Origin of the sequence: Pantoea sp. CS_6, from assembly GCF_041954745.1 — a bacterium.
GTDB lineage: Bacteria > Pseudomonadota > Gammaproteobacteria > Enterobacterales > Enterobacteriaceae > Pantoea > Pantoea stewartii.
This window is the reverse complement of the sequence record NZ_JAVAYG010000011.1, coordinates 114,831-167,418: the sequence shown is the minus strand read 5'-3', so window position 1 is coordinate 167,418 and position 52,588 is coordinate 114,831. Positions and strand designations below refer to the sequence as shown.

Below are 52,588 nucleotides of genomic sequence, written 5' to 3'. Positions count from 1 at the left end.
CAATCAAGTAAAAAAGCCCCGTACGAAAGTACGGGGCTTTTTTACGTCGGTTATCCGCCTGAAACCGAAAGGGACGAGCAGCACCTCAGCGGAAGCCGCGCTACCGCCGGCACCAAAGCCGTGAAACTCGCCTCATTGGTGGGCTGGCTGACTTCCGCAACGCCGATTTCTACCTGTCGCCAGCAGGCTCGTCAACATAAAGTGCATCACGGGCCATCTCAGGCAGACGCGTATCAGGGTTAAAGCGGAAAGACCTGTGGATCACCCTATAAGCCGTCAGTAAACCTGCCTGAATCACCCATATCCGATCAATGCACAGACGAGCACTGGCTGGGCCAGCTCACCTTTGCTGGATACAGCACGATTCAGGCATGCACCGTCGACGACAACGTATCGTCAGTCGCTAAAAAGCGGAGTTTTATAAAGGATGACGGAGGATTTACAACGTGGTGCATCATCCGGACAGGAAAGGTCAGAACCGTACCTCTGTCAGAGACGGAGGTACGGTCAGCAACGAGAGCGGTCAGTGAATAACCTGGGACAGGAAAGCGCGGGTACGTTCTGACTTCGGATTTGCAAAAAACTCCTGCGGTGGCGCAACCTCCACGATCTCGCCGCGATCCATAAAGATCACCCGATCGGCAACGGTACGTGCAAAGCCCATCTCATGCGTGACACACAGCATCGTCATGCCATCTTCTGCAAGCCCAATCATGGTATCCAGCACCTCTTTCACCATTTCCGGATCCAGGGCAGAGGTGGGCTCATCAAACAGCATAATTTTAGGTTTCATGCACAATGAACGCGCAATCGCGACACGCTGCTGTTGGCCGCCTGAAAGCTGACCAGGAAACTTATGCGCATGTTCAGCAATGCGTACGCGCTGCAGATAGTGCATCGCAAGCTCCTCCGCTTCTTTTTTGGCAATCTTACGCACCCACATCGGCGCTAGCGTACAGTTCTGCAAAACCGTAAGGTGAGGAAAAAGATTAAAGTGCTGAAAGACCATACCGACTTCAGTACGAACGCGCTCAATATTCCGTACGTCATCATTCAGATGAATACCATCGACCACAATCCGCCCCTTCTGATGTTCCTCCAGATGGTTGATACAACGAATCGTCGTCGATTTTCCTGACCCTGAGGGACCGCATAACACGATACGTTCGCGCGGTTTCACCTGCAGATTAATGTCTTTCAGCACATGAAACTGGCCGTACCATTTGTTCACATTTTCAAGCGAAATCATCGCATTGGTTGAATCAGTTATTATTTGTGTCATAGAAACCTCAGTGCGATTTACGCCCGGTGTGAAAACGTTTTTCCAGATACTGGCTGTAACGTGACATGCTAAAACAGAAAATCCAGTAGACCAGCGCCGCAAAGACATAGCCCTCTGTGGACATGCCCAGCCAGGCCGGATCGACCGTAGCCTGTTGAACGCTGCTAAACAGATCGAACAAACCGATGATGATAACCAGGCTGGTATCTTTGAATAACGCAATAATGGTATTCACCAGGCCCGGAATGGTGAGTTTTAACGCCTGAGGGAGGATCACCAGCATCTGGGTCTTCCAGTATCCCAGGGCAAGGGATTCAGCGGCTTCATACTGTCCTTTTGGTAATGCCTGCAGCCCACCGCGAACTACCTCGGCCACATACGCCGACTGGAACAGAATCACGCCGACTAAGGCACGTACCAGTTTGTCGATAGTGGTTCCCTCTGCCATAAACAGCGGCAGCATGACCGATGACATGAACAGCACGGTGATCAGCGGAACGCCACGCCAGAACTCAATAAAGATGACAGAAAGCGTACGGACAACAGGCATTTTAGAGCGGCGCCCTAACGCCAGCAAAATGCCTAAAGGTAAGGCGCCCGCAATGCCCACCGAGGCGATGATCAGGGTCAGCGTTAAGCCGCCCCACTGGCGCGTTTCCACGCGATCCAGTCCCAAAAATCCACCGTACAGTAAAAACCAGACGATCAGCGGATAGCATACCGCCCAGACGGCGATATAGCGTCCACGAAAGGGCAACCGTTTCAGGAACATGGGCACAATCGACACTAAGCCAATCACCAGCGCAAGATTAATGCGCCAGCGCAGCTCATGAGGATAGAGCCCATACATAAACTGACCAAAACGGGCATGAATGAAGACCCAGCATGCGCCTTCTTTTGTGCAGTCTGCGCGCGTAGTGCCAAACCAGTTGGCATCAAAGATCAGCCAGTTCAGCGCCGGGGGGATCAGGTGCCAGATCAGCCAGATACATAACAACGTCAGTAAGGTGTTAAACCATCCTGAAAACAGGTTCTTGCGGGCCCATAGCCAGCCCCGGCTCAGCGGCGAGGAGGCTACGGGCGTCGTTTCATGTGCAGTGACAGACATAGTCATCCCGTGTTCTTAACGCTCAACCAGCGCGATTTTGCGGTTATAAATATTCATCAACAGTGAAATCAGCAGGCTGATAATCAGGTAGACGCTCATCGTAATCGCAATGGTTTCAATAGCCTGACCGGTCTGATTCAGCACCGTACCGGCAAACAGCGACACCATGTCCGGGTAACCTATCGCGGCAGCCAGAGAGGAGTTTTTGACGATATTGAGATACTGGCTGGTCAGGGGCGGAATAATCACTCGCATGGCCTGAGGAATGATAACCTGACGCAGCGTGACGGGATTCGGTAACCCCAGTGAACGCGCCGCTTCATGCTGTCCGTAAGGCACAGCCTGAATACCTGAGCGAATCACCTCGGCAATGAAAGATGACGTATAGATCGACAGGGCCAGCGTGAGCGCTGCCAGCTCAGGTATCATGACGAAGCCGCCCCGGAAGTTAAACCCACGCAACTCCGGGATATCCCAGTGCATGGCGGCACCAAAAACTGCATGCGCAACCAGCGGGAACAGGATCAGCATCGCAACAGCTGCGGGCCAGGAGCGACGTAACTGACCGGTTTTAAGCTGATGCTGTCGGTTAAAACGGTATAAACCGTAGCTCGCCACCACAGCCAGTGCTAAAGCGATAACGAAAGGCCAGGTACCAGGCGCATAGGTCGGCCAGGGAATATACAGGCCACGATTACTCACGAAGGCGAGATCGAAGGCATTCAGCGCCTGACGCGGGCCGGGCAGGTTACGCAACACCGCGAAATACCAAAAGAAAATCTGCAATAACGGCGGGATATTGCGGAAGATTTCAATGTAGATATTCGCGATTTTACGTAATAACCAGTTCTCTGAGAGACGCGCCAGGCCGATAAAGAAGCCCAGTATGGAAGCAAATACAATACAAAGTGCGGAAACCAGCAGGGTATTTGTCAGGCCAACCAGAAATACACGTGCGTAGGTATCCCCTTCGGAATAATCAATAAGATGCTGAACGATGCCGAAACCCGCATTACGTTCTAAAAAACCAAACCCGGAAGTGATACCGCGATTAGCGAGATTGATGACGGTGTTGTGGACGAGATAACCCACCACAGACAGTACGATAACGATCGCCACGATCTGGTAAAGCCAGGCGCGAACCGTGGGATTACCGAACGAAAAATCCCTTTTCACGGTTGGGCGTTGTGACATGTTGAAACCTCAATAACGAAAGCCTTGCTGGGGCACCGCAGAAAACGATGCCCGACGGGGAGGTAGACTTAACGAACCGGTGGTGCGTACTGAATACCACCCTGGTTCCAGAGCGCATTCTGGCCACGAGCGATTTTCAGCGGGCTGTCTTTACCGACGTTGCGATCAAAACTTTCCTGATAGTTACCGACCTGCTTGATGATGTTGTACGCCCATTTGTTATCGAGCTTCAGATCTTTGCCATAGTCACCCTCGGCACCTAACAGGTGAGCCATATCGGGCGTCGCTGGCTTCGCGGCTTTCTCATCCACGTTTTTAGAGGTGATGCCCATTTCTTCGGCGTTCAGCATGGCAAACAGTGACCATTTCACGATGGTGAACCAGTCATCATCACCACGACGAACAACAGGACCCAACGGTTCTTTAGAGATGACTTCCGGCAGAACAATAAAGTCGTCTGGTTTACCTAATTTGATACGCAGTGCATAAAGTTGTGACTGATCGGAAGCCAGCGTATCGCAACGGCCGCTATCCAGTGCTTTTGCCGATTCGTCGGAGCGGTCAAATGTCACCGGGGTGTACTGCATCTTGTTCGCTTTGAAATAATCCGCAACGTTCAGTTCAGTGTCAGTACCGGCCTGAATACAGACGGTGGCACCATCCAGCTCTTTCGCACTTTTCAGGCCCGCTTTTTTGTGTGTCAGGAAACCAATGCCGTCATAGTAGTTAACACCGGTAAACATGAAGCCCATGCCGCCATCACGTGATGAGGTCCAGGTAGTGTTACGAGAAAGCACGTCCACTTCGCCAGACTGTAATGCGGTGAAGCGCTCTTTTGCGGTCAGCGGGGTATATTTTACTTTTGTTGCATCACCAAATACGGCTGCTGCCGCGGCACGACAGATATCCACATCAAGACCGGTAAATTTACCGCTGGCGTCTGCATAAGAGAAACCTGGCAGGCCATCGCTGATACCACATTGAACGAATCCTTTCTTTTTAATCGCATCCAGCGTGGCGCCTGCGTGGGCTTGCTGAGCAACGGCGAGCAGCGAAGCCGCAGCAACCAGAGTAGAGAGCATCATCTTTTTCATAAAGCATCCTGTGTGGCATGTCGTGTTGTTATGTAGTGCGCACTTTGGTGTGCGTTTCCTGTCTGTGGCGATCAGCCATCCACGACTTTGCAAAGCCAGTGCCAGGTTTGCAGAATTCTGAATTCACCTGAAATATCGGGTAATAATCTGAATTATCCGGAAGGCTGCAATAATATGGCGCACCAAAAGGATGCATTTCGAGTCGGGTAGATCACATTTAGTGCAATTTGTTTCACTATTTAGCAACAGTGTGAGCCTGTTTGCATGTGGCTCATGTAAGCAGACATGAGATTGCTTAAAAAGGTAGCCGTGCTCACAAAAGGCCGACAGGGCTGGGCTGAAGGGCATGGTGGTACAAAAGACAAAGGCCGCGAAGAAGAGAAAATGTGAAAGGTAAGTCTGTTAAAGTCACGCTGGCGACTGCAACTACAGTTACCATATGTGATGCAACTGTTTCAGCGTTTTTAAAAAAATTTGCGTAGTAACGCACAAATAAAAACGCCAGCCCGAAGGCTGGCGAGATTAACGGTGTGAACCTGAATCAGTTCATGCCGTATTTTTTCAGTTTCTTACGCAGCGTACCGCGGTTGATACCCATCATCAGGGCAGCACGGGTCTGGTTGCCACGGGTATACTGCATCACCATGTCCAACAGAGGCTGCTCGACTTCAGCCAAAACCAGTTCATACAGGTCACTCACATCCTGACCATTCAGTTGAGCAAAATAGTTCTTCAGTGCCTGTTTAACCGAATCACGCAAAGGTTTTTGAGTTACCTGATCCTGTGAGTTAACGGTAGAAACGGTCAGTACGTCAGAATTTACGCGTTGTTCGAACATAGTTCTTTCAGCTCTTTATTTCGTTACGCAAGATTTTCGAAGTATGCCTCCAACGCCTCCAGCTGTTCGCTGGCATCCTCAATGGCGTTGAATGTGCGCCGAAACTGGTCATTTGGGGCATGTTCCTGGAGATACCAGGACACGTGCTTCCGCGCTATACGGTATCCCTTGCCTGGACCGTAAAAGTCGTGCAGCTCACGTATATGCGAAACAAGCAAACGCTTGACCTCTGCCAGTGGCAGCGGGGCAAGCAGCTCCCCAGTGTCCAGATAATGCTGGATTTCCCGGAAGATCCACGGTCTTCCCTGAGCAGCACGTCCTATCATCAAAGCGTCGGCTCCGGTGTAGTCGAGCACTGCTCTGGCTTTATGCGGGTCAGTTATGTCTCCGTTCGCGATAATCGGAATAGAGACACTCTGCTTAACTGTCCGAATGCTGTCGTATTCAGCGTCTCCGTTGAACAGGCAGGCACGAGTGCGGCCATGTATCGTCAAAGCCTGAATGCCACAACGCTCAGCCAATTGGGCAATCGCGACACAGTTTCTGTTTTCTGGATCCCAACCGGTACGGATTTTCAATGTGACCGGTACATCAACCGCATTTACCACGGCAGAGAGAATAGACTCGACCACGGCAGGATATTGCAGTAAGGCCGACCCCGCCATTTTGCGGTTCACCTTTTTGGCTGGGCAACCCATATTAATATCAATCACCTGTGCACCAGCGTCGACATTAATACGTGCAGCCTGAGCCATCTCACTGGGATCACAGCCTGCAATCTGGACGGCACGAATGCCGGGTTCATCACTGTGCACCATGCGTAAACGAGATTTGTCACTGGCCCACACTTCGGGATTGGATGACAACATCTCAGAAACCGCCATTCCTGCACCCATCTCATGACAAAGCGTTCTGAAAGGCCTGTCTGTAATACCGGCCATCGGTGCCGCAATCAGTCGATTTCTCAGCTGGAGGTTTCCAATGCGCATGAAGTCGTAATGCCATACTGTGTCTGCAAGGCGGCGTATATTACGCATTTTTTTCTTAAGATGAAAGGCCAAACTTTGAACAATTCGCAAGAAAACTGCTTTTAGTCTGCTCTGACAAGGGTGTTATGGATAAATGACATTAAAAATCATGGCGTTATCCAGTTATGTTTATTTTGTGAACAAAGGTTTTTCCGACGAAGATTCGGCATTCGCCAGATAAAAAACGTCACATACCGTGATTAACGACACAACACGCCGTACAGACGGTTGACAAAAGCATAGCGATTGAGCGTGAAAGGCAGCGACGACCAGACAGGTTCGCTTTCATCTGTATGAGGAGAAGGTATACAGCCCTGCGACGTTCGCAGGGCAGAGTCTGACGCTCGCATCGTTTACGACGCTAAGCGTTTTTTACACCCGTAATCCGGCACCATTCTTCCTTAACGGCGACAGGGTCCAGCGCAAAGTGCATGGCATAAGCTTCACAGACACTCTCGGCCTGGCTTTCCAGCACGCCTGATAACCCCAGATGCCCGCCTGGTTTAGGCAGCACACGGATAAGCGGCGCTAACTCACGCAGCGGTCCGGCAAGAATGTTTGCCACCACCACATCAGCCTGCAGGTTTTCCGGTTGCTGATGCGGCAGATAAAGAGACAGACGGTCCGCCACCCCATTGCGCTCGGCATTGTCGCGGCTGGCCTGAATCGCCTGAGGATCGATATCAATGCCTATGGCCTGCGCTGCACCCAGCTTTAAGGCGGCGATCGCCAGGATCCCAGAGCCGCAGCCAAAATCGATCACCGTTTTACCGTTCAGATCCAGACCGTCGAGCCACGTCAGACAGAGCGATGTGGTGGGATGTGTGCCGGTTCCGAAAGCCAGCCCGGGATCCAGCATGACATTGACGGCATTCGGATCGGGCACATCGCGCCAGCTCGGGCAGATCCACAAGCGTTCGCCAAAGCGCATAGGATGGAAGTTCTCCATCCACTCGCGTTCCCAGTCTTTGTCTTCGATCTGCTCGATCTTGTGGCGAAAATTCTCTCCCAGCAGTGGATGCTGTGAAAGTTCGGCAATGACGCCTTCCATGTCGCTTTCGGCATCGAACAACCCGATAACATCGGTATCGCCCCATAAACGGGTTTCCCCGGGCAGAGGTTCGTAGACGGGCGTGTCATGGGTATCCTGAAAGGTCACTGACACGGCACCGGTTTCCATCAGTGCATCGCTCAGCGCCTCTGCGTTGGCGCCAGAACTGTTAATTTTGATTTGAATCCACGGCATAACATCTCTCTTAATTCAGTGTTGTGGTGCGTTAACCACGGCGGGTAAACGCCCAAACAGATTGCCGACCAGGAACGCCAGCAGACTTAACAATAAGGAAGGCACGATGGGATGAAATCCCCACAGTTGCAGGCCCAGGGTTGCCAGAATGGCATAACAGCCTCCGCCCACCACCATCCCGCTGAGCGCGCCTGCGGCATTGGCGCGTTCCCAATATAACCCCAGAACCAGCGGCCACAGGAATACTGCCTCCAGCCCACCAAACGCCAGCAGGTTAAGCCAGATAATCATGTCGGGCGGATGCCAGGCCACGAACAGCAAAACGACACCCAGGGCAAATGTCACCGTGCCCGATAACATCCGCAGTCGTGGCTCATTGTCCAGTTGCTGAGGTGCGAGGCGTAAATACAGATCTTTAACCAGCGTAGCGGAAGCCTGCAACAGCTGCGCATTGATGGTCGACATGATCGCCGCCATCGGCGCCGCTAAAAACAGCCCTGCGGCCAGCGGCGGCAGGACGGTAATCATCAGCGTCGGGATAACCCGATCCGGCACGGTCAGATCGGGCAATATGGCGCGGCCCAGCGCGCCTGCCAGATGCATTCCCAGCATCAGTACCACCACCACGATAGTGCCGAGAACAATCGCCCGGTGAACGGCTTTACTGTCCTTGTAGGAAATACAGCGGACAGCGGTATGGGGCAGACCGATAACGCCAAAACAGACCAGAACGATAAATGAGCTCAGGAACGTCGGCGTAATGATATCGCCCGGCCCCTCAGGAGACAGCAGTTTGGGATCAATCGCATGCAGTTTTTCTACAGCAGTGTGGATCCCTCCGGCATGGTGAATAATTGCAAACAGCAGCAAAAAGGTGCCAATCAGCATCACAATGCCCTGCATGGCATCGTTAAGCACGCTGGCCCGGAAGCCGCCAAATGCCGTATAAAGCGCGATAGTCCCACCGAAGATCAGTAATCCCGTGTCGTAGGGGATACCGGCTGCGGTTTCCAGCAGGCGTGCGCCACCGATAAACTGCACGGCCATCGCACCCACAAAGGCAACGAGTAAACTCAGGCTGGCCAGGACCACCAATAGTGTGCTGCCATAGCGCGCATAGAGCATATCGTTAAGCGTGACCGCATTATGCTTACGCGCCAGAATGGCAAATTTCTTCCCCAGTACACCCAGTGAAAGCCAGACAGCAGGAACCTGAACCATGGCCAGCAGCACCCAGCCCAGACCATATTTATACGCTGCGCCTGGGCCACCGATAAAGGAGCTGGCGCTGATATAGGTGGTGGTGATGGTCATAGCCAGCACAAATCCGCCCATCGAACGGCTACCCAGAAAATACTCGGTCAGGAAATTTCCTTTGCGCTGTTTACGCATCGCAAAGACGGACAGACCGGCAATAACGACCAGATAAGCCAACAGTGGCAGGATGATTTCAGTGTTCATCTTCCTCCTCAAGAGACATCTCACGGAAGCGTGTACGGACCATTAGCCAGCACAGAAAAATGAACAGCAGAGGCGCAAAAATGCAGGAGAGCTCAAACCAGCGTGGCAAACCGGTTATGCCAACCGCATCGCCGCCCGACCAGGCGGAAATGCCCCAGACAGCCAGCCAGGCCAGCGTGAGACAGAGCGACCAGCGAGCCTCTTTGTGAGCCTGTAAAAAACGCGCGTCCATGATGTGACCTTAACGCCAGCGGGAAAAGAAAAAGGCCGGAATATCCGGCCTCAGACTAACTCAGCATTGCGATTACTTCTCGTGCAGGCCGAGTTTTTTCTCCAGATAGTGGATATTGGTGCCACCGTGCTGGAAGTTTTCATCGGACATGATTTTCATCTGCAGTTCGATGTTGGTTTTGATGCCGTCGATAATCAGCTCCGCCAGCGCGTTTTTCATACGGGCAATGGCGATATCACGGGTTTCACCGTAGGTGATGAGCTTTCCGATCATGGAATCATAATACGGCGGCACGCTGTAACCCGCATAAATATGGGATTCCCAACGCACACCAAAACCACCCGGTGCATGGAAACGGGTAATCTTACCAGGGCTTGGCAGGAAGGTGACCGGATCCTCGGCGTTGATACGGCATTCAACCGCATGACCGCGAATAATCACATCTTCTTGCTTGATTGACAGCGGCTGGCCAGCAGCAATACGCAGCTGCTCTTTAATCAGGTCGACGCCGGTGATCATTTCGGTGACCGGATGTTCAACCTGAATACGGGTGTTCATTTCAATGAAATAGAACTCGCCATTCTCGTACAGGAACTCAAACGTCCCTGCGCCGCGATAGCCGATATCGATACAGGCTTTAGTACAACGCTCACCGATGAATGAACGCAGCTCTGGCGTAATGCCCGGTGCTGGCGCTTCTTCCACGACTTTCTGGTGGCGGCGCTGCATAGAACAGTCACGCTCGCCCAGATAGATGGCGTTGCCCTGGCCATCAGCCAGAACCTGGATTTCGATGTGACGTGGATTTTCCAGATACTTCTCCATGTACACCATGTCGTTGTTGAAAGCCGCTTTGGCTTCCGCTTTCGTCATGTTGATGGATTGTTCCAGATCTTTGTCACTGCGCACAACGCGCATACCACGACCGCCGCCGCCGCCGGAGGCTTTAATAATGACCGGATAGCCGATGCGCTTGGCGAGGGCACGGTTTTTTTCCATGTCATCGGTCAGTGAGCCATCGGAGCCAGGTACGGTCGGCACGCCAGCTTTCTTCATCGCCGTGATGGCCGACACTTTATCGCCCATCAGGCGGATGGTGTCAGCTTTTGGACCCACAAAGATAAAGCCAGAGCGCTCAACCTGCTCAGCAAAATCCGCGTTCTCAGACAGGAAGCCGTAGCCAGGGTGAATCGCCACCGCGCCGGTGATTTCTGCAGCAGAGATCAACGCCGGGATGTTGAGATAACTTTTGACCGACTGTGCCGGGCCGATGCAAACCGTTTCGTCTGCCAGCAGCACGTGTTTCAGGTCACGGTCCGCGCTTGAGTGAACAGCGACAGTCTTAATGCCCAGTTCTTTACAGGCACGCAGAATGCGCAGTGCAATCTCACCGCGGTTAGCAATAACAATTTTATCCAGCATGGTTCGCCCCGTTATTCGATGACAACAAGTGGCTCGTCAAATTCTACCGGTTGACCACTTTCGACCAGAATGGCTTTAACAACGCCAGATTTGTCGGCTTCGATCTGGTTCATCATTTTCATGGCTTCAACGATGCACAGCGTGTCACCGGCATTGACTTTCTGGCCCACTTCCACAAACGCTTTCGCATCCGGGCTTGGTGTGCGGTAGAAGGTACCGACCATCGGTGAACGTACGATGTGACCACTGATTTCTGCTGGTGCAGCTTCTGCGACAGCGGCAACAGGTGCCACGGCGCTCGCCAGCGCCGGTTGCTGAGCAACAGGCGCAGCATAAGCCTGCTGCATCATCGGATAACCAGTGTTTGCAGGTGCACGACTGATACGAACAGACTCTTCACCTTCGGAAATCTCCAGCTCAGAAATGCCAGATTCTTCAACCAGTTCGATCAGTTTTTTAATTTTACGAATATCCATGAATGGGGTTCCGTACTCAGTTTGATTAATTAGTATGAGACAGGCGCTTTACTGCCGTTTGTAATGCCCACGAGTAGCCATCGGCGCCAAGCCCACAAATAACGCCCGCAGAGACATCAGAAAAATAGGAATGTTGGCGGAAGGGCTCGCGGCTGTGCACATTTGACAAATGAACTTCGATAAAGGGAATGTCCACTGCTAACAGCGCATCACGAAGTGCGACGCTGGTGTGCGTAAACGCGGCAGGATTGATGATGATATAATCCACGTTGCCTTTTGCCTCATGAATGCGATCAATGAGCTGATATTCAGCATTGGACTGCAAATGGCTTAACGCTACATTCAACTGGTCTGCCTGCTGCACCAGACGAGAAACGATCTGATCCAGCGTGACGTCCCCGTATTTTTCAGGCTCGCGCGTTCCCAACAGATTAAGGTTGGGACCGTTCAAAAGCAGAATATGTAATTTATCGGCCATCTTGCTGCCATCTCCCGCAATCATTGAGGCATCGCGTAAAATACCTTGCCGCTTTCCATTTGTCACCCGTCACGGTGAAAAAGAAGCGTCTAATCGCAATAAAGCCGGCCATTATATCCGTTTCGTGGCATTTCGCAGCAAAATACTGGTCTTATCTGCGAAGTTGATCGGATGCGGTCCGGAGACCGCATTTTTGCAGACGATAGCGGGGAAAAGAGCGGTTAACGCGGCCACCACTTAATGAACTTTTTGTAGCGCCAGGCTAACAGGACCAGAGCTAAAAGCGCATAAATAATGGGTTGCGGCGAAAGGATTTTGACTGACCAGAGATAATGGACAGGTGCCAGGATCGCGACCAGATAGATCAGGTTATGCAATGTTTGCCACTGTTTGCCGAGTTTACGCTGCATGCGCTGGAAAGACGTGACGGCCAGCGCCAACAAGATAAACCAGGAGAGGATCCCCAGCGTCAGATAGGGCCGGGAAATCAGCTCACTGCCCAGCAGGCCGATGTTATTTATTCCCAGCTCCAACAGGTAGTAGCTGGTCAAATGCAAACTGGCCCAGAAAAATGTCCAGATCCCCAGCAGGCGTCGGGTCCGAATGAGCAGGGGTTGTTTTATCAGGCGCGTTAAGGGCGACACCAGCAACGTAGCCAGCAGCAGTTTCAATGCCATTCGGCCGGTAAAATGCTGGATATCCTTTGCCGGGTCGGCGCTCAGTCCACCGTGCATCGCGGCCATGATCAAATAAACCAACGGCAGGAACGCAGCCAGATGCAACAGGACTTTAAGCCAGCCGATCTGCTTTATTGTCAGGCGCACTCAATAATTCTCCCGCAAATCCATGCCGCGATAGAGCGAGGCAACCTGATCGGCATAACCGTTGAAGAGTAACGTGGGCTGACGATCCACATTAAAGCTACTGCCCGGACCAATAAAACGTTCGGTCGCCTGTGACCAGCGTGGATGGTTCACATGGGGATTCACGTTGGCATAGAAACCATACTCATTGTCAGCAATCTGATTCCATGTCGTTGGCGGTTGATCGTGAGTGAGCGTAATTTTCACAATGGACTTGATGCCCTTAAAGCCATATTTCCACGGAACCGTCAGGCGAATCGGCGCACCATTCTGCGGCGGCAGCGCTTTACCGTATACGCCCGTTGTCAGAATCGTAAGCGGATGCATCGCTTCATCCAGGCGCAAACCTTCTACATAAGGGTAATTGAGCCCGCCGCCAATAAACCGGTCTTTTTGCCCTGGCATCTGATCGGGCGCGTACAGCGTCTGGAAGGCGACGAAGCGGGCTTTGCTGGTGGGTTCTGCCAGCTTCAGCAGTTTATTTAGTTCAAATCCGATCCAGGGAACGACCATCGACCAGGCTTCAACACAGCGCATGCGATAGATTCGTTGCTCCATCGCGAAGCGCTTAAAAATATCATCCATGTCCAGCGTCACGGGCTTAGCCACTTCGCCCTCAATCGTCAGTTTCCAGGGATCGGTTTTTAGGGTACCGGCGTTCGCCGCAGGATCGGCTTTATCCAGACCAAATTCGTAGAAATTGTTGTATCCGGAAACTTTATCGGCGGGCGTTAAGGGCAGGTTAGCCTGGTACTGGGCGGGTTTGGTAAAGTCAAGCGGACGGCCTGCGGGGGCAGCAGGGCGGTCGTTGCCTTTGAACCAGCTCAGGATATCAGCATTCGCCATGCCGGGAAGGCCCATGGCTGCGGCACCCAGCCCCAGCGTCTGAAGCACCCGACGACGGTTCATATTAAAGATGCTTTCTGGCGTTACATCTGCTTCGGTCAGGCTTTTAGTCGGCTTCATCGTTTTTCTCCAGGCGCGATAGTCTCAACCAGCATGATGACTATTACTTATGCTGGCGAATTTCGCTGCAAAAATGTGAAATTTCCTGGCTTCGCTCTCAAATGGGAATCCACTGAAAAATGTAGAATCAGGCGCTGTGAGATCTTCTCAGCGGTATACTTCGCCTTCACGCACAACGCCACTGTTGCCAGACGACATTTGTGTTATTTTGCTCAAATTTCTTCCGGCTGCCGTGCAGCGCCAGCGTGATCCGGCGACAACCGAAGTGAAACAGGCACAGGGATGCGATTAACGACCAAACTTTCTGCATTTATTACACTGATTAGCGTACTGGCAATGGTTTTAATGCTGGTGGGTTGTGCTTTTAGTGTTTTCTGGCTCACGCATCAGCGCGTCGAAAGTCGCGTACAGGTGCTGGCGACCGAAGTTGATAACGTCTTGCTGAGCCAACCTCCCGATACGCTCAAGGCCTGGCTGGCCCCGATGTTGCCTGTTATTAACGCGGAGCAACTTTCTCTCTATAACGGTCGCCAACCTGTTTTTACGCTGTCCCGCCATGAAAATCAGATGCTCGAGCACGAAAAAAACCGCTATATCCATTTTGACATTGCGCTAATGCACCAACCGGGAATGCGGCTCCGGTTGACGATTCTCGATCCTGCACAAACCTGGCTACGCTCGATTCCTGCGACTTATACCCTTGTCGCCCTCGTGCTGGTTGTACTGATTATGGCGGTGATGCTGTCCATCATCCATCGCTGGCTGGTGCGTCAATGGCGCGGGATGGAACACCTGGAAAGTCGTTCGGCATCGATTCTTGCTGGCGAGCGTACCTTCTTCCGCCAAAAGCAGCGTGATGAGTGGCCGCCCAAAGCCAGTCGGGCGATCGATCAGCTTCTGTCAGATTTACAGGAAGCCGGCGAGCAGCGCGTTCGCATTGATACGTTAATTCGTACCTTTGCTGCGCAGGATGGCCGAACCGGGCTGAATAACCGGCTTTTCTTCGATAATCAGTTGGCCACCTTGCTGGAGGACCAGGAAGATGTCGGGACACACGGCGTGGTCATGATGATCCGCTTTCCTGAGCTCGACACGCACGACCACTCGCTTGGACCGGTGCTGGTTGAAGAGTACCTGTTTAACGTCGTCAATATGCTGTCCACTTTTGTCATGCGTTATCCCGGCGCGCTTCTTGCGCGTTATTTTCGCAGTGATTTTGCGGTATTGCTGCCGCACCGCAGCCTGAAAGAGGCCAACAGCATCGCTGACCAGTTAATTAATGCCGTTGATGCGTTACCTCCTATGCGCATGGTGAACCGTGACGACTTTATTCACATCGGTATCAGCGCCTGGCACAGTGGCCAGACGGTGCCGCAGGTAATGGAAAATGTGGAGATGGCGACGCGACGGGCAACGCTGTCCGGTGGCAATAACTGGTCAAACGGCGCGGGCAATCCGCAGGATGCCGGGCGCGGCAGTGTTCGCTGGCGCACTTTGCTGGAAAATACACTCAGTCGCGGTGGGCCGCGGCTCTATCAGAAACCTGCCGTGGACCGTGAGGGCAAGGTTCGTCATCGTGTCATACTCAGCCGCATCTTTGATGGTGATAAAGAAGTGCTGTCGGCTGAATACATGCCACTGGTGCAGCAGCTTGGCATGGTAGAGAGCTGGGACAGGCAGATGGTGTTGCGCATTGCCGCTTTGTCAGAGCTGTGGCCTGAAGAAACACTGGTTATCCCGGTCAGTATCGACTCTCTGTTAAAGCGTCCCTTTGTCGTCTGGTTGCAGCGAATGTTGCTGGCCTGCCCAAAAAGTCAGCGAAAACGATTTTTATTTGAACTTGCGGAAGGGGATGTTTGTCAACACATCAGCCGTTTGATTCCGGTGTTGCATTCGCTCCAGGCATTTGGCTGCCGGATTGCCATCAGTCAGGCAGGACTGACGGTAGTCAGTAGCGCCTATATCAGGCAACTGCCGGTCGCGTTAATCAAGCTGGATGCCGGCCTGGTGCGCAACATTGAGCGCCGTACTGAAAATCAGCTGTTTGTGCGGAGCCTGCTGGACGTTTGCAAGCCGACCGGTACCCGGCTTTATGCGGCAGGCGTTCGCACAAAAGCGGAGTGGCAAACTCTGGTCGAATTAGGGGTTGAAGGCGGGCAGGGCGACCTGTTTTCACCTTCTCAGCCGGTCAACAGTAATGTGAAAAAGTACTCGCAACGTTACCAGATTTAATCGTTTGCCTGAATTCGCCGGTTTTACGCCAGCTTTTAGTGAATACAGGACAACAAACAGGCAGAATAGAGCGCCTGAAATGTTAGATTTTATGTCGGAGTAAAGTTAAGAAAATTCTTTAACAAGCAGCTCTGATAGCGTGATATCGCTGTTCCGCTCGTGTGAGAAACAGCTGTAAATGATTTAATGCGAATGTCGCCTAATTTTTCACCGAAGCAGAACGTTTTTGCGCCTTGTGGCAGCTTCGTGTGGTTGGTAAAGTAAGCGGATTTTATTTTCCGCCTCCAGCTTGCAGGATTATCCCTTAGTATGTTTAAAAAATTTCGTGGCATGTTTTCCAATGACTTGTCCATTGACCTGGGTACCGCGAACACCCTGATTTATGTAAAAGGACAAGGCATCGTGCTGAACGAGCCTTCCGTAGTGGCTATTCGCCAGGATCGTGCCGGCTCACCTAAAAGTGTAGCGGCCGTTGGTCATGACGCCAAACAGATGCTAGGCCGTACACCGGGCAATATTGCAGCCATTCGTCCTATGAAAGATGGCGTTATCGCCGACTTCTTCGTGACCGAGAAAATGCTGCAGCACTTCATTAAGCAGGTTCACAGCAACAGCTTTATGCGTCCAAGTCCGCGCGTGCTGGTATGTGTGCCTGTCGGTGCCACGCAGGTTGAGCGCCGCGCAATCCGCGAATCTGCCCAGGGGGCGGGTGCACGTGAAGTGTTCCTGATTGAAGAACCTATGGCGGCCGCCATTGGCGCTGGCTTACCGGTTTCTGAAGCGACCGGGTCAATGGTAGTCGATATTGGTGGCGGTACCACTGAAGTTGCCGTCATTTCTTTGAACGGCGTGGTTTACTCTTCTTCCGTGCGTATCGGTGGTGATCGCTTCGATGAAGCCATCATTAATTATGTGCGCCGTAATTACGGTTCACTGATTGGTGAAGCCACAGCGGAACGTATCAAGCATGAAATCGGTTCTGCTTACCCGGGTGACGAAGTGCGTGAGATCGAAGTGCGTGGTCGTAACCTGGCAGAAGGTGTGCCACGCGGCTTTACCCTTAACTCAAATGAAATCCTTGAAGCCCTGCAAGAGCCGCTTACCGGAATTGTGAGTGCAGTAATGGTCGCGCTGGAACAGTGTCCGCCAGAACTCGCCTCTGACATTTCCGAGCGTGGCATGGTCCTGACGGGCGGTGGTGCGCTGCTGAGAAATCTGGATCGTCTGCTGATGGAAGAAACAGGCATTCCTGTTGTCGTCGCGGAAGATCCGCTGACCTGCGTTGCGCGCGGCGGCGGTAAAGCCCTGGAAATGATCGACATGCATGGCGGCGATTTATTCAGCGAAGAATAATGGCCTCAACCGGCTGAGACCGTCGTAACAGTGCGCAGGGAGTAGCGTGTAAACCGGCGCTGCGTGCATCGGTATGATGTGTCCAGCCCAGGAAAGTGCGGTACGTCCGTACTTTCTTACCTTGTAGTCGAGGAACACGCAGATTATATGAAGCCGATTTTTAGCAGAGGCCCTTCTCTGCAATTGCGTCTCTTTCTGGCGGTGATTGTGGCGATTGCCATCATCATCGCAGATAGTCGCGTGAGTTCATTTACGCAAATACGCAACTATCTGGACACATCGGTCAGTCCGTTTTACTTCCTGGCCAACGGCCCGCGTCAACTTCTGGATGGCGTGTCAGATACGCTGGCTTCACGCCAGCAGCTTGAGCTGGAAAATAAAGCGTTACGTCGGGAGCTGTTTCTGAAAAACAGCGACCTGCTCATGCTGGGGCAATACAAGCAGGAGAATGCACGCCTGCGCGAATTGCTGGGTTCACCTCTGCGTCAGGACGAGCATAAGATGGTGACCCAGGTGATCTCCACCGGTACCGATCCCTATACCGATCAGGTCGTGATTGATAAAGGCAGCGCCAATGGCGTGTATGAAGGTCAGCCGGTCATCAGTGATAAAGGGGTTGTGGGCCAGGTCATCGCTGTCGGTCAGTTTACCAGTCGCGTTCTGCTCATTTGTGATGCATCACATGCGCTGCCCATTCAGGTGCTGCGTAATGATATTCGTGTCATTGCGGCGGGCAATGGCTGTACGGAAGATTTACAACTGGAACATCTGCCAGGCAATACCGATATTCGCGTGGGCGATGTGTTAGTCACCTCAGGCTTAGGTGGCCGCTTCCCTGAAGGCTATCCTGTCGGTGTCGTGTCCTCGGTAAAAGTGGATACGCAACGCGCTTATACCGTGATTCAGGCACATCCTACTGCGGGTCTGCAACGTCTGCGCTATCTGCTGCTGCTTTGGGGAGCCGATCATAATGGTGATATGCCTATGGCGCCTGATGAAGTGCATCGGGTCGCGAACGAGCGCCTGATGCAAATGATGCCGCAGGTGCTGCCGCCTGCCGGCGAAATGGGGCCGCCTGCGCCCACCACACAGACTACCACACCCGCTTCGGGCAGCAGCGAAAGTCGTTCGCAGGATGCCGCTTCCCGCTCACGCGGAGGCCAGAATTGAGTCGATATCGCAGCCAGGGACGATGGGTGATCTGGCTGTCCTTTCTGATGGCGTTTATTCTGCAAATCATGCCATGGCCGGAACAGATCTATATGTTCCGGCCATCGTGGCTATTGTTGATTCTGGTGTATTGGGTGCTGGCGCTGCCGCATCGCGTGAATGTGGGCAGCGGTTTTCTGCTGGGGGCGATTATGGATTTAATCGCCGGTTCGACGTTGGGCGTTCGCGCACTGGCGCTCAGCATTATCGCCTATCTGGTTGCGTTTAAATTCCAGTTATTCCGTAACTTAGCATTGTGGCAGCAGGCGTTAATGGTTATGGTGCTGTCATTAGCAATGGATGTGATCGTCTTCTGGGCAGAGTTTCTGGTGATCAACGTCTCATTCCGCCCTGAAATTTTCTGGAGCAGTGTTGTCGACGGGATTCTCTGGCCGTGGCTATTCTTATTGATGAGAAAGATCCGCCGTCAGTTCGCTGTTCAATAAGGAAATTTATGGTAACCCTGTATCTGGCCTCCGCGTCTCCCCGCCGACGTGAACTGCTGAGCCAGCTTGGCATCACCTTCGAGCGTCTTGTCACTGATGTTGAAGAGCAACGTCAGCCCGGTGAAACGGCAGAGGGCTATGTTCGACGCCTGGCGCATGACAAAGCTAAAGCGGGCGTCACGCTTGCCCGGCAAGACTTACCGGTGCTGGGTGCCGACACCATCGTGGTGCTCAATGGCGAGGTGCTGGAAAAGCCCCACGATGCCGACCATGCCAGCGCGATGCTCAGTAAACTCTCGGGAAAAACGCATCAGGTCATGACGGCTATCGCGCTGGCCGATCGTCAGCAGGTGCTGGACTGTCTGGTGGTCACCGAGGTGACGTTTCGTAACTTAACCGCACACGACATCAATGAGTACATCGCCACAGGTGAACCTATGGATAAAGCAGGCGCTTACGGTATTCAGGGAAAGGGCGGAAACTTTGTTCGTAAAATCAATGGAAGTTATCACGCAGTCGTCGGATTACCGTTGGTTGAGACCGCGGAACTGATCGACCAGTTCCAGTCACTGCGTGCCGTAAGGGGTTAACATGACGGCAGAACTACTGGTTAACGTTACGCCTGCTGAAACGCGCGTCGCCTACATTGATGGCGGTATCCTGCAGGAAATTCACATTGAGCGCGAAGCCCGGCGGGGCATCGTCGGTAATATTTACAAAGGGCGCGTCAGCCGGGTTTTGCCTGGCATGCAGGCGGCATTTGTGGATATCGGGCTTGATAAAGCGGCCTTCCTGCATGCGTCCGACATCATGCCGCATACAGAATGCGTTGCGGGCGACGAAAAGAAAAATTTCGTGGTACGTGATATCGCGGAGCTGGTGCGTCAGGGACAGGATCTCGTGGTGCAGGTGGTGAAAGATCCCCTTGGCACTAAAGGCGCGCGGCTGACCACAGATATCACGTTGCCCTCGCGCTACCTGGTGTTTATGCCCGGCGCTTCACACGTTGGCGTTTCACAACGCATTGCCAGTGAAAAAGAGCGTGAACGGCTTAAAGCCGTCGTGGCCGACTACTGTGACGACCTGGGCGGTTTCATCATCCGCACCGCCGCGGAAGGCATTGGCGAAGAAGAGCTGGCGCAGGATGCTGCGTTTCTGAAACGGCTCTGGACCAAAGTCAGCGAGCGGAAAAAGCGCAATCAAACCCGTTGCTTACTCTATGGTGAGCTGGCGCTGGCGCAGCGTATTCTGCGCGATTTTGCGGGCGCAGCGCTGGATCGCATTCGTGTCGATTCGCGCCTGACCTGCGATCTCCTCAAGGAATTCACCAGCGAATACATCCCGGAGATGTCCAGCAAGCTCGAGCTTTACAATGGCAAACAGCCCATCTTTGATCTGTTTGATGTTGAGAACGAGATTCAGCGCTCACTGGAACGTAAAGTTGAACTGAAATCTGGCGGATACCTCATCATCGACCAAACTGAAGCGATGACGACAATCGACATCAACACCGGTGCCTTTGTCGGACACCGAAACCTTGATGAAACTATTTTTAACACCAATGTGGAAGCGACACAGGCGATCGCCCGCCAACTGAGGCTACGTAACCTTGGCGGCATCATCATTATCGACTTCATTGATATGAGTAATGAAGATCATCGCCGTCGCGTGCTGCATTCGCTGGAAACCGCACTCAGTAAAGACAGAGTGAAGACGGGCATCAGCGGGTTTTCCGCCTTAGGGCTGGTGGAAATGACGCGCAAGCGTACGCGCGAAAGTATCGAACACGTGCTGTGTGAGGATTGCCCGGTGTGTAAAGGGCGCGGCACACTGAAGACCGTCGAAACGGTGTGCTACGAAATTATGCGTGAAATTGTTCGTGTTCATCATGCTTATGATTCTGACCGTTTCCTGGTCTACGTGTCGCCGACGGTGGGCGAAGCGTTGAAAACGGATGAGTCCCATGCGCTGGCGGAAGTGGAGCTGTTTGTCGGCAAGCAGGTAAAGGTGCATGTTGAAGCGCTCTATACTCAGGAACAGTTCGATGTGGTCATGATGTAGTGCTGGCCGGTCAGGCTCACGATGTCTGGCCGCACATTTTAGGGTAAAATGTGGCCCCATACCGCTTATGTCATAAGACGCCGGGTATGAGCAGCAACCATCCGTCGTTAACGGTAGACAAGGAGAGGTGTGAGTGAGGCAGTTGCCAAGAGTGATGTTACTGCTGCTCGCGACAGTCATTGTGATTGTGGCGCTGCTGGTCAGTGCGCTGCGTCTGGCGATGCCGCACCTCGATAACTATCGTAGTCAGGTCTTAGAGTTTGTTTCTGACGTCAGCGGTGCCAATGTTAACGCCAGCCAGCTGAAGGGCAAGTGGGAAAATTTTGGGCCCACGCTGCAAATCCGTGACCTGAACGTGGACATGAAACAAACGGGGACGCTCTCGATCGCGCGTATTACCGTTGCGCTGGACGTCTGGCAGTCATTGCTCCACTGGCGCTGGCAGTTCCGCGATCTGACTTTCTGGCAGTTGCACTTTAACAGCACTCAGCCTCTCCTGACCAGTGACAACGAGAAGCACAGCTTCAGGCTCACCCAGATCAACGATCTGTTTTTACGCCAGTTCGATCACTTCGATCTGCGCGACAGCACGATTGGTTTTATCACGCCATCCGGTCAGCATGCTGAACTGGCTATTCCTAAACTCACCTGGCTGAACGAACATACGCGACATCGCGCAGAAGGCGAGGTCAGCCTGTCGAGTTTTACCGGACAGCACGGTGTTGTGCAGGTCCGTCTCGACCTGAACGATAACGAAGGCTTACTCAACGACGGTCGCATCTGGATGCAGGCTGATGACGTGGATATGCGCCCCTGGCTGGGCCGCTGGGTACGGGATAACACCCGTCTGGACAGCGCCCGGTTTAGCCTGGCAGCCTGGGTCACTCTGCGTGATGGTGATATCTACGCTGGCGACCTGCTGTTAAGTCAAGGCGGCGCAAGCTGGCAGGGCGAGAGCGGTCCCCATACTCTCAACGTTGATGGTCTGACGGCGCACCTTTCGCGTTACAAAAATGGCTGGGTGGTAACGGTGCCGCAAACCAAACTCAGCACAGACGGTAACGCGTGGCCTGCTGGTCATTTTTCGCTGTTCTGGCAACCGCAGGACGAGCAGATGCTGGGCAGCAACAGCGAGGCCGAAGTCCGCGTTCGTGCGACGCAGTTAGCATTAGATCGCATCGCGCCGCTGGTGCCGCTTTTTGCGCCTCTCTCACCTGCGCTGTTTGATAACTGGCGTGCATTGCGGCCGCGGGGCACGATTGATGGGCTTGCGTTAGATATTCCCTTAGCACAACCCGAGCAGACCCGCTTTCAGGTAAAGTGGCGTGATTTTAGCTGGCAGTACTGGAAGCTGGTTCCCGGCATCAGCCATCTTAATGGTGAGGCGACAGGCAGCCTGAACGATGGGCAAGCCGCAATTGCGATGGGGCAGGCTACGGTGCCTTATGGTGATATGTTCCAGGCACCGCTGGAGATCAAACAGATCACCGGCAACCTTAACTGGACGCAGGATAAGCAGGGGCTGACGCTGGCGGGTCACGACCTTGACATTCAGGCCCGTTCCCTTTGGGCGCACGGCGATTTCCGCTATCAGCAAAACAGTGATGCGCAACCTCAACTGAATATTCTGGCCGGCATTAACGTCACGAACGCTGGTGATGCGTGGCGCTATTTTCCGACACCGATAATGGGCCACTCGCTGACACACTATTTAAGCGGTGCGATTAAAGGCGGCAAGGTCAGTAATGCCACGCTGCTGTTTAACGGTAATCCAGCGCTTTTTCCCTTCCAGCACAACGACGGGATGTTCCAGGTTTGGGTGCCGTTACGCCAGGCAACCTATGCGTTCCAGCCGGGCTGGCCCGATCTCAGCAATCTTGATATCGATCTTAACTTCCTGAATGACGGCCTGTGGATGAATGCGCCACTGGCGAAACTGGGTGAAGTCGATGCCCGCAATGTCAGCGCTGTCATCCCGGATTATCTGAAGGAAAAGCTGATTATTAATGGCGATATCAGCGGTGACGGGCAGCAAATCGGTGAGTACTTCCAGCACACGCCGCTCAAATCGTCGCTGGGAGCGGCACTGGAACAGCTCCAGGTCAAAGGCCTGACCAAAGGTCATCTCAAGCTGGATATTCCATTGAATGGCAAAGATGTTCACGCCAGCGGGGATGTGCAGATGAATAACAACAGCCTGCATATCAAACCCCTGAATACCACAATGACCCATTTGACGGGGCAGTTCCGCTATAACAACGGCAATCTCGAAAGCGATACGCTGCAGGCCAACTGGTTTGGACAGCCGATTGATGTCAGCTTCACCACGCAGGAGAATCCTGACGATTTTGGCGTGAACGTCAAATTACAGGCGGACTGGCAACTGGCAAAAATCAATGATATACCCCGACAGATTAGCAGCCAACTGGCCGGTCATCTTCCGTGGCAAGGTGAGGTAAACGTCACCTTGCCTCACAAGGGCGGTGCACATTATGCCGTGCAACTCAAAGGAGACGGTAAGGAAGTAAGTAGTCGCTTACCTCCGCCACTCGACAAAAAGGCTGGCGAGAGCCTGCCGGTTACCGTTAATGCAAACGGCGACTTAACGCATTTCGATCTGAGCGGCAGCGTTGACGAGCGGCACCGGTTTAACAGCCGCTGGCTGCTGGAGCCCACGCTGCGCGTTGAGCGAGGCATCTGGCTTAACGACACCAAAACCACACCGGCGCTGCCGGATCGTTCAGGCATGGTGCTGAATTTGCCTGCGCTCGATGGCGAAGCCTGGGCGGCACTCCTGATGGCGGGCGAAGGCGGAGCGGCCAGCCCGTCGGGTGAGCATAAGGTGGGCGGGGCAACGTTGCCAGGCAATATTATCTTACGTAGCCCCGCTGTCAGTCTGGCAGGGCAAGAGTGGCATGACGTGGATACCACCGTCACCCAGGAAATGGGCGGTAAAACCCAGGTGAAGGTTAATGCCAAAGAGTTACGTGGCCAGCTTACGACCTCGCCGTCAGCAGCGTGGCAGGTTGCTCTGGATTATCTTTATTACAATCCCGACTGGCAGGGCGCTGACGGAAAAAATACCGCGGCTTCGCCACTGGGGCAAAAAAGCGATCAGATTGACTTTAGCAAGTGGCCTGCGGTGCAGTTTCAGTGTGCAGAATGCTGGCTGATGGGACAAAAATACGGGCGCGTTTCCGCCGGGCTGCAACCTAAAGGAAGTACGTTAGCACTTACTAATGGCTTGGTGGATACAGGCAGTTCGCGTCTGAATATTCAGGGCGAATGGGTTAACCGGCCCAACGACCAGCGTACTTCGCTGAAAGGCACTTTGCAGGGCAGCAACATCAATAACGCAACCAACTGGTTCGGCGTGAATACGCCATTACGCGATGCACCTTTCAAAATTAACTATGACCTGCACTGGCGCGCTGCACCCTGGCAGCCATCAGCGGAAACGCTGAGCGGCACACTGAAAACACACTTTGGTAAAGGCCAGATAACGGATGTGGATACCGGTGCGGCGGGGCAGATTTTGCGCCTGCTCAGTTTTGATGCACTGCTACGTAAACTGCGTTTCGACTTCAGTGATACTTTTAAACAGGGTTTCTATTTCGATTCAATCAATGGTACCGCCTGGATTGAAGATGGCGTCATCCGTACTGATAACCTGTCAGTCGATGGGCTGGAGGCGGATATCGCCATGCAGGGCAATATGGATCTTGTGAAGCGACGGATTGATATGGAAGCCATAGTTACCCCGGAAATTTCCGCCTCCGTTGGTGTCGCCACCGCGTTCGCGATTAACCCGGTCGTCGGGGCCGCGGTATTCGCGGCCAGTAAGGTTCTGGGGCCGCTCTGGAGTAAAATTTCTGTGCTGCGCTATCACATTAGCGGCCCGCTCGATAAGCCCAAAATTGACGAGGTTATGCGTAAGCCACGCGAAACCTATAACAAGTGATATTTGACGGCGTAACATAATTGCCTCAGGCTATGAATATCCGAGCACATATTGAGTGAGAAACGATGACTCTGAATCTGGTAAGTGAGCAGTTGCTAACTGCTAACAACATTAATCAGCAGGACCTTTTTTCCCTGTTAGGGCAGCTTTCAGAACGTCGTCTGGACTATGCCGATCTTTATTTTCAGTCCAGCTTCCATGAATCCTGGGTTCTGGAAGATAAAATCATTAAAGATGGTTCCTACCATATCGATCAGGGCGTGGGTGTCCGCGCCGTCAGCGGCGAAAAAACCGGCTTCGCCTATGCCGATCAGATCACAATGAATGCCCTGCGTCTGTCATCAGAAGCGGCCCGCAGCATCGTACGCGAGCAGGGGAATGGCAAGGCGCACACGCTGTCAGCCGTCGTCAACCGTGCGCTCTATGCGCCTGTCGATCCGCTTGGCAGCCTCAGCCGTGAAGACAAAATCGCCCTGTTACATCGTGTTGACCAGGTTGCGCGGGCTGCGGACCCACGGGTTCAGGAAGTAAATGCCAGCCTGACCGGCGTGTATGAGCAGGTCCTGGTGGCGGCAACCGATGGTACCCTGGCCGCCGATGTGCGCCCACTGGTGCGTCTGTCCATCAGCGTTCAGGTGGAAGATCAGGGCAAGCGCGAACGGGGTACCAGCGGTGGCGGTGCGCGTACTGGTTACGCGTTTTTCCTCGCTGATGAAAATGGCGATGTGCGCGCTGATGCCTGGGCACGCGAAGCGGTACGCATGGCACTGGTCAATCTTTCCGCAGTGGCTGCGCCTGCAGGCGCTTTACCGGTGGTGCTGGGGGCGGGCTGGCCAGGCGTGCTGCTGCATGAAGCGGTAGGTCATGGTCTGGAAGGCGACTTCAATCGCCGTGGAACCTCCGTTTTTAGCGGTAAGATGGGCCAACTGGTGGCGTCTGACCTCTGTACGGTGGTTGATGATGGCACGATCGAGGGATTACGCGGTTCACTGGCTATTGACGATGAAGGCGTACCCGGACAGTACAACGTACTGATTGAAAATGGCGTATTGAAAGGCTACATGCAGGACAAGCTGAATGCCCGGCTGATGGGCGTGAATCCTACCGGAAACGGTCGTCGCGAATCTTATGCGCACCTGCCAATGCCTCGTATGACCAACACCTACATGCTGGCGGGTAAATCGACGCCGCAGGACATTATTGAAAGTGTGGAATACGGGTTGTATGCGCCTAATTTTGGTGGCGGCCAGGTCGATATTACGTCGGGTAAATTTGTGTTCTCCACGTCCGAAGCCTATCTGATTGAGAAAGGCAAAGTCACCAAACCGGTAAAAGGGGCGACATTGATCGGCTCCGGTATTGAGGCAATGCAGCAAATCTCTATGGTTGGCAACGATCTGGCGCTCGATAAAGGCGTTGGCGTGTGCGGTAAAGAAGGCCAGAGTCTGCCGGTTGGCGTGGGCCAGCCTACGCTCAAGCTGGACAAGCTGACTATCGGCGGCACCGCCTGATTAGCCTGACAAACCCGCCTGCTGGCGGGTTTTTTTAGTGCGCTACTATTACATCCTGAAGGCGCCCCATTCAGTAAACGCTGGCGCGATTTTCCTGTCTCTGCCGTAAATGATGCCTGTTTAAAGTCCTGCCCCGCACCTTTGTGATGCCCTGTTCTGCACCTTGCTAAAGGCGAAGGGCTATGTCTTTCGGTGCTGCTTGTACTGCTCGGCAACCTGTTCAAAGTAGTGCGTCAGGTAGTCGATACAGACCTGAACTTTCAGCGGCAGCTTGTCTTTTTCGGTGTATAACGCATAAACCGGACGCGGGTCGGATTGATAGTGTGGGAATAAAATATCGATCTCTCCGCTCTTGATCTCATCTGCCACCCACATCATCGGGACATAGGCGATGCCGTTGCCTGCCTTAAGCCAGCGAATTAACGTCTGGGAGTCATTGGTGACGAAACGCCCCTGAGGTGACAAACGAGTCACAAGGCCTTCGGGTGCAATCAATTCAAAATTGTTGTCGGGGCGAACGCTGTATTCCAGCCAGGCGAATTTTGTAATGTCTGCCGGTTTTTCGGGTGTTCCATGCTGCGCCAGGTAGGATTTAGCGGCACACACCACCATGGGCATTGCCCCCAGCCTGCGTGAAAACAGACTGGAATCTTTCAATGCGCCCACCCGAATAACCACGTCCAGGCCATCGGCGATTAAATCGGGGGCAGGAATGCCGGTGACAAGATTGACACTCAGGCCGGGATAGTCACGCAACATATCACTGGTCATGCCGGCCAGGACGTTCTGCGCCATCGTGGAGGAACTGCCAATCCGTAACACCCCGACAGGCGTATTATTAAACGCATATAACTGCTCATGTACCTGGCTGGCTTCAGCCAGCATGCGGCGGCAACCCTGATAGTAAATTTTCCCCGCTTCGGTCAGGCCGATGCTGCGTGTGCTGCGATTGAGTAACTTAACCTGAAGGGCATCTTCCAGCCTGGCGATTATCTGGCTGATGGATGACACGCTGAGATGAAGCTGTCGTGCGGCCGCCGTGAAAGAACCTAATTCAACCACTTTGGCAAATATCGACATACCTTTAAGTCGTTCCATTGTTTACTCTGGCTAAAAAGTGATTTAGATCACATTCAGTAGAAAACGTATAGTTAAGCGCGTTACTATAAGCGTACCGGGGTATCACCTGGCGACGCTTCATTACCTGAAAACACCCGATGATACGCTATTATTAAGCCAGCCGTAGTTCAGATGTGGCTTAGGGCGCGGGCTTTTGCGTCGATCAAGGCGGTGGACTATCCCGGCCGTGTCGAACTAAGGATTTTTAATGAGTGTACTTCCGGTCTTTGTCATGTTTGGGCTCTCTTTTCCGCCCATTTTTATCGAACTCATCGTTTCACTTATGCTGTTTTGGCTGGTGAAACGCGTGCTGACGCCCAGTGGTATTTACGATCTTGTCTGGCACCCGGCACTCTTCAATACAGCTCTCTACTGCTGTGTATTTTATTTAGTATCCCGTTTATTCGTTTGAGGTTTACGTGAACACGCTTATAAGAAAAATCGCGCGTTACGCGATCACCATCCTGCTGGTCATCATCGCCGTTATCATCATATTCCGTGCCTGGGTGTTCTACACCGAATCGCCCTGGACGCGTGACGCCAGATTTGCAGCCGACGTGGTGGCCATTTCTCCTGATGTCACTGGGTTAATTACGGATGTGCCGGTTCATGACAACCAGCTCGTAAAAAAAGGCGATACGCTGTTTGTTGTCGATCGTCCCCGCTATCAAAAGGCGCTGGATGAAGCCCAGGCGGACGTAGAATATTACCAGGCGCTGGTGAATGAAAAACGCCGTGAGGCCGGACGTCGTAACCAACTCGGCACCTCTGCGATGTCGCGAGAAGCCATCGAGCAATCCAATAACGATTTGCAAACCACAGAACACCAGCTGGCGAAATCTGTTGCGACCCGCGATCTGGCGAAAATTGATCTGGAACGGACCACGATTAAGGCACCGTCAGACGGCTGGGTGACGAACCTGAATGTTTACCAGGGTGAATTCATTACGCGCGGCTCGGTTGCGGTCGCCCTGGTGCAGCAGCACTCCTTTTATGTGCTGGCCTATCTGGAAGAGACCAAACTGCACGGCGTCAGACCGGGCTTTCGGGCAGAGATCACGCCATTGGGCAGCAACATCACCTTACGTGGCACCGTGGACAGCATTGCGGCAGGCGTAACCAACAGCAGCAGCAGTGTTGACAGCAAGGGGATGGCAACCGTTCAGTCTAATCTGGAATGGGTTCGCCTGGCTCAGCGCGTACCGGTCCGCATCCGACTTGATCAGCAGCCTGGTAATCAGTTCCCTGCCGGCACGACGGCGACCGTGGTGATTACTGGCGCGGAGGATCGTCCGCACCAGGCGGTTTCACCCATGATGTCCTTCTTTAACCGCCTGCGTGAGTTTGGTTAAGAGGGCGATATGATCGAATTTCTGCGTTTCCCGATAAAGCTGACCTTTGCGCTGGTGGCAGCGTTGATGATCGGCTTTCATCTCAACCTTGAAACACCGCGCTGGGCAGTGATGACCGCCGGGATTGTTGCAGGGGGAACGGCGTTTGCGGCAGGAGGCGATCCCTACTCTGGCGCATTACGCTATCGCGGTCTTCTGCGTATTATCGGTACTTTAATTGGCTGTGTTGCCGCTCTGGTTATCATGATTGCCACTGTGCGAGCGCCAGTGGTCATGCTGTTGCTGTGCTGTATCTGGGCCGGTTTTTGCGTATGGCTTTCGTCGCTGATTAAAGTCGAAAATTCCTATGCGCTCGGTCTCGCGGGCTATACCGCATTAATTATCGTGGTCACGGCAAACGCCAGCGGCGGCCTTACGCTGGTTCCGCAATATGCGGTGGAACGCTGTAGCGAAATTATCCTGGGCATCCTTTGCGCCATTCTGGCAGATATGATTTTTTCCCCGCGCTCCATTAAAAAAGTGATTGATGCCGAGGTGACGTCGCTGCTGGTGGCCCATTACCGGTTGCTGCAACTGTGTGTGGCGCATCAGGACAAAGAGGAAGTCGATAAAGCCTGGAGTGCGCTGGTACGACGCACAACGGCGCTGAGCAGTATGCGTAGCCAGTTAATGATGGAGTCGTCACGCTGGCAAAATACCAGCCGCCGTCTGCAGATGCTAAACACGCTATCGCTGACGCTGATTACACAGGCGGCGGAAACGTTTTTGATTCAGAACTCACGTCCTGAGTACATTCCCACGCAGTATCGCGTGCTGACGGAAAAAGAGGCCACGACGCCAGAAGATGTGCATAAACGTCTGAAAACGATGCGGCGACTCATGGCAGCCAGCAGTAAAACCGTGCCGGAAACGTTGGGGAGTTGGATGAGTGCCGCAACGGAATACCAGCTGTTGATTCATGGTGTGAAGAGCAATAGTCGTATTACCGATCTGGAAGCGCGCATTCTCCAGCGAGAAGTCGTGATTCAGGCGCGTTCGGCAGAAACCCACCATGCGATGATAAATGGTATTCGTACGTTTGTGGCGACGGCACTGGGCTCATTATTCTGGCTCTATACCGGCTGGACTTCAGGTAGTGGCTGTATGGTCATGCTTGGCGTGATTACCGCCCTGGCGATGCGCATGCCTAATCCGCTCATGATGGCGAAAGACTTCGTTTATGGCATGACGGTCGCGATACCGCTGGGGGCGCTTTATTTTATGTACATCTTGCCCAATACGCAGCAAAGCGCTCTGCTGCTGTGCATTGCCATCGGTTTACTGGGCTTTATTTCAGGCATTCTCATTCAACGCCGCCAGATTGGTACGCTGGGCGCGATGGCCGGTACGATTAACGTCCTGGTGCTGGATAATCCGATGCAGTTCAACTTTACGGTTTTTATCGATAACGCACTGGGGCAGTGGATCGGGAGTTTTCTTGCCTTAATGGTGATTCTGCTGATCCGTGATAAATCGAAAGCGCGAACAGGACGTAAATTGCTTAACCGCTTTATGTATGCTGCGGTGTCGGCAATGACAACCAATAAGGCGCGCCGGCGTGAAAACCATTTGCCAGCATTGTACCAGCAGCTCTTCTTATTGCTTAACCTGTTTCCCGGCGACATCGACAAATACCGCATCGCCCTGACGTTAATCATTGGACATCAACGATTGCGTGCGGCAGACGTGCCGATTAATGCGGAGCTTTCCGCCTTCCACCGCCAGTTACGGCACACGGCCGATCGTATCATTGCCGTCCGTAGTGATGAGAAGCGCCGTTATTATTTCCAACGCTTGCTGCGCGAGCTGGATGTCTATCAGGAAAAGCTGGCCCTTTATGATGCACCGGACAGTGTTACCGAGCCGGTGAAACGGCTGTCTGAGATGCTTTCAAAGTATCAAAATACGCTCGTCCAAATCTGAATTTGGGCCGTCAGCCATGCTGGCGGCCCTTTCACTTTCCTTCCTTCCCCGACCTGTCATTTTTGCCATCTATACTTTCCTGAAGTAAAAACAAACTGACAGGAGTAACGCAGATGCCTTCTTCACTGCAAGACAGCGAACTGTTCCAGACCGGCTATTTAGTCAACGGGCAGTGGCTGAGGACGACGTCGACTTTTGACGTAACCAATCCTGCAACGGGGGACGTTGTTGCTCAGGTGGCGAAAGCCGGTAAAAAGGAAACCGAAGACGCGATTAAGGCTGCACAAGATGCCTTTCCCGCCTGGCGGGCGCAGACGGCTAAAGCGCGTTCAGCGCTGCTTTACCGCTGGTATACGTTAATCATTGAAAACAAACGCTGGCTTGCTGAGCTCATGACAACGGAGCAGGGCAAACCGCTTAAAGAAGCGGAAGGCGAGGTTGAGTACGCCGCCAGTTTCATCCAGTGGTTTGCCGAGCAGGCCAAACGAGCCAACGGTGAAATCATTCCGCCTGCTAAAGCGGGGTCGCGTATCCTGGCCACGCGGGAACCCGTTGGTGTTGTAGCGGCGATCACCCCGTGGAACTTCCCGATGGCCATGTTGACCCGTAAGTTAGGTCCGGCGTTAGCAGCAGGATGTACAGGGATCATCAAGCCTGCCAACAATACGCCGCTTTCTGCGTTTGCCTTGCTGGCTTTGGCAAAGAAAGCCGGTATCCCGGACGGCGTGCTTAACGGCGTGGCAGGGGATACGCATGCTATCAGCGATGCGATTATGGCGAGCAACGCCGTACGTAAAATCTCGTTCACCGGTTCGACGGCGGTGGGCAAAACGTTGATGCGCAATGCGGCCGAGACCATGAAAAAAGTGTCGATGGAGTTGGGGGGCAACGCGCCCTATATCGTGTTTGAGGATGCAGATATTGATGCTGCCGTTCAGGGCGCTATTGCCAATAAATTCCGTAACGCGGGCCAGGTGTGCGTCAGCGTAAACCGTTTTTTTGTTCATAATGCGATCTATGAGCGTTTCACAACGCAACTGGCAGATGAGGTCAATAAACTCAAAGTGGGTAACGGTATGGACAGCGGCGTCATTGTCGGACCGTTAATTGAGCGTTCGGCGTTAGAAAAAGTGGAAGAACATGTTAACGATGCGGTTGCCCAGGGTGGCAAGGTGCTCGCGGGCGGTAAGCGACATGCGCTGGGCGGCAATTTCTGGCAGCCTACGGTCATCGTCGATGCGCATGAAGGCATGAAGCTGGCTCAGGAAGAAACATTTGGCCCGGTTGCGGCGTGCTTCCGGTTTGATGATGAAGACGAGGTTATTCGTCGGGCGAACCAAACCGAATACGGGCTGGCGGCGTATTTTTATACGCAGAATCTGCAACGCGTCTTCCGCGTTTCCTCGGCGCTGGAAAGTGGGATGATAGGCATCAATGAGTGTGCTGTCTCGACAGAGCTGGCCCCCTTCGGCGGTGTGAAAGCGTCGGGACTGGGCCGGGAAGGATCGGTGCTGGGAATGGAAGAGTACCTTGAGGTCAAAGCGCTGCACCTTGGCGGTTTAAGTTAAACGGCTATCTGGGCGGCACCGGGCCGCCCAGCGACGAATAACAGGAGTCACCTGTATGAGAGTCGAGCGTTTTGATTTTAATGAGATTGTCGATCAGGCCCATTTCTTCCGGCAATTCTGTGAACGCTTTTCCCTGAAAGCGCGCTATATCTGCGATTTGGATGGATTGTGGGACGTGATTGTCTGCAGAGGGCTACCTTTGCCCATCAAAATAGAGTTTGTGAACCTGGGGCAGGGACAGAAGCGGCGCTACGGTGCCTTGATTCTGCTGTTCGACGAGGCGGAGGAGGAACTGGAAGGGCAACTGCAGTTTAACGTGCTCTCATCTTCAACACGCTAAGGTCGGCTGGGATCATCAGGCTTAATGCCTTGTCCGCGTAAGTAAACATTATTTCTCGAGCATCCTCGCAACGTTACCACTTGCTGACGCCTCGCTTTTTCTGGCCGTGATACTCTGCCCGCCAATCATCAGGACAGGTCACATGAAAAGTAAAAGAGGCACGCCCACGCCACATGATGCGACTTTCCGGCAATTTTTGTCCCAGCCTACGATTGCCCGTGATTTTATGGAACTACACCTTCCCGCTGCGCTGCTCGCCCTGTGCGATCTGAATACATTAAAACTGGAATCGGGTGCTTTTGTGGAGGAGGATCTGCGGCAATATTTCAGCGATGTGCTGTATAGCATGAAAACTACAAGCAGAGAGAATGGCTACATCCATGTCTTAATCGAACACCAGTCATCACCGGATAAGCACATGGCATTCAGACTGATGCGCTATGCCATTGCGGCAATGCAGCGGCATCTTGACGCAGGGAACAAACGGCTACCGTTAGTCATCCCGGTTCTGTTCTATAGCGGCAAACGTAGCCCGTATCCTTACAGTACCCGCTGGCTTGATGAGTTTGCAATGCCCGTGCTCGCCAGTGAACTGTATGGCAACGCTTTTCCGCTGGTGGACGTGACGGTTATTCCGGATGAGGACATTATCGGTCACCGCAGCATGGCGGCTTTAACATTGCTGCAAAAGCATATACATCAAAGAGAGTTGACAGAACTCATTGATAAGCTGGCTCCCGTCTTACTGGCTGGATATCTCTCTTCATCGCAAGTGATATCGTTGGTACACTATCTCTTGGAGGCAGGCGAAACAGCCGACGCCGACATTTTCGTCAGGACGTTGGCACAGCGAGTACCGCAACATGAGGATGCATTGATGACTATTGCACAGCAGCTTGAGCAGAAAGGCATTGAAAAGGGCATTCAGCTCGGTGAGCAACGTGGTCTGGAGAAAGGACGCAGCGAGGGAGAGCGTGCGGCCGCGCTGAAGATCGCACGCACGATGCTGCAAAATGGTTTGCATCCCCGAGTTGTCGCCGAGATGACAGCACTCTCTGATGACGACTTAGCGCAACTCTGTCATTAAATACGCCACCCCATTTCGCGTCAGAGCACCTCATGCGAAAGCCAGTTCCTTTCTTTTAACGTGCCTGAGTGTTGTGCCGCTGGCGCGATCATTAGCCGACGTCCGTTTTGCTGCGCCTTATGGCTGTCAGGTTCTGCCTCGCCGTTTCAGACAGAAAAAAGCCCCGGCGACCGGGGCTAAAGGGTTCGTCATGAACAGACGAGGAACTATTTATAAAGCTGTGCGGTGAGGTGATAGCTGTCACCGGTATTAGCTTCAATGATTTTGTACGCGCTTGCGCCTTGCTCATCAGCTTTTTGAGACAGCTGAGCACGATAATCAATCGGAGAGCCTGCTACACCGCTGATGCTTACGGTTCCGGCAGGTTGTAAGTTCTGTGCTTGTTCGGCGGTCACCAGCTGTGCAGCGGAAGCGCCGAATGTCATAGCAGAAAGAAGACTTACTGTTGCGATGGTTGCTTTGATGTTCATGTTTATTTCCTCATAACTGTCAACAACCTACGGAGTCAAAACACAGAGCGGGTTGTCGATTAATTTCAGATGCGGCACGATTGCCGTCGATGTATTACTTATAAAGTTCAGCGGTAACGTGGAACGTATCGTCGCGATTATTTTCAATGACGCGATAGTGACCCGCACCCTGGGCATCTGCCTTTTGAGACAGAACCTGGCGAACATTCGTCTGATCGCCGTCGATGCCGCTGACGGTGATGGTTTGATTCAGGGGCTGCAGGTTCATCTCCTGCGCCTGTTGATTTGTTACCGGGCTGGCGGCATGGGCACCAAAGGACAGGAGCGAAGCCAAACTCAGGGCGGCAAAGGTTAATGTGGTTTTCATTACTCTTCTCCAGCAATGTTAATTAACCAGTGAGCATGTGGTCTCATCTGGTTACCTGTCAGTTCAAACGCTTTTATTTGTACAACTCAGCGGTGGCGTGATAGTTGCCATCGTTGTAAGCCTCAATAACACGAAAAGCTTTAGCGCCGTGTTGATCCGCTTTCTCACCCAGTTGCTGTCTGATATCTGATGGCGCACCGGCGACACCACTAACGCTCACAGTGCCGACAGAGTGCAGATTCTGAGCACCCGCAGCAGAAACATATTCAGCTGCAGATGCACCAAATGACAGGGCAGAGAGAATGCTTAAAGCAGCGATGGTAGTTTTAATTTTCATGAAAGATGTCCTCGTCGTGGCTGTTCTTCTTTTTTATTAGTGTGATTCACATCACGAAAGTAAGTATAGGACTAATAACGGCGGAAATTAATATCTGCCTAATAATGTTTTGTAGTCATACTTTAACCTTATGGGATTTTTTTATAACTAAACGTTATTAAAAGCGGTTAAAAAACGGCCTTTGGCAGGTAATTACTTATAAAAACAGTAAGATGCGCAACTTTAACTTTTGGTGCGGAAATTTATGGTCGATCAGACTGCTTGTGAACATAACCTCAAAGGATAGCACCATCGATGCGGTTCAGAGCAGTGTAAAATAGCGTGGAAAAGTAGTCAGGATAAAGGGTATGACCAATAGTACAAGGTAAATAGCGGCAATGAGATAGGCTCAACTCGTTGATAATAGAGCGTTTAAACAGAAGAGAACACAACGAGGGACGCGCTGCAGATCAACCGGCAGATGCGCTGCCGGTCAGAGATAAAGGCTAAAGTTCTTGTTCAAACAATACCAGAATAGCATCGTGCAGTTGCCTGACAGTAAAGGCGCGTGCTGGCGTGATAAAAATGGTGTCGTCTCCTGCAATCGTGCCCAGGATGCCTTCGGACTTACCTAATGAGTCAAGTAAACGTGCAATTAACTGTGCGGCACCCGGGCTGGTATGAATCACGACCAGAGCATCGTTATAGTCAATATCAAGCACCAGATTCTTCAGAGGACTGGTGGTAGTCGGCACGCCCAGTTCCGCAGGTAAACAGTAAACCATTTCCATTTTGGCATTGCGGGTGCGCACCGCGCCAAATTTCGTCAGCATACGAGAAACTTTTGACTGATTAATGTTCTCGAAGCCGTCTTCCTGAAGCGCCTGAACAATCTCGCCCTGAGAGCTGAATTTTTCTTCTTTTAATAATGCCTTGAAGGCTTTAATCAGATCGTCTTGTTTCGATGGGTTTCGCATAATTTACCAGTATACGTAAGACAAACCGCGAACCAGGCCGCAGCAAAGACATTATTATGCATATAAATGAATTTTTATGCAATCGGTTGTTAATTGTACTGCGAGGTCATCATCGCGGGCGGCGATAATAGCAAAGAATCTCCTCAGACCAAAACCCAGCTCACAGCCTGAAAAGGCAAAGGTTGCAAAGGTGTTATATTATTGATGAGGTAAGAAAATAAAAATGTATATTGCCGATCTCTGTCTGCGGATAACACGGTTACCGGTTCACAGGTATAGTGTTGACTACCTGGGCTGTAGTCAGTGAGAGTGATACCTTTATCACTGATTACTGAAGTAAGCCTGAACCGATAATTGCCTGACTCGCTTCTGATAACTGGCAAGAAAGAGACAGAAGATGATGTGTGGATTTCTTTATCCGGTGCCCCTGTGTTGAAGTCTGTTTATCAGGCACCGGACAAACGTCATCCACTGAGCCGTTGGTTACGCTCTGATACAGATGGAATATCGGATCTTCTCTGCCCCACCTTAATAAGGAGTTATGAATGAAAGTTGCCGTTCTCGGTGCCGCGGGTGGCATAGGCCAGGCGCTCGCACTTCTACTCAAAACCCAGCTTCCAGCAGGTTCAGAACTGTCTCTTTACGATATCGCGCCTGTCACGCCGGGCGTGGCAGTAGATCTCAGCCATATTCCCACCGCAGTAAAGGTGCAGGGGTTCAGCGGTGAGGATGCCAAACCAGCCCTGAAAGGGGCCGACGTTGTGCTTATTTCCGCGGGTGTGGCACGCAAACCGGGCATGGATCGTGCGGATCTCTTTAATGTTAACGCCGGCATCGTCAGCAACCTGATCGAGCAGGTGGCGACTACCGCCCCTAAGGCGCTGATTGGTGTCATTACCAACCCTGTTAATACGACCGTGGCGATTGCGGCGGAAGTGCTCAAAAAACACGGCGTCTACGATAAGAATCGTCTGTTCGGTGTCACTACGCTGGACATCATCCGTGCAAACACCTTCGTTGCGGAGCTTAAAGGTAAACAACCTGGCGAAGTTGAAGTGCCTGTCGTCGGTGGGCATTCCGGTGTGACCATCCTGCCATTGTTGTCTCAGGTGCCGGGCGTCAGCTTCAGTGAGCAGGAAGTGGCTGACCTGACCAAACGTATCCAGAATGCGGGTACTGAGGTCGTTGAGGCCAAGGCCGGTGGCGGCTCTGCTACATTGTCTATGGGCCAGGCAGCTGCCCGTTTTGGATTATCGCTGGTGCGTGCATTGAATGGCGAAGCGAACGTAGTGGAATGTGCTTATGTTGAAGGTGAAGGAAAGTATGCCCGCTTCTTCTCTCAACCGCTGCTGCTGGGCAAGAATGGGGTTGCTGAGCGCAAGCCCATCGGCGCATTAAGTCCGTTTGAACAGCAGGCACTGGAAGGCATGCTTGAAACGCTGAAAAAAGATATCGCGCAGGGCGAAGCCTTTGTGAAGCAATAAAGCGTTTCAGACAACATAACGCCCGGTTCGACCGGGCGTTTTTTATTGCGTTCTGATACCTAACCTGAACAAGATTACGCGCTGTCTCGCTGCGCACCAATCCGCTCTTAACCGGCCCGTTACGGCAATTTTTATTCTCAGAGCCCACCTGAGCGGAACGTTCGGGTGGTCGATGCGCTATTACCTGTCGGCGTTTTTCGGCTCAGCGCTTCTACACGCATCTGGAACGGCGGGAACGGCATTTCAATGCCATGCTCTGCAAAGCCATGTAAAATAAGCTGATGCAGTTCATGGCGAAGCGGCATTCGATGGCCCATTTCCGCCGCATGCACGCGCAGTTCAAACAACTGAATTCCCTGCTGTAAATCCACCAGGAACACTTCAGGTGGCGGTGTATCCAGCACATAGCTGCAGCGCTCTGCCGCCTGTTTAAGCAGGGTAGTGACTTCTTCACTGCTAACGGTTGCGGGGGCAGGGATGGTCAGCACCACACGCGTGACGGAATCGGAAAGCGACCAGTTAACAAACTGCTCAGTAATGAACGCCTTATTGGGCACGATAATCTCTTTGCGATCCCAGTCAGTGATCGTGGTTGCGCGGGTATTGATGCGCGTAATGCTGCCGGTAAGGTCGCGGATGGTCACGGTATCACCGATACGAATCGGTTTTTCAAACAGGATAATCAGGCCGGAAATAAAGTTCGCGAAAATCTCCTGCAGACCAAATCCCAGCCCGACGCCCAGACCGGTAACCAGCCATTGTAGTTTTGACCACTCAATGCCAATGAGTGAGAAGCCCAGCAAGCCACCGATCAGCAACAGCACATATTTTGTCAGCGTGGTGATGGCATAACCGGTGCCCGGTGACAAATCAAGATGCTGCAGTAACGCAAGCTCAAGCAGAGCCGGCATATTGCGCACCAGTTGTGTGGTAATCACGAATACCAGAATGGCAATCAGGACGGCACCCAGCGTAATAGGTTGAATGCTTTCGACGCCCTGAACGGAGGTATTCACGTCCCACAGACGAATATTTTCAAGGAAACCAAATGCAGAGTGGATTTCTGACCACAGGACGATGACCGATACCAGCGCGATAAGTGTCAAAATGGAGCGTACCAGACGCAGCGACTGGGCACTGATGGCGTCCAGGTCGATAACAGGCTCTTCAATTTCAATTACGTCAGTATTTTGTGCGGCCTGATCTTTCTCCTCTTCGTTGCGCGCACGGTTGGCGAGCATATCGGCACGGCGTTGGCGTGCGCGATCAAAGCCCAGCCTGCGTCGCTGAATCAGCATCCAGCGGCGAATGATGTGGTAAATCACCAGCAGGAAAAACCAGATCGCCACAGAGGTTTCCAGACGGGCGAGCAGCGCCTGCGCGGTTTCAAGATAGCCCGTCATTGACGCAAGGGCGGCTACCAGTGGAATAGCGATCATTAGATTCCACAGCAGGCGGTTAATCATATTCTCGCCGCTGCCCTCTTTATCGAGATAAAGCGGTATGCCTGCACGCTTCAGGCTTACCGTCACAATACTGAGCGCGCCACAGATCAAAATAAAGCACAGCCGCCCCAGGGTGGCGGAGAACAGGCGATCGTCAAGGTTATCGAAGGTAATCAGCAACATGATCAGCGGCACGATCAGGCCAATACTCAACGAGTAATAGCGCATCGCGCGTGCAACACGCACCTGAGGCCAGCGGAAATGCACGATGAACAGGCCGTTCGGGCGCGCAAACTGTGCGCTGACCATAAAGATCCACAGCAAAGGTAAGGTGGCGGTGATGCCGTCGCCTATCGCCACGGCGACAGGATAGGGCCAGGCATTTTGCAGGCCGTATCCCAGCGTAGCCCAGAGTACCGGCAGCGGCAGCGCCACCAGAATCGACCAGAACACGGTACGGATTGTCAGGCGAAAACGATCCTGCGTCACCTTACCGACTTTACTGGCTGAGCGTTCAAGAAAAGCATTGAAGTGACGACGGGTACTGAGACTGAAGCCGACCAGCAGCACCGCACCGAGAATAGGTAATACAGTGCTGCGGCTGGTAAACATCATGGCCAGCGCTTTACCGAGCTGCCCCAGTGTGTCCAGCGTCAGCAGGTGAGACAGGCCGTTAGCCACATCAAGGGGATAACTCAACGAAATCGGGCTGACATCGGCCGTCCAGAACAGGTAGCGGTGCGTCGCGTCTTTAACTTCGGTTAGCGCATCCTGTAGCTGCGTGTTCGCCACTTTCAGCTTGGTGATTTCCAGAATCAGCGTATCGCAGCCCGAAATCAACGAGTTAAGCAGTTCGCGTTGCGTTTTAAGCTGCGCATCCAGAATCCGCTTTTGTTCGCTGGTAAAAGGCTGTCCGTCGGGCTGATGGGCCTTACGCAATACGTTTTGCTGTTCGAGCAAATCCTCATAATGCAGTCGCTGAACACGAAGCTGGGCCATCTCATTGTCGATCTGCTGAGACTTCGGCATGTCAGGTAATCGTGCGACCTGCGCGCGAAGAGCATCACCGAGAAGACTGGATGCGCCCAGCCATTGAGATTGTTCCCGTAACGTGGACAGTGCCTGGCGGACCTGAATGATTTGATTGGTAGCGAGGCGTTGTTGTGAGGCCACCAGGTCCATTCGCTGCGCCTGCTGATTTAGTGCGCCAGATAACTCACGGTTAACGTGAAATTGTTTACTGATCGCTGGCGGCAGATCACCGCTGTTTTCCGCCAGCTGTTCTGTCCGGGCCAGTGCAGTTTCTGCCTCGCGCTGACGTTGCTCATTAAGTTGATTACGCAGCGCCTGGAGATAATTATCGAGCTGGGTGACCTTACGCTGGTGGACTTCGGCGCGCATGCGCGCCAGTTCCTGACGGTTATTTGCCGACAGCTGCGCCAGCTCAAACTCATCCACCCGGGCCTTATTCGCGGCATTTTCTGCCTGACGGGCCATCAGCTGTGCCTGGCCGGCTGGCGTGGCAGGGCTGCCCGCGCTCTGCAGACGTCGCTCGCTCTCCGTCAGCGCCCGACGTGCTTCCGTTTGCTGCTGCGGCAGTTGTGACAGGGAATCGCTGATCTCGCGGGCCCGATCCTGCTCCTGTTGAGCCTGGCGTCCTTCCTCAATCAGCTGACTGCTGATTTGCAGAATCTCTTGTTCCAGCTCGGCACTGCTCATTGTGCTGCGTACCGTCTTCACACTGTCGTTGAGTGAGGCGATTTGCTGTCTCAGCTCGCGTGCCAGACGCGGAAAATCATCAATGACCTGTTGATACTGCTGCGCGCGCTCAACGGCATCATCACGTTCAGAAAGGGCCGCCAGTGCAGCTTCAAGCGACTGAATCTGATCGGTTTGCGAAGTGGCGTTTTTAGCGGACTTGACTTCTTCCAGCTGTTGTCTGAGCTGGCTGGCATCTGGCAGGCTGGCGGCAAACGTAGTACTGCTGAGCCCCAGGCTCAGCAGCAAACAGAGGAACGCGCGTACGAACACAGGGCTTACTCTTATTCGACAGCGTCAGACGGTGCGGTGGCCAGAGGCAGGGCGACCGCCATAGGTTGTCCCATCCGGACTTTGCTTTCGGCCTCAAGGCTTTCTGCCAGCCTGACACGGCCAGGCGCAAACAGGTTAATCACGGTCGAGCCCAGCTTGAAGCGGCCCATTTCCTGGCCTTTAAGCAGAACAACGGCACCGTCGTGGTCGGCGGCCGGATAGTGCCAGCGTTTGATAATGCCTTCGCGTGGTGGCGTGACCGTGCCAGCCCAAACGGTTTCAATGCTCCCGACGATAGTCGCGCCCACCAGGATCTGTACCATCGGTCCCATATCGGTCTCGAAGTAACAAATGATCCGTTCGTTACGGGCAAACAGGTTAGGGATGTTGCGTGCGGTCAGAGGATTCACTGAGTAAAGATCGCCTGGCACGTAAATCATTTCACGCAGGATGCCGTTGCACGGCATATGGACGCGGTGATAATCACGCGGTGCCAGATACGTCGTGATAAATTCACCCTCACGAAACAACGCGGCCAGTTGCTCGTTCCCTGCCAGCAGCGCGTCGATCGTATAGTAGTGGCCTTTTGCCTGGAAAATCTGGTCGCCTTCGATATGTCCAAGTTGACTGATGGCACCGTCCGCAGGCAGCGCGATCAGGCTCGCATCCGGATCCACAGGGCGCGCCTCATCCTTTAACGGGCGGACGAAGAAATCGTTGAAGGTGCGGTAACTGGCGGTATCCGGTTTACGTGCTTCAGTCATATCGACTTTGTAAAACCAGACGAAGCCGTCAATCACCAGCTTTGTCAGCCAGCCGCCGCGACGGCTTGCGCCCCAGCCAGCAAGTTCAGTCAGCCATTTTTTGGGGAGAATGTGGTTCAAGCCAAGTTTAAAACGATCAAACACCCTAGCCTCCTGGCTATCTTTTATAACATTGACAAAATGGGGGCGGATTGTAGCAGCGCCCCGGTCAGATGGCGACTACGCTGTTACTGGCCTTAATCTTCACTCTCAGCAAAGTTTTTCCGGACTTTCACCTGCGCCATACTGTCCAGAATGCGGTGATAGTTGTCAAAGCGGGATGCGTCGATTTTTCCTTGCTCAACGGCTTCACGGATGGCACAGCCAGGGTCCGAGCCATGTTTGCAGTCACGGAACTTGCATTCGCCTAAAAACTCACGGAATTCGACAAATCCCCGGGTGATTTGTTCCGGCTCCAGATGCCATAAACCGAACTCACGAACGCCGGGCGAATCGATCACATCGCCGCCGTCGGGGAAATGATAAAGCCGGGATGCTGTCGTCGTATGCTGACCCAGACCCGACACGTCGGACACGTCATTGGTCAGAATGGCCGTATCTTGCTGTTGATCAAAGCCGAGCAGGGCATTCAACAGGCTCGACTTGCCGACGCCGGACTGTCCCGCAAAGATACTTATCCGGTCAATCAATGCCGCCTGCAATTCACTCAGACCGGCTTTCTCATGGCTGGAGACCATTAAGACCCGATAACCAATCTTGCGATAGATCGCCATTTGCTCATCGACAAACGCGCGGGCTTTATCATCCAGCAGGTCGATTTTATTGAGCACCAGCAGCGGCTCGATATCCAGCGTTTCACTGGCGACCAGATAGCGGTCAATTATGTTCAGGGAGAGCTCGGGCAAAATGGCCGACACGATAATAATCTGATCGATGTTCGCGGCAATAGGTTTAACGCCGTCGTAAAAATCAGGACGTGTCAGTACGCTGGTGCGCTCATGCACCGCTTCAACAATGCCTTTGCCGCCGTTGAGGGCAGGGCGCCAGACCACACGATCGCCCGTCACCAGTGAACGAATCGTCCTGCGAATATTGCAGCGATGCGTAATGCCCGCACTGTCTTCGACATCGGCATGCATGCCAAATCGGCTGACCACAATGCCCTCAGCATCTTCACCAAATAAATTATCGTCCGCTTCCGGGCGCGTTTTGCGCTGATTTAAACGACGATCGTGGTTAGCGCTTACGCGGCGTTGTTGACCTTTCGACAGTTTATTTTTACTCACTCACCCTCACCGGTTTAGCTGGATTTCGCCACAGGGGCAAAACGTCTATGATACACCTTATTGATGACGAATGACGACTCAGCAACCACAGGTAATAGCATGGCCACTGGAAACGAAAATAATTTAATCTGGATTGATTTGGAAATGACCGGGCTCGATCCGGAACGCGATCGTATCATTGAGATTGCCACTCTGGTGACTGATGCAGATCTGAATATTCTGGCGGAGGGGCCGGTGATGGCGGTTCATCAGTCTGATGAACAACTGAGCCTGATGGATGACTGGAACGTCCGTACTCATACTAACAGTGGACTGGTTGCGCGCGTTAAGGCCAGCCAGACAGATGACCGTGCTGCTGAAAAGGCAACGATCGAATTTCTGAAACAGTGGGTGCCAGCCAATACCTCGCCGATCTGCGGCAACAGTATCGGCCAGGATCGCCGTTTTTTGTTTAAGTACATGCCGGAGCTGGAAGCCTACTTCCATTATCGCTATCTGGATGTCAGCACACTGAAAGAACTGGCTCGCCGCTGGAAGCCAGACATCCTGCCAGGCTTCAAAAAGACGGGTTCGCACCAGGCACTGGACGATATTCGTGAGTCTGTTGCCGAGCTTGCTTATTACCGTCAACACTTTTTGCAGCTTTAACCAGCAAAGGGTGCACAGGAAATCGCCATGTTGCTGCAATAATCAGCAAACGCGTTAAAAGCGCAAAATTTTGTTGTCAGCATCTTGCAGCAGCAGCGATTTCTCGTATAATGCGCACCCCGTACCGGTGAAGAATTTATGACGGTACAAGGCGCGGGAATAGCTCAGTTGGTAGAGCACGACCTTGCCAAGGTCGGGGTCGCGAGTTCGAGTCTCGTTTCCCGCTCCAAATGATGTTTAGCAGTATCCTACTATGCGGGAATAGCTCAGTTGGTAGAGCACGACCTTGCCAAGGTCGGGGTCGCGAGTTCGAGTCTCGTTTCCCGCTCCAAAATGTGTTTTGCAGTGCCCTTCTATGCGGGAATAGCTCAGTTGGTAGAGCACGACCTTGCCAAGGTCGGGGTCGCGAGTTCGAGTCTCGTTTCCCGCTCCAGATTTATCGTCACGTTTTTGTTAACAGCCTGTCAGGCTGGCAGCAGTATCAACGACAATTCAGTCCAGTTATCCACAGCCGTTATCGCGTTGTCTGTGCCGTTTTCGCCCTTCTGAAATTTTGTTTTAAACAGAGTTATCCACAGGTTTGTGAATTAAGCCAGACGGTAGACGCATTTGCAAAATAACACAAATTTTATTTAAATTGCTGATTTTTAATGAAATAATAATATTTCATTATGTTATTCTTTTCTGTCAGTTGTGTTATTACGATTGAATGACAACGCGTTTTTATTTTTATTCACAGGATGTGGAAATCCGCGCCTTCTGGACAGTTGCGCAATCAGGCATCACGTGGTAATCCCTTTTCAATGACTCTCACCAGCCGTTTTTGCTGCGCGGGTTGAACATCGATCGCCAGCGCTTTTCGCTTATGTAACTGTTGCGTGATAGCCCACTCAATATGTTCGTCCAGCAGATCGCTTTCGCCACGTCGTTGCTCAAGGACGCTAAGGATCTCTGTATGCCAGGGTGCATTGCCCAGCGCGACGGCAATATTACGGGACCAGCGCTGATAACCAATGCGCCGAATAGGGGACCCTTCAGTAATGCGCAGGAATTTAGCTTCATCCCACTGAAACAGCGCGGTTAACTCTGGGGCATGCAGCGCGGCGCGGGGCGAAAAATCGGCTTCGTCAGTCAGCTGCCCATAGCGATTCCAGGGGCAAATCAACTGACAGTCGTCACAGCCATAAATCCGGTTTCCCATGAGCGGCCGAAACTCCTCCGGTATAGCTCCTTCGAGTTCGATCGTCAGGTAGGAAATGCAACGTCGCGCATCGACGGTATAGGGCTCAACAATCGCGCCCGTCGGGCAAATGGTCATGCAGGCAACGCAGCGCCCACACTGTTCTTCCTGCGGCGTATCGATGGGAAGGGGCAGATCGATCAGCAGTTCACCCAGAAAAAACCACGAACCGGCTTCACGATTCAGGATCAGCGAATGTTTACCGGTCCAGCCCAGTCCGGCTTTAGCCGCCAGCGGGCGTTCAAGCAGCGGCGCAGAATCCACAAACGGGCGAAACTGGCTTTCGCCACAGTGCGTCTGGATCATTTCGCCAAGCTTTTTCAGGCGATTGCGCAATACTTTGTGGTAATCGCGGCCCAGCGCGTAACGGCTGACATAACCCAACTGTGGGTTTTTCAGCGTGCTGGCAAACGCGGCTTTCGCGGGCAAGTAGTTCATGCGAACGCTGATCACCCTCAGCGTGCCGGGTAGCAGTTCATGCGGACGTGCGCGCATCATTCCATGGCGGGCCATCCATTCCATTTCGCCATGGTACTGCTTATCCAGCCAGGCTTGCAGGCGCGGTTCTTCTGCGCTGAGATCGGTATCGGTAATACCGACCTGCTGAAAGCCCAGATCGCGTCCCCACTGCTTAATGTGTTGAGCGAGTTGATCAAGATCCAGAGGGTATGACATGACTAACCAGAATCCGAAGAGAAACCGCGGCAGTTTACCACACTCTGTCTGGCCTGCGCAGGCGCTGAAACAACTTGAGCGCGAGGGGGCAGATGAGCTGGGCATTACGCTCTACGAGCTGATGTTACGTGCAGGTCAGGCGGTATATGAACATATTATGGCGCACTGGCCAGAAGCTCAGCACTGGCTGGTGTTGTGCGGTCACGGCAACAACGGAGGCGATGGCTATGTTGTCGCCCGGTTGGCTCAGGCTGCAGGTAAACAGGTGACGTTGCTGGCGTGCGATGGCAGTAAACCTTTACCCGACGAAGCGCGTACTGCGCGAGACGGATGGCTTGAATCGGGCGGCGAAATTCACGCGCCCGACGCCGCCTGGCCTGAAAACGTCGACGTGATCGTAGACGCGTTGTTAGGCACTGGCGTTTCACGGGCGCCGGTTGAGCCTTTATCCACCCTGATTGCACAGATCAATGAGCATAGCGCGCCGGTCGTGGCCATCGATATGCCATCCGGCCTGTCGGCAGAAAACGGCACGACGCCGGGTGAGGCGACAGAAGCCACGCATACGGTGAGCGTGATCGCGTTAAAACCCGGACAGCTCACCGGTAAAGCACGGGATTGTGTCGGACAACTTTATTTCGCCGGTCTGGGTTTACACGACTTTCTGGCAGCACAGCAGCCCCCCATGGCCCGATACGATGCACACAGTTTACGCCAGTGGCTTAAGCCGCGTAAGGCGACCTCCCATAAAGGTGATCAGGGTCGCCTGCTGATTATTGGTGGGGACAGTGGAACCGCGGGCGCTATTCGGATGTCTGCGGAAGCAGCGCTACGCACCGGTAGCGGCTTGGTGCGAGTACTTACTCACAAGGATAATATTGCACCCATTCTTACCGCGCGCCCGGAAGTGATGGTGGACGAGCTGACGGATACGCGCCTGGATGACGGCATCGCCTGGGCGGATGTCATTGCGATTGGACCGGGGCTGGGACAGCGTGAATGGGGCCAGAATGCACTGGAGAAGGTTAAAAGCGCTGAAAAGCCGATGCTTTGGGATGCTGATGCGCTTAACTTGCTGGCAATAAAGGCAGAGAAACGTCAGAATCGCATTATAACGCCGCATCCAGGCGAAGCGGCTCGCTTGCTGGGTGTTAAAACCAGCGAAATTGAAAGTGACCGCTTACATGCTGCACAGGAACTGGTGAAACGCTATGGTGGTGTCGTGGTCTTAAAAGGCGCCGGCACTATTATTGCCAGTGAAAGTGGTCAGATGGCTTTTGCCGATGTGGGTAATGCAGGAATGGCATCGGGTGGTATGGGTGATGTGCTCACCGGTATTATTGCCTCGTTGATGGGACAAAAATTGGCGCTGTTTGATGCTGCCTGCGCAGGTTGTGTCGCTCACGGTGCTGCCGCTGATAAGCGAGCGGCACTATGGGGCACGCGCGGTATGCTGGCATCAGACTTATTTGATCTGCTGTGGCAGTTTGTTAATCCAGAGATGAATCAAGAAGCATGAAGAGCTGTGTTATACCTTTGCCCACTGAGGCGGCAACACTCGACCTAGGTGCTCAACTGGCGCATGCCTGTGGCAAGGCGGCGGTTATCTATCTTTACGGCGACCTCGGTGCGGGAAAAACCACATTCAGCCGCGGTTTCTTACAGGCATCCGGCCACGTGGGCAATGTGAAAAGTCCGACCTATACGCTGGTTGAGCCGTATGTTCTGGACGGGCGTGCTGTCTATCATTTTGATCTTTATCGCCTTGCCGATCCGGAAGAACTCGAGTTCATGGGGATTCGTGATTACTTCACCAATGACGCGATTTGTCTGGTGGAGTGGCCGCAACAGGGTGCCGGTATTTTGCCTCCCCCGGATATCGCCTTAACGCTGCGTTATGTCAATGAGGCACGCGAGGCCGAACTGGTGGCACATTCCGAACAGGGACAGCGCTGGGTGACGCAGATCGAACAAGGCAGGGCACCGGCATGATGTCATGGATGAAAACAGTTATCGTGGCAGGATTGCTACTGGTTGCGGGTCCGCTGTTTGCCGCTAATTTATCGGACATTCAGGTATCAAATGGCGGGAATCAGGCGACAGTAACGCTCAGTTTTTCTGGCCAGCCGGTTTATGCCTATTTTCCCCTACATAATCCCGACCGGGTTGTTCTGGATATCCGTCAAAGTGGCGTGATTAAAGGGCTACCCTTAACGTTTAGCGGCGATAACATCGTAAAGCGTATTCGTACCAGCACGCCAAAAGATAAACAAAGTATTCGGCTGGTTTTTGAGCTAACGCAGTCGGGAAAAACCCGCGCAGTGACACAGCGCAATGGCAGCAATTACAGCGTTGTCTTTACTATTCAGGGTAAGCATCCCGCCGTTACGCGCAGCGCACCTGCTGCCGTGGCAGAATCCCAGCCCACCCGAACGCGACAACGCAATGCCAGCAATCCGTTCAATGCGAATCCGGTCACTACGGTAACCAATACCAATAGCACGGCCGTACCGGGTGGCACGTCCAGCCGCAACGATACGGTGATTGTCGCCATTGATGCGGGACATGGCGGTCAGGACCCAGGCGCAATTGGGCAGCACGGCCTGAAAGAGAAAAACGTCACTATTGCGATTGCGCGTAAATTGAAAGTGCTTTTAAACAATGATCCGATGTTTAAAGGTGTATTGACGCGTGATGGCGACTACTTTATTTCAGTGATGGGCCGGTCAGACGTGGCGCGTAAAGCGAATGCCAACGTGCTGGTCTCTATCCATGCGGATGCTGCCCCCAGCCATGCGGCCACAGGTGCCTCGGTCTGGGTCTTGTCTAACCGTCGTGCAAACAGTGAGATGGCGAACTGGCTGGAGCAAAAAGAGAAACAGTCTGAACTCCTGGGCGGGGCTGGCGATTTACTGGCCAACAGCCAGGCCGATCCTTATCTGAGCCAGGCGGTGCTTGATCTCCAGTTTGGTCACTCGCAGCGCGTCGGATATGACATTGCGGTGAAAGTCATCCAACAGTTGCGCGGTGTGACGTCGTTACACAAACGTTTACCGGAGCATGCCAGCCTTGGCGTGTTGCGTTCGCCGGATATTCCGTCGCTTCTGGTGGAAACCGGATTTATCAGTAATGCCTCGGAGGAGCGACTGCTCGGCAGTAGCGCACACCAGGATAAGATTGCACAGTCAATATATAAAGGACTGCGCGCTTATTTCCTGGCGCACCCGCTACAATCGGTCCCAAAGGAGGAAAACCGGCCGCTGGGCTCGTCGCCAGCGGTCAGCGTAGCCAGTAATCCGGCTACCGGTGAGACGCAGTATACGGGCGCTGTGCAACGGCATACCGTGACACGTGGAGAGACGCTGTCCGGTATTGCAGCAAAATATGGCGTAAGTATGGCAACGTTACGGCAGATGAATACCCTGAAGCGCGATGTCGTCTGGGTGGGACAGCGACTGAAAGTGCCTGCCAGCGCGGTAGCCAGCAGGACAACGCCAGCTGCAACGACTCCCCGTCGCCCGATCCGACATAAGGTGGTTCGTGGTGATTCACTGAGCAGCATCGCCGCCCATTACGGTGTCAGCCCGAAATCGATCCTTCAGGCGAATAACCTGAAATCAACCAACGTGATGTTGGGTCAAAACCTGAAAATCCCTGCATCCTGATTGTGGGCCCGGCCAGCAGGCCGGGCAACCAGCTACAAGGATATCCCGCATGCCAATACAAATTTTACCGCCGCAACTCGCTAACCAGATTGCCGCCGGAGAAGTGGTTGAGCGCCCCGCATCGGTTGTGAAGGAACTGGTGGAAAACAGCCTTGATGCGGGGGCAACGCGAATAGATGTGGATATCGAAAAGGGCGGTGCAAAACTCATCCGCATCCGCGATAACGGCTGTGGTATCGCAAAAGATGAACTCGCGATGGCGCTGGCTCGCCATGCAACCAGCAAAATTGCATCACTGGACGATCTGGAAGCCATTATGAGCCTGGGGTTCCGTGGGGAAGCGCTGGCCAGTATCAGCTCGGTTTCCCGCCTGACGCTGACGTCGCGCACGGCTGAACAAAGCGAAGCCTGGCAGGCGTACGCGGAAGGCCGTGATATGCAGGTGACCCTCAAGCCTGCCGCACATCCCTGTGGATCGACGCTGGAAGTCCTTGACCTTTTTTACAATACGCCAGCGCGCCGCAAGTTTATGCGTACTGAGAAAACCGAGTTTGGTCATATTGATGAAGTCATCCGTCGCATTGCGCTGGCGCGGTTTGACGTGGCGATTTCTCTGAACCATAACGGCAAGCTGATGCGTCAGTACCGGGCGGTTAACGATGAGCGCCAGCGTGAACGTCGCCTTGGCGCGATTTGTGGCACGACCTTCATGCAGCACGCACTGCGAATCGACTGGCAGCATGACGATTTAGCTCTGCGCGGCTGGGTTGCCGATCCCGCCGGCTCTCGTCAGATCAGCGACATCCAGTACTGTTATGTTAATGGCCGCATGATGCGTGACAAGCTCATCAACCATGCCATCCGGCAGGCGTTTCAGAGCCAGTTGCAGGACGATCAACAGCCCGCCTATGTGCTCTATCTGACGATCGATCCTCACCAGGTCGACGTCAACGTCCACCCGGCAAAACATGAGGTGCGTTTTCATCAGTCACGTCTGGTGCATGATTTTATCTACCAGGGCGTCATGAGCGTCTTGCAGGAAAGTGCGGCGCCCGTTCTGCCAGCCGTACAGGCAGAGGAGCCTGCACCACGCTGGCAACAGGAAAACCGCCAGGCCGCAGGCGGCAATCATTTCAGCCAGCCTGCGGCAACGCCGCGTAACAGTGGTGGCACAACCGGTGGGGCGGGTTGGCAAAGTAAAGAGCCGGGTTATCGCCCGCATGAAGGCAAGGTTTATCAGCAGTTGCTGGATACCGCAGCCCCTCCTGCCACTGCGGCAAAAGCGCCGGTCTCGCCGCCACGTGAGGCGACGATTACGCCAACGCCTGTGAAAGCGCATCTGCACAGTTTTGGTCGCGTACTGACGGTGCTGGCAGATCAGTATGCCGTGCTGGAGCAGGACCAGACTTTACTGTTATTAGCCCTGCCCGTGGCGGCGCGGTGGTTAAAACAGGCCCAGTTAGAGCCGCAGGAAGGTGGATTAAAAGCACAACCGCTTTTGATTCCTGTGCGGTTAAAAATCGCCTCGGCAGAGCGCAAGGCGGCACAGGACAATCTCAGTCTGCTTAACCAGATGGGCATTGATTTGCATCCGGAGGGCGACCACATTATCTTGCGCGCCGTGCCTTTACCGTTACGAACACAAAATTTACAAATCTTGATTCCTGAACTGTTAGGCTATCTCGCCCGACAGCAAGAGAACTCTGCGACGCAACTGGCCCAGTGGCTGGCGCGACGAGAGGATGCAGAGCCTCAGAACTGGAATCACTCCCAGGCGATTACGCTGTTGACGGAGCTGGAAAGGCTTTGTCCGCAGCTGCTGAAATCGCCACCTTCAGGCTTGTTGCAAGCCATCGAGATTGAGAGCGCGATAAACGCGTTGAAGCATGAGTGAATTAAACCAGGCTGGCCGGCCAAAGGCGATTTTTTTGATGGGGCCGACAGCGTCAGGCAAAACCGCATTAGCGATTGAGCTGCGTAAACAGTTGCCGGTGGAACTGATCAGCGTAGATTCTGCTCTGATTTATCGAGAGATGAACATCGGTACGGCGAAGCCTTCTGCAGAGGAACTGGCGCTGGCACCCCATCGTTTGCTGGACATTCGCGATCCTGCTGAGGCCTATTCGGCAGCGGAGTTTCGGCGAGACGCGTTAGCAGAAATGGCGGATATCGTTCAGCATGGACGAATTCCGTTGCTTGTTGGTGGAACTATGCTCTACTTCAAGGCGTTACTTGAAGGATTGTCGCCGCTGCCCTCGGCCGATCCGGATGTCCGCCAAAAAATAGAGCAAATGGCGAGTGAAAAAGGCTGGGAAGCTTTACATCGTCAACTTTGCGAAATTGATCCGGTCGCAGGCAGTCGTATTCATCCGAATGATCCGCAGAGACTTTCGCGAGCACTGGAAGTTTTTTTTATTTCGGGTAAAACTTTAACGGAACTGACTAAAATTTCCGGCGAAGCGCTCCCTTACGATGTTCACCAGTTTGCTATCGCCCCCGCGAGCCGCGAGCTGTTGCATCAGCGCATCGCGTTGCGTTTCGACCAGATGTTGGCGTCAGGATTTGAAGCGGAGTCTCGGGCCCTGTTTGCACGAGGTGATTTGCATACGGATATGCCTTCCATTCGTTGTGTCGGCTATCGCCAGATGTGGTCTTATTTAGCGGGCGAGATCGACTACGACGAAATGGTTTATCGGGGAGTTTGCGCAACCCGGCAACTCGCTAAACGGCAGATGACCTGGTTACGTGGCTGGGAGAACATTCACTGGTTAGACAGTGATGAACCTCACTTAGCGCGTGATACAGTACTTCAGGTTGTTAGTGCGAAGCATGGGTGATTGTGTACAATTGGCAAGTTACGTGCGCAAATTTTTACGCAGTTTTTTTCAGAACCACTGTGTTCTACAAGCAACAAACAACAAGCATATAAGGAAAAGATAGAATGGCTAAGGGGCAATCATTACAAGACCCGTTTCTGAACGCACTGCGTCGTGAACGTGTTCCGGTTTCGATCTATTTGGTCAACGGTATCAAGCTGCAAGGTCAGATTGAATCCTTTGATCAGTTCGTTATTTTGTTGAAAAACACGGTAAGTCAGATGGTGTATAAGCATGCCATCTCTACTGTTGTGCCTTCACGTCCGGTTTCTCACCATAGCAACAATACCGGCGGTGGCAGCAACAACAATTACCATCACGGCGGCAGCAATACGTCTGCTCAGTCGCAGCCACAACAAGACGGTGATAACGCAGAGTAAGGCGGCACCGTTTAACCAGGACTGGAAAGCCTCAGGTTTTCCGTCCTGGTCTTTTTATATAAGCGAGGTTATAGC

Annotated in this window: 46 protein-coding genes and 3 tRNA genes; 26 read left to right on the top strand and 23 right to left on the bottom strand. The window is 53.2% G+C overall.

Going from position 1 to position 52,588, the window contains the following annotated elements:
* Window positions 1-243 (top strand): hypothetical protein (locus tag RAC90_RS17125; protein ID WP_375124570.1); only part of this gene is annotated, 243 nt, incomplete at its 5' end.
* 280 nt (window positions 244-523) lie between these two features.
* Here RAC90_RS17125 and RAC90_RS17120 read toward each other — a convergent pair.
* The 14 genes from RAC90_RS17120 to msrP form a co-directional block, all read right to left on the bottom strand.
* Window positions 524-1,282 carry an amino acid ABC transporter ATP-binding protein gene (locus RAC90_RS17120; protein WP_033740081.1) on the bottom strand — a complete coding sequence of 253 codons (759 nt, stop codon included), beginning with the start codon at window positions 1,280-1,282 and terminating at the stop codon, window positions 524-526.
* 7 nt (window positions 1,283-1,289) lie between these two features.
* Entirely contained in the window at window positions 1,290-2,390 is a 1,101-nt protein-coding gene (locus tag RAC90_RS17115) for an amino acid ABC transporter permease (protein ID WP_375094075.1), read from the bottom strand.
* 15 nt (window positions 2,391-2,405) lie between these two features.
* Window positions 2,406-3,584, bottom strand: coding sequence for an amino acid ABC transporter permease (locus tag RAC90_RS17110; RefSeq protein WP_054686961.1), 1,179 nt, complete (start codon window positions 3,582-3,584; stop codon window positions 2,406-2,408).
* 68 nt (window positions 3,585-3,652) lie between these two features.
* Window positions 3,653-4,678 (bottom strand): amino acid ABC transporter substrate-binding protein, encoded by a 1,026-nt coding sequence (locus RAC90_RS17105; protein ID WP_033740076.1) that lies wholly within the window; start codon window positions 4,676-4,678, stop codon window positions 3,653-3,655.
* Window positions 4,679-5,219: 541 nt separating this feature from the next.
* Complete coding sequence (fis, locus tag RAC90_RS17100) at window positions 5,220-5,516, bottom strand: DNA-binding transcriptional regulator Fis (protein WP_003855228.1); 297 nt, start codon at window positions 5,514-5,516, stop codon at window positions 5,220-5,222.
* Window positions 5,517-5,539: 23 nt separating this feature from the next.
* Window positions 5,540-6,505: a tRNA dihydrouridine synthase DusB gene (dusB, locus tag RAC90_RS17095; RefSeq protein ID WP_033740115.1), complete on the bottom strand. Its 966-nt coding sequence runs from the start codon at window positions 6,503-6,505 to the stop codon at window positions 5,540-5,542.
* 400 nt (window positions 6,506-6,905) lie between these two features.
* A complete protein-coding gene (gene prmA / locus RAC90_RS17090) occupies window positions 6,906-7,790 on the bottom strand; it encodes a 50S ribosomal protein L11 methyltransferase (protein ID WP_033740074.1) in 885 nt (294 codons plus the stop codon).
* Between the two features lie 15 nt (window positions 7,791-7,805).
* Entirely contained in the window at window positions 7,806-9,251 is a 1,446-nt protein-coding gene (gene panF / locus RAC90_RS17085; protein WP_033740073.1) for a sodium/pantothenate symporter, read from the bottom strand.
* Window positions 9,241-9,483: a YhdT family protein gene (locus tag RAC90_RS17080; RefSeq protein ID WP_033740072.1), complete on the bottom strand. Its 243-nt coding sequence runs from the start codon at window positions 9,481-9,483 to the stop codon at window positions 9,241-9,243. Before RAC90_RS17080 ends, panF begins: the two co-directional genes overlap by 11 nt.
* A 72-nt stretch (window positions 9,484-9,555) precedes the next feature.
* On the bottom strand, window positions 9,556-10,905 hold the full coding sequence (gene accC / locus RAC90_RS17075; RefSeq protein ID WP_033740070.1) for an acetyl-CoA carboxylase biotin carboxylase subunit: 1,350 nt from the start codon (window positions 10,903-10,905) through the stop codon (window positions 9,556-9,558).
* 11 nt (window positions 10,906-10,916) lie between these two features.
* Window positions 10,917-11,381 (bottom strand): acetyl-CoA carboxylase biotin carboxyl carrier protein, encoded by a 465-nt coding sequence (gene accB / locus RAC90_RS17070; RefSeq protein ID WP_033740068.1) that lies wholly within the window; start codon window positions 11,379-11,381, stop codon window positions 10,917-10,919.
* Window positions 11,382-11,406: 25 nt separating this feature from the next.
* Complete coding sequence (aroQ, locus tag RAC90_RS17065) at window positions 11,407-11,859, bottom strand: type II 3-dehydroquinate dehydratase (protein ID WP_033740114.1); 453 nt, start codon at window positions 11,857-11,859, stop codon at window positions 11,407-11,409.
* 221 nt (window positions 11,860-12,080) lie between these two features.
* Window positions 12,081-12,683: a protein-methionine-sulfoxide reductase heme-binding subunit MsrQ gene (gene msrQ / locus RAC90_RS17060; protein WP_375124569.1), complete on the bottom strand. Its 603-nt coding sequence runs from the start codon at window positions 12,681-12,683 to the stop codon at window positions 12,081-12,083.
* Window positions 12,684-13,688 (bottom strand): protein-methionine-sulfoxide reductase catalytic subunit MsrP, encoded by a 1,005-nt coding sequence (msrP, locus tag RAC90_RS17055; RefSeq protein WP_006120979.1) that lies wholly within the window; start codon window positions 13,686-13,688, stop codon window positions 12,684-12,686. It abuts the gene before it with no gap.
* Window positions 13,689-13,970: 282 nt separating this feature from the next.
* Between msrP and csrD the strand changes: the two genes are divergently transcribed.
* The 8 genes from csrD (at window position 13,971) to tldD (ending at window position 26,461) form a co-directional block, all read left to right on the top strand.
* Window positions 13,971-15,920 (top strand): RNase E specificity factor CsrD, encoded by a 1,950-nt coding sequence (gene csrD, locus RAC90_RS17050; RefSeq protein WP_375124568.1) that lies wholly within the window; start codon window positions 13,971-13,973, stop codon window positions 15,918-15,920.
* A 309-nt stretch (window positions 15,921-16,229) separates the two neighbouring features.
* Window positions 16,230-17,273, top strand: coding sequence for a rod shape-determining protein MreB (gene mreB / locus RAC90_RS17045; protein ID WP_003855260.1), 1,044 nt, complete (start codon window positions 16,230-16,232; stop codon window positions 17,271-17,273).
* A 147-nt stretch (window positions 17,274-17,420) separates the two neighbouring features.
* Window positions 17,421-18,443, top strand: coding sequence for a rod shape-determining protein MreC (gene mreC / locus RAC90_RS17040; RefSeq protein WP_006120977.1), 1,023 nt, complete (start codon window positions 17,421-17,423; stop codon window positions 18,441-18,443).
* Entirely contained in the window at window positions 18,440-18,928 is a 489-nt protein-coding gene (mreD, locus tag RAC90_RS17035; protein WP_006120976.1) for a rod shape-determining protein MreD, read from the top strand. Before mreC ends, mreD begins: the two co-directional genes overlap by 4 nt.
* Window positions 18,929-18,936: 8 nt before the next feature.
* Window positions 18,937-19,518: a nucleoside triphosphate pyrophosphatase gene (locus RAC90_RS17030; RefSeq protein ID WP_058702694.1), complete on the top strand. Its 582-nt coding sequence runs from the start codon at window positions 18,937-18,939 to the stop codon at window positions 19,516-19,518.
* A gap of 1 nt (window position 19,519) precedes the next feature.
* On the top strand, window positions 19,520-20,989 hold the full coding sequence (gene rng / locus RAC90_RS17025) for a ribonuclease G (RefSeq protein WP_033740062.1): 1,470 nt from the start codon (window positions 19,520-19,522) through the stop codon (window positions 20,987-20,989).
* A gap of 133 nt (window positions 20,990-21,122) precedes the next feature.
* Window positions 21,123-24,950, top strand: coding sequence for an AsmA2 domain-containing protein YhdP (gene yhdP, locus RAC90_RS17020; protein ID WP_205957042.1), 3,828 nt, complete (start codon window positions 21,123-21,125; stop codon window positions 24,948-24,950).
* A gap of 65 nt (window positions 24,951-25,015) precedes the next feature.
* Window positions 25,016-26,461 (top strand): metalloprotease TldD, encoded by a 1,446-nt coding sequence (gene tldD / locus RAC90_RS17015; protein WP_006120972.1) that lies wholly within the window; start codon window positions 25,016-25,018, stop codon window positions 26,459-26,461.
* A gap of 180 nt (window positions 26,462-26,641) precedes the next feature.
* On the opposite strand, the gene aaeR is transcribed toward tldD, so the two are convergent.
* Window positions 26,642-27,559 carry an HTH-type transcriptional activator AaeR gene (gene aaeR, locus RAC90_RS17010; RefSeq protein WP_006120971.1) on the bottom strand — a complete coding sequence of 306 codons (918 nt, stop codon included), beginning with the start codon at window positions 27,557-27,559 and terminating at the stop codon, window positions 26,642-26,644.
* 229 nt (window positions 27,560-27,788) lie between these two features.
* Between aaeR and aaeX the strand changes: the two genes are divergently transcribed.
* The 6 genes from aaeX to RAC90_RS16980 all read left to right on the top strand — a co-directional run bounded on the left by aaeX (window position 27,789) and on the right by RAC90_RS16980 (window position 33,889).
* On the top strand, window positions 27,789-27,992 hold the full coding sequence (gene aaeX, locus RAC90_RS17005; RefSeq protein WP_006120970.1) for a p-hydroxybenzoic acid efflux pump operon protein AaeX: 204 nt from the start codon (window positions 27,789-27,791) through the stop codon (window positions 27,990-27,992).
* A 7-nt stretch (window positions 27,993-27,999) separates the two neighbouring features.
* Entirely contained in the window at window positions 28,000-28,932 is a 933-nt protein-coding gene (gene aaeA / locus RAC90_RS17000) for a p-hydroxybenzoic acid efflux pump subunit AaeA (protein ID WP_033740058.1), read from the top strand.
* A gap of 9 nt (window positions 28,933-28,941) precedes the next feature.
* Window positions 28,942-30,894, top strand: coding sequence for a p-hydroxybenzoic acid efflux pump subunit AaeB (aaeB, locus tag RAC90_RS16995; protein ID WP_039341742.1), 1,953 nt, complete (start codon window positions 28,942-28,944; stop codon window positions 30,892-30,894).
* A gap of 113 nt (window positions 30,895-31,007) precedes the next feature.
* Window positions 31,008-32,462, top strand: a complete 1,455-nt coding sequence (locus RAC90_RS16990) for an NAD-dependent succinate-semialdehyde dehydrogenase (protein WP_039341745.1) — start codon at window positions 31,008-31,010, stop codon at window positions 32,460-32,462.
* 55 nt (window positions 32,463-32,517) lie between these two features.
* Entirely contained in the window at window positions 32,518-32,802 is a 285-nt protein-coding gene (locus RAC90_RS16985) for a hypothetical protein (protein WP_033740055.1), read from the top strand.
* A 142-nt stretch (window positions 32,803-32,944) separates the two neighbouring features.
* Window positions 32,945-33,889, top strand: coding sequence for an Rpn family recombination-promoting nuclease/putative transposase (locus tag RAC90_RS16980; RefSeq protein ID WP_375124567.1), 945 nt, complete (start codon window positions 32,945-32,947; stop codon window positions 33,887-33,889).
* A gap of 206 nt (window positions 33,890-34,095) precedes the next feature.
* On the opposite strand, the gene yhcN (RAC90_RS16975) is transcribed toward RAC90_RS16980, so the two are convergent.
* The 4 genes from yhcN (RAC90_RS16975) to argR all read right to left on the bottom strand — a co-directional run bounded on the left by yhcN (RAC90_RS16975) (window position 34,096) and on the right by argR (window position 36,019).
* Complete coding sequence (gene yhcN, locus RAC90_RS16975; RefSeq protein ID WP_006120965.1) at window positions 34,096-34,359, bottom strand: peroxide/acid stress response protein YhcN; 264 nt, start codon at window positions 34,357-34,359, stop codon at window positions 34,096-34,098.
* Window positions 34,360-34,453: 94 nt separating this feature from the next.
* Window positions 34,454-34,726, bottom strand: coding sequence for a YdgH/BhsA/McbA-like domain containing protein (locus RAC90_RS16970; RefSeq protein WP_006120964.1), 273 nt, complete (start codon window positions 34,724-34,726; stop codon window positions 34,454-34,456).
* Window positions 34,727-34,799: 73 nt separating this feature from the next.
* Entirely contained in the window at window positions 34,800-35,063 is a 264-nt protein-coding gene (gene yhcN / locus RAC90_RS16965; RefSeq protein ID WP_375124566.1) for a peroxide/acid stress response protein YhcN, read from the bottom strand.
* A gap of 485 nt (window positions 35,064-35,548) precedes the next feature.
* Window positions 35,549-36,019, bottom strand: a complete 471-nt coding sequence (argR, locus tag RAC90_RS16960) for a transcriptional regulator ArgR (RefSeq protein ID WP_006120962.1) — start codon at window positions 36,017-36,019, stop codon at window positions 35,549-35,551.
* Window positions 36,020-36,564: 545 nt separating this feature from the next.
* Between argR and mdh the strand changes: the two genes are divergently transcribed.
* Window positions 36,565-37,503 carry a malate dehydrogenase gene (gene mdh / locus RAC90_RS16955; protein WP_006120961.1) on the top strand — a complete coding sequence of 313 codons (939 nt, stop codon included), beginning with the start codon at window positions 36,565-36,567 and terminating at the stop codon, window positions 37,501-37,503.
* A 137-nt stretch (window positions 37,504-37,640) separates the two neighbouring features.
* Here mdh and mscM read toward each other — a convergent pair whose 3' ends face one another.
* The 3 genes from mscM to rsgA form a co-directional block, all read right to left on the bottom strand.
* Window positions 37,641-40,979, bottom strand: a complete 3,339-nt coding sequence (gene mscM, locus RAC90_RS16950) for a miniconductance mechanosensitive channel MscM (RefSeq protein ID WP_006120960.1) — start codon at window positions 40,977-40,979, stop codon at window positions 37,641-37,643.
* 11 nt (window positions 40,980-40,990) lie between these two features.
* Window positions 40,991-41,887, bottom strand: coding sequence for an archaetidylserine decarboxylase (asd, locus tag RAC90_RS16945; RefSeq protein ID WP_375124565.1), 897 nt, complete (start codon window positions 41,885-41,887; stop codon window positions 40,991-40,993).
* A 92-nt stretch (window positions 41,888-41,979) separates the two neighbouring features.
* Window positions 41,980-43,029, bottom strand: coding sequence for a small ribosomal subunit biogenesis GTPase RsgA (rsgA, locus tag RAC90_RS16940; protein ID WP_054633010.1), 1,050 nt, complete (start codon window positions 43,027-43,029; stop codon window positions 41,980-41,982).
* Between the two features lie 99 nt (window positions 43,030-43,128).
* Between rsgA and orn the strand changes: the two genes are divergently transcribed.
* The 4 genes from orn (at window position 43,129) to RAC90_RS16920 (ending at window position 44,110) form a co-directional block, all read left to right on the top strand.
* On the top strand, window positions 43,129-43,677 hold the full coding sequence (orn, locus tag RAC90_RS16935; RefSeq protein WP_006120954.1) for an oligoribonuclease: 549 nt from the start codon (window positions 43,129-43,131) through the stop codon (window positions 43,675-43,677).
* A gap of 153 nt (window positions 43,678-43,830) precedes the next feature.
* A tRNA-Gly gene (locus RAC90_RS16930) sits at window positions 43,831-43,906 on the top strand.
* 26 nt (window positions 43,907-43,932) lie between these two features.
* A tRNA-Gly gene (locus RAC90_RS16925) sits at window positions 43,933-44,008 on the top strand.
* 26 nt (window positions 44,009-44,034) lie between these two features.
* Window positions 44,035-44,110, top strand: a tRNA-Gly gene (locus RAC90_RS16920).
* 342 nt (window positions 44,111-44,452) lie between these two features.
* On the opposite strand, the gene queG is transcribed toward RAC90_RS16920, so the two are convergent.
* The gene (queG, locus tag RAC90_RS16915) at window positions 44,453-45,592 is read right to left on the bottom strand and encodes a tRNA epoxyqueuosine(34) reductase QueG (RefSeq protein WP_033740044.1); all 1,140 of its coding nucleotides are present in this window, start codon (window positions 45,590-45,592) and stop codon (window positions 44,453-44,455) included.
* Here queG and nnr point away from each other — a divergent pair.
* From nnr to hfq, 6 genes are all read left to right on the top strand, one after another.
* The gene (gene nnr, locus RAC90_RS16910) at window positions 45,591-47,111 is read left to right on the top strand and encodes a bifunctional ADP-dependent NAD(P)H-hydrate dehydratase/NAD(P)H-hydrate epimerase (protein WP_058702690.1); all 1,521 of its coding nucleotides are present in this window, start codon (window positions 45,591-45,593) and stop codon (window positions 47,109-47,111) included. The genes queG and nnr overlap by 2 nt on opposite strands.
* Entirely contained in the window at window positions 47,108-47,584 is a 477-nt protein-coding gene (gene tsaE, locus RAC90_RS16905; RefSeq protein WP_054633013.1) for a tRNA (adenosine(37)-N6)-threonylcarbamoyltransferase complex ATPase subunit type 1 TsaE, read from the top strand. Before nnr ends, tsaE begins: the two co-directional genes overlap by 4 nt.
* Window positions 47,581-49,257 (top strand): N-acetylmuramoyl-L-alanine amidase AmiB, encoded by a 1,677-nt coding sequence (gene amiB, locus RAC90_RS16900; RefSeq protein ID WP_006120946.1) that lies wholly within the window; start codon window positions 47,581-47,583, stop codon window positions 49,255-49,257. The genes tsaE and amiB overlap by 4 nt, the downstream gene beginning before the upstream one ends.
* A gap of 49 nt (window positions 49,258-49,306) precedes the next feature.
* Window positions 49,307-51,151 (top strand): DNA mismatch repair endonuclease MutL, encoded by a 1,845-nt coding sequence (gene mutL / locus RAC90_RS16895; protein ID WP_058702688.1) that lies wholly within the window; start codon window positions 49,307-49,309, stop codon window positions 51,149-51,151.
* On the top strand, window positions 51,144-52,094 hold the full coding sequence (miaA, locus tag RAC90_RS16890; RefSeq protein WP_006120944.1) for a tRNA (adenosine(37)-N6)-dimethylallyltransferase MiaA: 951 nt from the start codon (window positions 51,144-51,146) through the stop codon (window positions 52,092-52,094). Before mutL ends, miaA begins: the two co-directional genes overlap by 8 nt.
* 104 nt (window positions 52,095-52,198) lie before the next feature.
* Entirely contained in the window at window positions 52,199-52,513 is a 315-nt protein-coding gene (gene hfq, locus RAC90_RS16885) for an RNA chaperone Hfq (protein WP_033740039.1), read from the top strand.
* Window positions 52,514-52,588: the final 75 nt, after the last annotated feature.

Bases quoted from the DNA above. Each gene is read 5' to 3' on its own strand.
- RAC90_RS17120 (WP_033740081.1), bottom strand. From the start codon at position 1,282: ATGACACAAATAATAACTGATTCAACCAATGCGATGATTTCGCTTGAA.
- RAC90_RS17115 (WP_375094075.1), bottom strand. From the start codon at position 2,390: ATGTCTGTCACTGCACATGAAACGACGCCCGTAGCCTCCTCGCCGCTG.
- RAC90_RS17110 (WP_054686961.1), bottom strand. From the start codon at position 3,584: ATGTCACAACGCCCAACCGTGAAAAGGGATTTTTCGTTCGGTAATCCC.
- RAC90_RS17105 (WP_033740076.1), bottom strand. From the start codon at position 4,678: ATGAAAAAGATGATGCTCTCTACTCTGGTTGCTGCGGCTTCGCTGCTC.
- fis (WP_003855228.1), bottom strand. From the start codon at position 5,516: ATGTTCGAACAACGCGTAAATTCTGACGTACTGACCGTTTCTACCGTT.
- dusB (WP_033740115.1), bottom strand. From the start codon at position 6,505: ATGCGCATTGGAAACCTCCAGCTGAGAAATCGACTGATTGCGGCACCG.
- prmA (WP_033740074.1), bottom strand. From the start codon at position 7,790: ATGCCGTGGATTCAAATCAAAATTAACAGTTCTGGCGCCAACGCAGAG.
- panF (WP_033740073.1), bottom strand. From the start codon at position 9,251: ATGAACACTGAAATCATCCTGCCACTGTTGGCTTATCTGGTCGTTATT.
- RAC90_RS17080 (WP_033740072.1), bottom strand. From the start codon at position 9,483: ATGGACGCGCGTTTTTTACAGGCTCACAAAGAGGCTCGCTGGTCGCTC.
- accC (WP_033740070.1), bottom strand. From the start codon at position 10,905: ATGCTGGATAAAATTGTTATTGCTAACCGCGGTGAGATTGCACTGCGC.
- accB (WP_033740068.1), bottom strand. From the start codon at position 11,381: ATGGATATTCGTAAAATTAAAAAACTGATCGAACTGGTTGAAGAATCT.
- aroQ (WP_033740114.1), bottom strand. From the start codon at position 11,859: ATGGCCGATAAATTACATATTCTGCTTTTGAACGGTCCCAACCTTAAT.
- msrP (WP_006120979.1), bottom strand. From the start codon at position 13,688: ATGAAGCCGACTAAAAGCCTGACCGAAGCAGATGTAACGCCAGAAAGC.
- csrD (WP_375124568.1), top strand. From the start codon at position 13,971: ATGCGATTAACGACCAAACTTTCTGCATTTATTACACTGATTAGCGTA.
- mreB (WP_003855260.1), top strand. From the start codon at position 16,230: ATGTTTAAAAAATTTCGTGGCATGTTTTCCAATGACTTGTCCATTGAC.
- mreC (WP_006120977.1), top strand. From the start codon at position 17,421: ATGAAGCCGATTTTTAGCAGAGGCCCTTCTCTGCAATTGCGTCTCTTT.
- RAC90_RS17030 (WP_058702694.1), top strand. From the start codon at position 18,937: ATGGTAACCCTGTATCTGGCCTCCGCGTCTCCCCGCCGACGTGAACTG.
- rng (WP_033740062.1), top strand. From the start codon at position 19,520: ATGACGGCAGAACTACTGGTTAACGTTACGCCTGCTGAAACGCGCGTC.
- tldD (WP_006120972.1), top strand. From the start codon at position 25,016: ATGACTCTGAATCTGGTAAGTGAGCAGTTGCTAACTGCTAACAACATT.
- aaeR (WP_006120971.1), bottom strand. From the start codon at position 27,559: ATGGAACGACTTAAAGGTATGTCGATATTTGCCAAAGTGGTTGAATTA.
- aaeX (WP_006120970.1), top strand. From the start codon at position 27,789: ATGAGTGTACTTCCGGTCTTTGTCATGTTTGGGCTCTCTTTTCCGCCC.
- aaeB (WP_039341742.1), top strand. From the start codon at position 28,942: ATGATCGAATTTCTGCGTTTCCCGATAAAGCTGACCTTTGCGCTGGTG.
- RAC90_RS16990 (WP_039341745.1), top strand. From the start codon at position 31,008: ATGCCTTCTTCACTGCAAGACAGCGAACTGTTCCAGACCGGCTATTTA.
- RAC90_RS16985 (WP_033740055.1), top strand. From the start codon at position 32,518: ATGAGAGTCGAGCGTTTTGATTTTAATGAGATTGTCGATCAGGCCCAT.
- RAC90_RS16980 (WP_375124567.1), top strand. From the start codon at position 32,945: ATGAAAAGTAAAAGAGGCACGCCCACGCCACATGATGCGACTTTCCGG.
- yhcN (WP_006120965.1), bottom strand. From the start codon at position 34,359: ATGAACATCAAAGCAACCATCGCAACAGTAAGTCTTCTTTCTGCTATG.
- RAC90_RS16970 (WP_006120964.1), bottom strand. From the start codon at position 34,726: ATGAAAACCACATTAACCTTTGCCGCCCTGAGTTTGGCTTCGCTCCTG.
- yhcN (WP_375124566.1), bottom strand. From the start codon at position 35,063: ATGAAAATTAAAACTACCATCGCTGCTTTAAGCATTCTCTCTGCCCTG.
- argR (WP_006120962.1), bottom strand. From the start codon at position 36,019: ATGCGAAACCCATCGAAACAAGACGATCTGATTAAAGCCTTCAAGGCA.
- mdh (WP_006120961.1), top strand. From the start codon at position 36,565: ATGAAAGTTGCCGTTCTCGGTGCCGCGGGTGGCATAGGCCAGGCGCTC.
- orn (WP_006120954.1), top strand. From the start codon at position 43,129: ATGGCCACTGGAAACGAAAATAATTTAATCTGGATTGATTTGGAAATG.
- nnr (WP_058702690.1), top strand. From the start codon at position 45,591: ATGACTAACCAGAATCCGAAGAGAAACCGCGGCAGTTTACCACACTCT.
- queG (WP_033740044.1), bottom strand. From the start codon at position 45,592: ATGTCATACCCTCTGGATCTTGATCAACTCGCTCAACACATTAAGCAG.
- tsaE (WP_054633013.1), top strand. From the start codon at position 47,108: ATGAAGAGCTGTGTTATACCTTTGCCCACTGAGGCGGCAACACTCGAC.
- amiB (WP_006120946.1), top strand. From the start codon at position 47,581: ATGATGTCATGGATGAAAACAGTTATCGTGGCAGGATTGCTACTGGTT.
- mutL (WP_058702688.1), top strand. From the start codon at position 49,307: ATGCCAATACAAATTTTACCGCCGCAACTCGCTAACCAGATTGCCGCC.
- miaA (WP_006120944.1), top strand. From the start codon at position 51,144: ATGAGTGAATTAAACCAGGCTGGCCGGCCAAAGGCGATTTTTTTGATG.
- hfq (WP_033740039.1), top strand. From the start codon at position 52,199: ATGGCTAAGGGGCAATCATTACAAGACCCGTTTCTGAACGCACTGCGT.